This is a genomic window from Microcoleus sp. PH2017_09_SFU_O_A (assembly GCF_020738625.1).
Classification (GTDB): Bacteria; Cyanobacteriota; Cyanobacteriia; order Cyanobacteriales; family Microcoleaceae; genus Microcoleus.
This window is the reverse complement of the sequence record NZ_JAEQCF010000029.1, coordinates 1-45,622: the sequence shown is the minus strand read 5'-3', so window position 1 is coordinate 45,622 and position 45,622 is coordinate 1. Positions and strand designations below refer to the sequence as shown.

At 43.8% G+C, this 45,622-nt stretch carries 55 protein-coding genes; 27 read left to right on the top strand and 28 right to left on the bottom strand.

The annotated features are described in order from the left end of the window. The 5 genes from JGK16_RS12975 to JGK16_RS12955 form a co-directional block, all read left to right on the top strand. Positions 1-2,176 (top strand): CHAT domain-containing protein (locus JGK16_RS12975; RefSeq protein WP_293203140.1); only part of this gene is annotated, 2,176 nt, incomplete at its 5' end. A gap of 195 nt (positions 2,177-2,371) precedes the next feature. After that, positions 2,372-2,689, top strand: coding sequence for a hypothetical protein (locus JGK16_RS12970; RefSeq protein ID WP_293184294.1), 318 nt, complete (start codon positions 2,372-2,374; stop codon positions 2,687-2,689). A 16-nt stretch (positions 2,690-2,705) separates the two neighbouring features. After that, entirely contained in the window at positions 2,706-4,109 is a 1,404-nt protein-coding gene (locus tag JGK16_RS12965; RefSeq protein WP_293190818.1) for a hypothetical protein, read from the top strand. 248 nt (positions 4,110-4,357) lie between these two features. Next, positions 4,358-5,368, top strand: coding sequence for a tryptophan--tRNA ligase (gene trpS, locus JGK16_RS12960; protein WP_293190816.1), 1,011 nt, complete (start codon positions 4,358-4,360; stop codon positions 5,366-5,368). A 186-nt stretch (positions 5,369-5,554) separates the two neighbouring features. After that, on the top strand, positions 5,555-6,445 hold the full coding sequence (locus tag JGK16_RS12955) for a methylenetetrahydrofolate reductase (RefSeq protein WP_293184303.1): 891 nt from the start codon (positions 5,555-5,557) through the stop codon (positions 6,443-6,445). 203 nt (positions 6,446-6,648) lie between these two features. On the opposite strand, the gene JGK16_RS12950 is transcribed toward JGK16_RS12955, so the two are convergent. Further along, positions 6,649-6,831, bottom strand: coding sequence for a hypothetical protein (locus JGK16_RS12950; RefSeq protein WP_293196139.1), 183 nt, complete (start codon positions 6,829-6,831; stop codon positions 6,649-6,651). Positions 6,832-7,125: 294 nt separating this feature from the next. Here JGK16_RS12950 and JGK16_RS12945 point away from each other — a divergent pair, with 294 nt between their 5' ends. Next, on the top strand, positions 7,126-8,562 hold the full coding sequence (locus tag JGK16_RS12945) for an alpha/beta hydrolase (protein ID WP_293184306.1): 1,437 nt from the start codon (positions 7,126-7,128) through the stop codon (positions 8,560-8,562). Between the two features lie 425 nt (positions 8,563-8,987). Then, complete coding sequence (locus JGK16_RS12940) at positions 8,988-10,655, top strand: mucoidy inhibitor MuiA family protein (RefSeq protein ID WP_293190814.1); 1,668 nt, start codon at positions 8,988-8,990, stop codon at positions 10,653-10,655. A 252-nt stretch (positions 10,656-10,907) separates the two neighbouring features. On the opposite strand, the gene JGK16_RS12935 is transcribed toward JGK16_RS12940, so the two are convergent. The 7 genes from JGK16_RS12935 to JGK16_RS12905 all read right to left on the bottom strand — a co-directional run bounded on the left by JGK16_RS12935 (position 10,908) and on the right by JGK16_RS12905 (position 16,843). Then, positions 10,908-11,888 (bottom strand): SGNH/GDSL hydrolase family protein, encoded by a 981-nt coding sequence (locus tag JGK16_RS12935; RefSeq protein ID WP_293190812.1) that lies wholly within the window; start codon positions 11,886-11,888, stop codon positions 10,908-10,910. Positions 11,889-11,892: 4 nt separating this feature from the next. Then, on the bottom strand, positions 11,893-12,384 hold the full coding sequence (locus tag JGK16_RS12930) for a YajQ family cyclic di-GMP-binding protein (RefSeq protein ID WP_293184314.1): 492 nt from the start codon (positions 12,382-12,384) through the stop codon (positions 11,893-11,895). A 215-nt stretch (positions 12,385-12,599) separates the two neighbouring features. After that, positions 12,600-13,016: an MAPEG family protein gene (locus JGK16_RS12925; protein WP_293184317.1), complete on the bottom strand. Its 417-nt coding sequence runs from the start codon at positions 13,014-13,016 to the stop codon at positions 12,600-12,602. Positions 13,017-13,031: 15 nt separating this feature from the next. Next, positions 13,032-13,535, bottom strand: a complete 504-nt coding sequence (locus tag JGK16_RS12920) for a DNA recombination-mediator protein A (RefSeq protein ID WP_293131869.1) — start codon at positions 13,533-13,535, stop codon at positions 13,032-13,034. 314 nt (positions 13,536-13,849) lie between these two features. Then, a complete protein-coding gene (locus tag JGK16_RS12915; protein ID WP_293184320.1) occupies positions 13,850-14,947 on the bottom strand; it encodes a phosphotransacetylase family protein in 1,098 nt (365 codons plus the stop codon). 1,217 nt (positions 14,948-16,164) lie between these two features. Further along, the gene (gene ebsA, locus JGK16_RS12910; protein WP_293184323.1) at positions 16,165-16,539 is read right to left on the bottom strand and encodes a type IV pilus biogenesis protein EbsA; all 375 of its coding nucleotides are present in this window, start codon (positions 16,537-16,539) and stop codon (positions 16,165-16,167) included. A gap of 100 nt (positions 16,540-16,639) precedes the next feature. Next, positions 16,640-16,843 carry a hypothetical protein gene (locus JGK16_RS12905; RefSeq protein ID WP_293184326.1) on the bottom strand — a complete coding sequence of 68 codons (204 nt, stop codon included), beginning with the start codon at positions 16,841-16,843 and terminating at the stop codon, positions 16,640-16,642. Between the two features lie 223 nt (positions 16,844-17,066). Here JGK16_RS12905 and JGK16_RS12900 point away from each other — a divergent pair, with 223 nt between their 5' ends. After that, positions 17,067-18,590: a glycosyltransferase family 2 protein gene (locus JGK16_RS12900; RefSeq protein WP_293190810.1), complete on the top strand. Its 1,524-nt coding sequence runs from the start codon at positions 17,067-17,069 to the stop codon at positions 18,588-18,590. Positions 18,591-18,901: 311 nt separating this feature from the next. On the opposite strand, the gene JGK16_RS12895 is transcribed toward JGK16_RS12900, so the two are convergent. After that, the gene (locus JGK16_RS12895; protein ID WP_293203137.1) at positions 18,902-19,156 is read right to left on the bottom strand and encodes a hypothetical protein; all 255 of its coding nucleotides are present in this window, start codon (positions 19,154-19,156) and stop codon (positions 18,902-18,904) included. A 107-nt stretch (positions 19,157-19,263) separates the two neighbouring features. On the opposite strand from JGK16_RS12895, the gene JGK16_RS12890 reads away from it, so the two are divergent. Both JGK16_RS12890 and JGK16_RS12885 read left to right on the top strand, forming a co-directional pair. Beyond that, on the top strand, positions 19,264-20,493 hold the full coding sequence (locus tag JGK16_RS12890) for a succinate--CoA ligase subunit beta (protein WP_293190808.1): 1,230 nt from the start codon (positions 19,264-19,266) through the stop codon (positions 20,491-20,493). 84 nt (positions 20,494-20,577) lie between these two features. Further along, positions 20,578-21,474, top strand: a complete 897-nt coding sequence (locus tag JGK16_RS12885) for a CoA-binding protein (protein WP_293184334.1) — start codon at positions 20,578-20,580, stop codon at positions 21,472-21,474. Between the two features lie 587 nt (positions 21,475-22,061). Here JGK16_RS12885 and JGK16_RS12880 read toward each other — a convergent pair. Further along, entirely contained in the window at positions 22,062-22,637 is a 576-nt protein-coding gene (locus JGK16_RS12880; RefSeq protein ID WP_293184337.1) for an alpha/beta hydrolase, read from the bottom strand. A 261-nt stretch (positions 22,638-22,898) separates the two neighbouring features. Here JGK16_RS12880 and hpsL point away from each other — a divergent pair, with 261 nt between their 5' ends. Further along, a complete protein-coding gene (gene hpsL / locus JGK16_RS12875) occupies positions 22,899-24,563 on the top strand; it encodes a hormogonium polysaccharide biosynthesis protein HpsL (RefSeq protein WP_293184340.1) in 1,665 nt (554 codons plus the stop codon). Between the two features lie 352 nt (positions 24,564-24,915). On the opposite strand, the gene JGK16_RS12870 is transcribed toward hpsL, so the two are convergent. The 5 genes from JGK16_RS12870 to JGK16_RS12850 all read right to left on the bottom strand — a co-directional run bounded on the left by JGK16_RS12870 (position 24,916) and on the right by JGK16_RS12850 (position 28,542). After that, the gene (locus JGK16_RS12870; protein WP_293184342.1) at positions 24,916-26,187 is read right to left on the bottom strand and encodes a DPP IV N-terminal domain-containing protein; all 1,272 of its coding nucleotides are present in this window, start codon (positions 26,185-26,187) and stop codon (positions 24,916-24,918) included. Positions 26,188-26,288: 101 nt separating this feature from the next. Then, on the bottom strand, positions 26,289-26,735 hold the full coding sequence (locus JGK16_RS12865; RefSeq protein ID WP_293190806.1) for a hypothetical protein: 447 nt from the start codon (positions 26,733-26,735) through the stop codon (positions 26,289-26,291). Then, complete coding sequence (locus tag JGK16_RS12860; protein ID WP_293184347.1) at positions 26,732-27,604, bottom strand: ParA family protein; 873 nt, start codon at positions 27,602-27,604, stop codon at positions 26,732-26,734. Before JGK16_RS12860 ends, JGK16_RS12865 begins: the two co-directional genes overlap by 4 nt. A 520-nt stretch (positions 27,605-28,124) precedes the next feature. Continuing rightward, positions 28,125-28,304 (bottom strand): hypothetical protein, encoded by a 180-nt coding sequence (locus JGK16_RS12855; protein WP_293190804.1) that lies wholly within the window; start codon positions 28,302-28,304, stop codon positions 28,125-28,127. A gap of 34 nt (positions 28,305-28,338) precedes the next feature. Next, positions 28,339-28,542 carry a hypothetical protein gene (locus tag JGK16_RS12850; protein WP_293190802.1) on the bottom strand — a complete coding sequence of 68 codons (204 nt, stop codon included), beginning with the start codon at positions 28,540-28,542 and terminating at the stop codon, positions 28,339-28,341. A 188-nt stretch (positions 28,543-28,730) separates the two neighbouring features. On the opposite strand from JGK16_RS12850, the gene JGK16_RS12845 reads away from it, so the two are divergent. From JGK16_RS12845 to JGK16_RS12835, 3 genes are all read left to right on the top strand, one after another. Further along, positions 28,731-28,964 (top strand): hypothetical protein, encoded by a 234-nt coding sequence (locus tag JGK16_RS12845; RefSeq protein WP_293184352.1) that lies wholly within the window; start codon positions 28,731-28,733, stop codon positions 28,962-28,964. A gap of 137 nt (positions 28,965-29,101) precedes the next feature. Next, positions 29,102-29,452 carry a hypothetical protein gene (locus JGK16_RS12840; RefSeq protein WP_293190800.1) on the top strand — a complete coding sequence of 117 codons (351 nt, stop codon included), beginning with the start codon at positions 29,102-29,104 and terminating at the stop codon, positions 29,450-29,452. Then, the gene (locus JGK16_RS12835) at positions 29,449-29,619 is read left to right on the top strand and encodes a hypothetical protein (protein WP_293190798.1); all 171 of its coding nucleotides are present in this window, start codon (positions 29,449-29,451) and stop codon (positions 29,617-29,619) included. Before JGK16_RS12840 ends, JGK16_RS12835 begins: the two co-directional genes overlap by 4 nt. Before the next feature lie 85 nt (positions 29,620-29,704). Here the strand turns inward: JGK16_RS12835 and JGK16_RS12830 are convergent, their stop codons facing one another. The 7 genes from JGK16_RS12830 to JGK16_RS12800 all read right to left on the bottom strand — a co-directional run bounded on the left by JGK16_RS12830 (position 29,705) and on the right by JGK16_RS12800 (position 33,041). Next, positions 29,705-30,232, bottom strand: coding sequence for a hypothetical protein (locus tag JGK16_RS12830; RefSeq protein WP_293190795.1), 528 nt, complete (start codon positions 30,230-30,232; stop codon positions 29,705-29,707). Between the two features lie 27 nt (positions 30,233-30,259). Beyond that, entirely contained in the window at positions 30,260-30,706 is a 447-nt protein-coding gene (locus JGK16_RS12825) for a hypothetical protein (protein ID WP_293190792.1), read from the bottom strand. A gap of 12 nt (positions 30,707-30,718) precedes the next feature. Further along, positions 30,719-31,405, bottom strand: coding sequence for a hypothetical protein (locus JGK16_RS12820; protein WP_293190789.1), 687 nt, complete (start codon positions 31,403-31,405; stop codon positions 30,719-30,721). 68 nt (positions 31,406-31,473) lie between these two features. Further along, positions 31,474-31,890: a hypothetical protein gene (locus tag JGK16_RS12815; protein WP_293190786.1), complete on the bottom strand. Its 417-nt coding sequence runs from the start codon at positions 31,888-31,890 to the stop codon at positions 31,474-31,476. Positions 31,891-31,894: 4 nt separating this feature from the next. Continuing rightward, positions 31,895-32,227 (bottom strand): hypothetical protein, encoded by a 333-nt coding sequence (locus JGK16_RS12810; protein ID WP_293190783.1) that lies wholly within the window; start codon positions 32,225-32,227, stop codon positions 31,895-31,897. 71 nt (positions 32,228-32,298) lie between these two features. Further along, the gene (locus tag JGK16_RS12805) at positions 32,299-32,658 is read right to left on the bottom strand and encodes a hypothetical protein (protein WP_293190781.1); all 360 of its coding nucleotides are present in this window, start codon (positions 32,656-32,658) and stop codon (positions 32,299-32,301) included. A gap of 131 nt (positions 32,659-32,789) precedes the next feature. Next, on the bottom strand, positions 32,790-33,041 hold the full coding sequence (locus JGK16_RS12800; RefSeq protein ID WP_293190779.1) for a hypothetical protein: 252 nt from the start codon (positions 33,039-33,041) through the stop codon (positions 32,790-32,792). Positions 33,042-33,218: 177 nt separating this feature from the next. Between JGK16_RS12800 and JGK16_RS12795 the strand changes: the two genes are divergently transcribed. From JGK16_RS12795 to JGK16_RS12780, 4 genes are all read left to right on the top strand, one after another. After that, a complete protein-coding gene (locus JGK16_RS12795; RefSeq protein ID WP_293190777.1) occupies positions 33,219-33,455 on the top strand; it encodes a hypothetical protein in 237 nt (78 codons plus the stop codon). Further along, complete coding sequence (locus JGK16_RS12790) at positions 33,433-33,858, top strand: putative toxin-antitoxin system toxin component, PIN family (RefSeq protein WP_293190775.1); 426 nt, start codon at positions 33,433-33,435, stop codon at positions 33,856-33,858. The genes JGK16_RS12795 and JGK16_RS12790 overlap by 23 nt, the downstream gene beginning before the upstream one ends. Positions 33,859-34,040: 182 nt before the next feature. Then, positions 34,041-34,250 carry a hypothetical protein gene (locus JGK16_RS12785; RefSeq protein WP_194069246.1) on the top strand — a complete coding sequence of 70 codons (210 nt, stop codon included), beginning with the start codon at positions 34,041-34,043 and terminating at the stop codon, positions 34,248-34,250. Then, positions 34,247-34,513, top strand: a complete 267-nt coding sequence (locus JGK16_RS12780; protein WP_293190771.1) for a type II toxin-antitoxin system RelE/ParE family toxin — start codon at positions 34,247-34,249, stop codon at positions 34,511-34,513. Before JGK16_RS12785 ends, JGK16_RS12780 begins: the two co-directional genes overlap by 4 nt. A gap of 4 nt (positions 34,514-34,517) precedes the next feature. Here the strand turns inward: JGK16_RS12780 and JGK16_RS12775 are convergent, their stop codons facing one another. The 4 genes from JGK16_RS12775 to typA form a co-directional block, all read right to left on the bottom strand. Continuing rightward, positions 34,518-35,051 (bottom strand): hypothetical protein, encoded by a 534-nt coding sequence (locus JGK16_RS12775; protein ID WP_293190769.1) that lies wholly within the window; start codon positions 35,049-35,051, stop codon positions 34,518-34,520. A 45-nt stretch (positions 35,052-35,096) separates the two neighbouring features. Beyond that, a complete protein-coding gene (locus JGK16_RS12770) occupies positions 35,097-35,249 on the bottom strand; it encodes a hypothetical protein (protein WP_293190767.1) in 153 nt (50 codons plus the stop codon). Next, positions 35,242-35,553 (bottom strand): hypothetical protein, encoded by a 312-nt coding sequence (locus JGK16_RS12765; protein WP_293190765.1) that lies wholly within the window; start codon positions 35,551-35,553, stop codon positions 35,242-35,244. The genes JGK16_RS12770 and JGK16_RS12765 overlap by 8 nt, the downstream gene beginning before the upstream one ends. A gap of 105 nt (positions 35,554-35,658) precedes the next feature. Beyond that, entirely contained in the window at positions 35,659-37,449 is a 1,791-nt protein-coding gene (gene typA / locus JGK16_RS12760; protein WP_293190763.1) for a translational GTPase TypA, read from the bottom strand. Between the two features lie 217 nt (positions 37,450-37,666). Here typA and JGK16_RS12755 point away from each other — a divergent pair, with 217 nt between their 5' ends. Both JGK16_RS12755 and JGK16_RS12750 read left to right on the top strand, forming a co-directional pair. Further along, positions 37,667-38,005: a type II toxin-antitoxin system RelE/ParE family toxin gene (locus JGK16_RS12755; RefSeq protein ID WP_293190761.1), complete on the top strand. Its 339-nt coding sequence runs from the start codon at positions 37,667-37,669 to the stop codon at positions 38,003-38,005. Continuing rightward, entirely contained in the window at positions 37,998-38,366 is a 369-nt protein-coding gene (locus JGK16_RS12750; RefSeq protein WP_293190759.1) for a transcriptional regulator, read from the top strand. Before JGK16_RS12755 ends, JGK16_RS12750 begins: the two co-directional genes overlap by 8 nt. Here JGK16_RS12750 and JGK16_RS12745 read toward each other — a convergent pair. After that, positions 38,356-38,496 carry a hypothetical protein gene (locus JGK16_RS12745; protein WP_293190757.1) on the bottom strand — a complete coding sequence of 47 codons (141 nt, stop codon included), beginning with the start codon at positions 38,494-38,496 and terminating at the stop codon, positions 38,356-38,358. The genes JGK16_RS12750 and JGK16_RS12745 overlap by 11 nt on opposite strands. A 300-nt stretch (positions 38,497-38,796) precedes the next feature. On the opposite strand from JGK16_RS12745, the gene JGK16_RS12740 reads away from it, so the two are divergent. The 4 genes from JGK16_RS12740 to JGK16_RS12725 all read left to right on the top strand — a co-directional run bounded on the left by JGK16_RS12740 (position 38,797) and on the right by JGK16_RS12725 (position 42,393). After that, positions 38,797-39,621 (top strand): M15 family metallopeptidase, encoded by an 825-nt coding sequence (locus JGK16_RS12740; protein WP_293190755.1) that lies wholly within the window; start codon positions 38,797-38,799, stop codon positions 39,619-39,621. A gap of 228 nt (positions 39,622-39,849) precedes the next feature. Continuing rightward, on the top strand, positions 39,850-40,428 hold the full coding sequence (gene coaD, locus JGK16_RS12735) for a pantetheine-phosphate adenylyltransferase (protein WP_293184379.1): 579 nt from the start codon (positions 39,850-39,852) through the stop codon (positions 40,426-40,428). Then, positions 40,311-40,997: a DivIVA domain-containing protein gene (locus JGK16_RS12730; RefSeq protein ID WP_293184382.1), complete on the top strand. Its 687-nt coding sequence runs from the start codon at positions 40,311-40,313 to the stop codon at positions 40,995-40,997. The genes coaD and JGK16_RS12730 overlap by 118 nt, the downstream gene beginning before the upstream one ends. 343 nt (positions 40,998-41,340) lie before the next feature. Beyond that, positions 41,341-42,393 carry an acyltransferase gene (locus tag JGK16_RS12725; RefSeq protein WP_293184384.1) on the top strand — a complete coding sequence of 351 codons (1,053 nt, stop codon included), beginning with the start codon at positions 41,341-41,343 and terminating at the stop codon, positions 42,391-42,393. Between the two features lie 14 nt (positions 42,394-42,407). Here the strand turns inward: JGK16_RS12725 and JGK16_RS12720 are convergent, their stop codons facing one another. After that, positions 42,408-43,139 carry a TIGR04283 family arsenosugar biosynthesis glycosyltransferase gene (locus JGK16_RS12720; protein WP_293190753.1) on the bottom strand — a complete coding sequence of 244 codons (732 nt, stop codon included), beginning with the start codon at positions 43,137-43,139 and terminating at the stop codon, positions 42,408-42,410. A gap of 93 nt (positions 43,140-43,232) precedes the next feature. Here JGK16_RS12720 and ubiG point away from each other — a divergent pair, with 93 nt between their 5' ends. The 3 genes from ubiG to fldA all read left to right on the top strand — a co-directional run bounded on the left by ubiG (position 43,233) and on the right by fldA (position 45,429). Next, positions 43,233-44,078: a bifunctional 2-polyprenyl-6-hydroxyphenol methylase/3-demethylubiquinol 3-O-methyltransferase UbiG gene (gene ubiG / locus JGK16_RS12715; protein ID WP_293184388.1), complete on the top strand. Its 846-nt coding sequence runs from the start codon at positions 43,233-43,235 to the stop codon at positions 44,076-44,078. A 349-nt stretch (positions 44,079-44,427) separates the two neighbouring features. Further along, on the top strand, positions 44,428-44,754 hold the full coding sequence (locus JGK16_RS12710) for a cupin domain-containing protein (RefSeq protein ID WP_293184390.1): 327 nt from the start codon (positions 44,428-44,430) through the stop codon (positions 44,752-44,754). A gap of 162 nt (positions 44,755-44,916) precedes the next feature. Next, positions 44,917-45,429: a flavodoxin FldA gene (gene fldA / locus JGK16_RS12705; RefSeq protein WP_293190750.1), complete on the top strand. Its 513-nt coding sequence runs from the start codon at positions 44,917-44,919 to the stop codon at positions 45,427-45,429. Positions 45,430-45,622 lie beyond the last annotated feature (193 nt).

Genomic DNA, 45,622 nt, shown 5'->3' with positions numbered 1-45,622 from the left:
AGCTTATCTGGCATCCTTGGAGATTTACACCCGCGACGCATTTCCCGAAGACTGGGCAAGGAGTCAAAATAATTTGGCGAATGCCTACCTCTACAGAATTAGAGGGGAAAAAGCAGAGAATCTCGAAGCCGCGATCGCAGCTTTTGAGGCATCCTTGGAAATTTGGACCCGCGACGCATTTCCCGAAGACTGGGCAAGGAGTCAAAATAATTTGGCGACTGCCTACCTCTATAGAATCAGAGGGGAGAAAGCCGAGAATTTGGAACTGGCGATCGCAGCTTTTGAGGCAGCCTTAGAGATTTACACCCGCGACGCATTTCCCTTTGAATGGGCAAGGAGTCAAAATAATTTGGGGATGGCCTACCAAAACAGAATCAGAGGGAAAAAAGCCGAGAATTTGGAACTGGCGATCGCAGCTTTTGAGGCAGCCTTAGAGATTTACACCCGCGACGCATTTCCCTTTGAATGGGCAACGTGTCAAAATAATTTGGGGATGGCCTACCAAAACAGAATCAGAGGGGAAAAAGCCGAGAATTTGGAACTGGCGATCGAGGCTTATCTGGCAGCTTTAGAAGTTCACACTCGCAAGGATTTTCCGATCGAGCATGCTACAACTTTATATAATCTCGGAGTTGCCTACTGGGATAATTCCCAACTCCCAGAAGCTTACAATACCCTTAACTCTGCCATCGAGACAGTCGAATTAATGCGGAGTGAAATCATTATCGGCGGCGAAGCAGACAGGCAGAAATTAGCCGAAGAATGGAATGACCTTTATCAGGTAATGGTAGAAGTTTGCCTAGCAATGGAAAACTCCACCGCCGCCCTAGAATATGTCGAACGCAGCAAAACCCGAAACCTCGTAGAACTGTTTCACAAAGCCCGCAGCCTCCCCGATCGAGTACAGCGGATTAGTTTTGCAGAAATTCGCAGCCTGCTAGCTGAAAATGAGGCAATTTTGGAATGGTACATTACCCGATACAACTTTAAAGTTTTCATTATTACCCGCGACTCCACCAAACCCGATGTCTGGGAATCTTCCGATGCAGGCTTGCAAGCATTAGAAGAGTTTCAGCAGGAATATATCGATGACTACACCGACGAGGAAACCGACAACTGGGGAAATCAACTAGAAGCCCGCCTGGAAAAATTAGCCGAGATTCTCCACATCAATGAAATAATCGCCCGCTATATTCCCGAAAACTGCCAAAAATTAATCTTAGTTCCCTTCCGATACTTGCACCTATTCCCCCTACACGCCCTCACCAGCAGCCGACAAAAAGCCGACAAAACCGTAGAAACTGGATGTCTTCTCGAACTTTTCCCAGGCGGCGTGAGATACACACCCAGTTGCCAACTTTTGCAATTATCTCAGCGGGTAAATCTGACAGCCGAAGACACATCACCCAGCAAATTTTTTGCCATCCAAAACCCCACAGAAGATTTAGACTTCACCGACATCGAAGTCGAAGCCATTGCCAAATCTTTCAATCCCGCCGAAATATTGAGTCGGGAAAAGGCAAGTAAAGCAGGATTGCAACAACAAATTGCCAGCTTGCAAAATGCCGACATCGCCCACTTTTCCTGTCACGGCTTCTTCGACTTTGATAATCCCGAAAAATCCGCATTAATCCTAGCCGGCGCAAAAATTGCCAGCGATGGCGTTCCCTCCGAAGAAAAGCGTTACATTCGTTCCCGCCGAGGCGAAACCTACGACATCACAGAATGCCTGACTCTGACAGAAATCTTTGATTTGCAGTTAAGTAAGTGTCGTTTAGTAGCCCTTTCTGCCTGCGAAACTGGGTTAACCGATGCCAGGAATAGCACAGATGAGTATATCGGATTGACTAGCGGTTTTTTGTACGCCGGAACCACGAATGTGATTAGCACATTATGGGCTGTCAATGATGTATCTACGGCGATTTTAATGATAAGATTTTATGAGTTATTTCGTTCAGAAAGTCGGCCCGCTGTGTCGATTGCTTTGCGGGAGTCTCAGTTGTGGCTGCGGAGTTTGACTGTTAAAAGTTTGCTAGAATGGGTGGAAGTGTCGCAGTTGCTGAGTCACGAACATAAACAGACAATTCAAAACAGATACAATCGCGGTTACAAACAAGATTATCAACCTTATGAGTCTCCCGTATACTGGGCCGCTTTCTGTGCAGTTGGACAATAAGGGTGGGTATCAGAAACCGGGTTTCTGCGGAGATTTTTTGTTCCCGTTGAGATTTATCATAGAAACCCGGTTTCTTTTCGGCAATAAGTGTGGGTATCAGAAACCGGGTTTCTTCCGAGATTTTTTGTTCCCGTTGAGATTTATCATAGAAACCCGGTTTCTTTGACCTTAGTATAATGAAAGGAGAAATTAGCAATGACAGATGAACAATTTATTGCAGGCTTCCTAAAAGTCTTTGAAACCAAACCCGAAATATTTGAACAAGGCGGGGCGGTTGACGCTTTAGCAAATCTCAGCAACACGATATCCCAGATGGCGGATTCATCCAACAAGGAAGTAGCCGATGCCATTGGTAATTGGTGTGCAGACTATCCTAAAATAACAGATGAAATCAATTTAACGGCTAGAAAACTAAAACCAGAAGCCACCAAGACAGAAGGAGTAAACGAAAGACTATCAAACCGCTACCCAGAATTACCGGAAAATCTCAAAAAACGCCTTCCCAAATCCTAGCCACCGCGCCAATAACATGAGTGATATAATTTCTGCCCCCAATGTTTATTTATACGCTTTCCAACTGCAAAGAAACAGTAAGGGCAGCAATAATCCTCTCTGGAAACACTGCGACAATATCCTCGCCAACTTCACCGATGAAAGGGTAACACCCAATCTAGTTTTTCCCCAAAATTCCCACAGCAACCGCAACGATTTACTTCCCAATGTCTCCCTAGGATTCAACAGCTATCCACCCATAGAAGGTTTTGTACAACCGCTACAAATTCAAAAAGATAGCTATGCTTTCTGCTTAAACATCGGTTGCCCGGAAGATGGCACGGCTGATAATGTAGATGTCGATTTAATCCAGAAATTTAACCCAAATCAAGCCTTACTTATCGATGGCGATGACAACTTTTTAGGTCAAACTCTCCTGATTACCGCATGGCTTCCCGAAAACTCATCAGATAATTTAGATGCCCTCAAACCTCTTGCTGATAATTGCCGCAATGCTTTATTCCAAGGCGATTCACTACCTCCATTCTACTGTTCCGGGAAATTATTCGGCAGTCCAATTTTTGAATACGGTTCAATTATCGATATTGCGAATTACCGCCATTTGCTTGTCTGGCTGCTTGTTGACAAACAAACCGACGAAAATTTTAACACTTGCCAGGAAGAAATATTTGACCTACTATTTTACCGCAACAAAATCATCAAAGTTTTTCAAGACAGCCGCCTGATTTACGACGAACTCGATCGCGAATACGGCATTATTGAGAAAAATGTGGAGATATTGCAGGCTCAATTTTCCAGAGGAACCCTCTTAACTGCCGCCCAATTGCAAGAATTTCAGGAACAGCTAAAGCAACTCTTCAGCAAAGCTGTAACTTATACTCGCCTGCTGCGGAAACTCGAAGATTATGACAATACAATTGCCCTAAATCTTAACAATTACACTGACATTTTGCAGAAAATATGTGATATACTAGGAACCGATAAGGAAGAACTATCAATATTAAATAACTTCAGTAGAAAAACGGCTCCTTATATGCGATCGCAAATAGCCGGCGACTTAGGATATTTCCGCCACGGAACAAACTTAATCGACCAGGCGATCGCCTCAATTCGCGGCATAGTAGAAATAGAACAAGCCAGGAGCGATCGCACCAACCAACTCGCACTCCGCAAGAGCGAGCTCGGAGAGAAAAATCGGGACGATCGCCTACAAAGCACAGTACAGGCGATCGGCGTCGGTTTAGCAGCCGGAGGTATCGCAGCATCAAGTGGCACTGATCAAGTATTCCAGACAGTTCAAAACCATCAAATCCCAGTGTTAATGCAGTGGCATCCCTTTGTATTTTCCTTTGCCTTGAGTTTTGCGATCGCCCTTTTCGCAGCCGGCATCACTTGGTGGCGCACTAAACCGAAAAAATAGTTGATCGTTGATAGTTGACAGTTGACAGCGAACTCTTTAAGACTGGAATTTAAACCTATTTCTAAAAACAATCCACCTTAAATACCCCGTTAATTCTTCAGTCCGCGAAGGCGGACTTCGTTTGTGTAGACGCGGTTTCAACCGCCGAGTCATCTTCCCCAAATTTTTTATAAATTTCAACAAAAAGTATCTTAGATCGAAATAACGTGTCAATATAGAGAATGTGACTTCAATTCCCTTCTTTCCCCATGAGCAAACAGCGCGTACTTTCAGGAGTTCAGCCAACAGGCAATCTTCACCTCGGTAACTATCTCGGTGCCATTCGCAACTGGGTAGAAGGTCAAAGCCAGTACGAAAATTACTTGTGCGTAGTCGATTTGCACGCAATTACGGCACCGCACAATCCAGCAACCCTAGCCTCCGACAGTTACACACTCGCCGCTCTCTATTTAGCTTGCGGCATCGATTTAGAATATTGTACTATTTTCATCCAATCCCACGTCTCGGCTCACGCAGAACTAGCATGGCTGCTCAACTGCATTACGCCGATTAACTGGCTCGAAGATATGATTCAGTTTAAAGAAAAAGCAGTTAAACAAGGAGAAAATGTTAACGCCGGCTTGTTGAATTATCCCGTATTGATGGCAGCAGATATCTTGCTTTACGATGCCGACAAAGTGCCTGTGGGAGAAGACCAAAAACAGCATTTGGAACTCACCCGCGATATTGTCATCAGATTAAACCACCAATTCGGTACACCAGAAAAACCCATTTTGAAACTGCCCGAACCGTTAATTCGGACTGAGGGCGCGAGGGTAATGAGTTTGACAGATGGTACGCGTAAAATGTCAAAATCTGACCCTTCAGAACAAAGTAGAATTAATTTGTTGGATTCGCCAGATACAATTAGCAAAAAAATCAAGCGCTGCAAAACCGATGCCGTGCGGGGCTTAACTTTCGACGATCCCGATCGCCCGGAAGCGAGAAATTTGCTAACACTTTATCTCCTGCTTTCCGGCAAATCGAAGGAAGAAGTAGCAGCGGAATGTGAAAATATGGGTTGGGGAGATTTCAAACCATTGTTGACAGAGACGACAATTAATGCCCTCAAACCTATTCAGGATAAATACAAAGAAATAATGGACGAACCGGGATATTTAGAATCTGTACTCCGTCAAGGAAGAGAACAAGCAGAAACTATTGCCAACCAAACTTTGAATAAGGTTAAAACTGCTTTTGGTTATTCTCTACCTAATTAGTCAGTAGTTATTAGTTATTGGTTATTGGTTATTGGTTATTAGTTATTGGTTACTGGTTATTGGTTATTGCAAAACTTCAAAAACAACAAATAACAAATAACAAATAACAAATAACAACTAACAAATAACAACTAACAACTGTCAACTGCCAACTGTCAACTGTCAACTGTCAACTGTCAACTAACTATGAACCGTTTTCGCACAGCCTGTACAACTCCCGGAGAATTCATAATTACCGCCGAAGTTGCCCCGCCCAAAGGTGGCGATATGGCGCACACCTTGGCAATGGCTGAACTTCTGAAAAACAGAGTGCACGCCATTAACATCACAGACGGAAGCCGCGCAGTTCTGCGAATGTGTCCCCTAGCCGTTTCCGCAATTCTATTGCAGCGGGGAATTGAGCCGATTTGTCAAGTTGCTTGTCGCGATCGCAATCAAATAGGCCTGCAAGCCGATCTCATGGGAGCGCACGCCTTAGGCATCCATAATATCTTGGCACTCACCGGCGATCCAGTCAAAGCAGGCGACCATCCAAAGGCCAAAAGTGTATTCGATTTAGAATCAGTGCGGCTGCTACAAGTCATTCAAAAAATGAACGGCGGCCTTGACTGGAATGACAAAGCTTTAACAGACGGAGTTACCGATTTATTTGTCGGTGCCGCTGTCGATCCGCAATGCCCCAGTTGGTCGGGTTTACAAAGCCGATTTGAGAAAAAAGTCGAAGCTGGAGCCCAGTTTTTTCAGAGCCAATTAATTACAGATTTTGACGTTTTAGATAAGTTTATGCAGCAAATTGCTGCTGGCTGCAACAAACCAATTTTAGCAGGAATCTTTTTGTTTAAATCAGCTAAAAATGCTGAATTTATAAAAAAATACGTACCGGGAGTTCACATACCGCAAGAGACGATCGACCGTTTGGCAAACTCCCCACAACCCTTGCAGGAAGGCATAAGAATTGCAGCCGAACAAGTCAAACTAGCGCGGCAATTGTGTCAAGGAGTGCACATGATGGCCGTCAAGCGAGAAGATTTGATTCCGCAAATATTGGATTTGGCTGGTATCGAGCCGCTGAGCTAAAATTGAGTTACTGCTAGCATTTTAAAATCCACAGGACAGTCATGGTTCGGGAGCATCTCAGTTTTGCATTTACAGCGCTGTCCCCGCGTGCTTCTACACGCGAGCGGGGACAGCACGGAAGATAAAAATGCTTCTTGCAAAACAGAGATGCTCCCCGCACGACCTCCGTCAATATGAGATTATAACTAATAACTTATATCCGGTCACGGTTCGCCCTCTTTAAAAACCAGATGCAGCCCTCCGCCAGAAGTCGCACCACAATAATAAACCCGTAGTACCAGCCATTTACTTGCAACAAAGCCGATCGCATTTCTCACTCTCAACTCACAGAATCCCGTTTGCAGCACTGAAATTCTAGGAGTGCCACTCAAATGAGTGTCACTCAAATGAGTGTCACTCGAAAATGCGACTGGGCGATCGCTCGGTGCGATCGCTACAACAGTTGTAGATGCTTGGAAACAAAGGGATTGAGATATTCAGGCTTTGTTTATTTGGTACATCAATCAAAAAAAAAGCTTCTTTATGGAAAAAATCACAAATTGATTTAGGAAATCTCTGAATAGTAACTTGTAAAAAAGTACAAAAGACAATGAATGATTAAACAATTAACCCAAAAGGCTTAGTTGCTCACCTACTAATATATAATCGTCGAAACTACGTTCAAATTAAGGACTTAAGTTATGCCGCGCCCCATAGTTCTCATACACGGTTACTCAGCTAATTCAACGGCTTTTAGTGAGTGGGAAAAAATTCTTGAAACTCACTACAAAAACAGAGAGATTATAGTCCTCCATACAGCTAGCTATAAATCTCTTACTAATGAGATAACCATCAAAGATATTGCTGAAGCATTTGACCGAGTGCTTCGCTCCTATATTGAAGATGATGAATTTGATGCCATTGTTCATTCAACTGGAATGCTAGTTATTCGCGCTTGGTTAACTACTTACGCCTATGCTGCTAATGTCAATCGTCGGAGTCGCCTCAAACACTTGATTGGATTAGCACCAGCAACTTTTGGCTCTCCTTTAGCCCATAAAGGAAGAAGTTGGTTGGGTTCGGTTATAACCGGACATAAAATACTTGGGCCTGATTTTCTCGAAGCTGGAAATCTGATTTTGGATAATCTTGAATTAGGTAGTCGTTTCACTTGGGATCTTGCTCATCTTGACTTAATTGGCTCTGCCCAAAATAAACCCAAAAATGAGCCCTACTATGGCGAAGATAACAAGACGCCTTATGTGTTTATTTTCTGTGGCAATCAGGGATATGACGGATTGAGGGGATTAGCTAATACTGCTGGATCTGATGGTACTGTGAGATGGGCAGGTTGCGCTCTTAACAGCCGCAAATTAATTCTTGATTTGACGCAAGATCCATCTCAAAATAAAGACAAGCCTGTAGAAGAACGAGGCAAACCAGACGAACATCCAGAACACCAGATTGATATTCCACTGGTGCTAATTGATGGTCACAATCACAATACAATTGTGCATAATCCTAGAAAAAATCCAGACTTTATTGAGTTGGTTCTACAAGCTTTAGATGTTTCTGATAAAGACAGTTTTGGTAGCTGGACAGCTAAGGCTCAAGCTCATATGGAGAGCATGAAAAATACAAAAGGAGAGCAATGGGAAGAATGGCAACAGTTTATTATTCGTGTTGTAGATGAGCGTCTCGATCCAGTTACAGATTGGAATGTTCAGTTTTTGATGAAGGATAAAGAGGGCAAAGAATTTTGGTTAGATGACAAGTCATATTTAGATGTTCATACCTACACTAAGGACAAAAGTTTGCGATGTTTTCATGTCAATTTAAGTAAACTGAAGCCGGAAAGCCTTTCTGAATTATGTATGAAGTTGATTGTTTCATCTGGAACTAGCCTTGTGGCGTATTACGGTTGTGGAAGTGGAAAAATTACTCTAGAGGGCGAGCCACAACAGTCAGATGGAAGATGGGATGCAGAATTGAACTTAGATCATCTTCTAAATGCAAAAGTTAAATTTTTCTGTCCTTTTACAACTACTCTTATTGAGATTCGTCTGAATCGCGAACCAATGCCAATAAACAGAGCGAAAGAAAATTCTATTTTAACTTTTGTAGAGAAGCCAAAGTAAGGTTTGTAGAGCAAGAAAGCGATGCTCTCACTTTAATCTGGTTCTTACCAAAAATATAGCGGGACTGCTATTGGTATATAGCGATTCTCAAAAATATGAGGTACGTTGTTGGGAAGAGAGCCCTATACGTTTCAGTCGTTATATAACCTGTCAGTCATACCTCACCTTTTTGAGAAAGGCTATAGGTAAGTAGACAGGAAAATTTATCGTGGAAACAAGGCAGATGGCCGAAGGGAGAACGGAAAAGGGTTTTAGTTAAGTTTACTTTTCGTTACATATTTCTATTTATTGGGGCGTTTCTACTGATGAGGGAATTGCTAGCAGCGAATTGCTGCCTGAGTTAGACTTATCTTTATGGAAGCGCTACATTTTGTTGGCGCCGCCATTGGAACCATTAAAAGAGTTTCGTAAAGGCATTAGTAGCAATGACTGATTCAAATTTGCTCGATCGCGATAATATCAAAATAGTAGAATCGCAAATTTCAGAAGTTACTGTGTACACCGATCGCGCTTTGATAACCCGCCGTGGCACAGTAGCCCTGACGGGAAACGAGTGCGAATTAACTGTAGCCTCTCTCCCCACAACCCTCGAAACCGAGTCAGTCAGGGCTACCGGTGCAGGTACAGTCGCCGTGCGATTGCTGGGAGTGCACACCGAAACTCTGTTTCACAGCGAACCTACGGGCGATCGCATCGCCGAATTAACCGCACAAATCCAAGAGTTAGAAACCCAAAAACGCGCCATAAAAGACCAAATCGCCTCCCGAAAAATTCAACTCAACTTTGTTGAAAATTTGAGCGAAAAAAGCGTCAGTTCCTTTGCTAGCAGCATTTCCAAGCAGCAGATCGGTTTGAACGAAGCCGGCGAATTGCTCAATTTTTTAGGCAGTAATTATAAAAAGTACATAAGTGCGATCGCCCAACACGAAAGACAGCAGCGAGACTTAGACAAGCAAATAGAAGCATTGCGCCAGCAGTTGCGCCAAGTACAAACTCCCTATTCCCAGCAAAGTTTTAACATCATTGTGGCGATCGAACCCAGCGGCAGCGGCAATTTTGAACTAGAAGTTTCCTATGTAGTAACGCGAGCCCGTTGGACTCCCCTGTACGACTTGCGAGTCAATACCACCAACAACCAAATCAATCTCAATTACCTAGCCGAAGTCAACCAAAACACAGGCGAAGATTGGACGGGAGTAGCGCTGACTTTATCCACAGCCAAACCCGGAATGGGAACTTTGCCACCAAAACTCCAACCCTGGTTTATCGATATTGTTCGCCCAAAACCTGCTCCAACCCCAGAATTTATGAAAGCACGACGCGTACAGACTGAGGATGCAGAAATAGGAACAGATTATTGTATAGAATTAGAGATGGAAAACGAGCCACAATTTGCAATGATGGCTATGCGAAGTGCTGCTCCCGCACCAGAACCTATAGCAGCTCAAACGGCGACAGCAAGAGTATCTAAAGAAGGCAGCACCGTTTCATTTCAAGTCGGAGGAAATACCAATATTCCCAGCGACGGCACACCGCACAAAGTCACTATTTTCAGCGATAATTATCCCTCTAAACCTGAATACATCGCCATTCCTCATTTAGTCAGTTTCGCTTATTTGCAAGCAATTGTCACCAATCCGACGACAGGTGCAACTCTGCTGCCCGGTAAAGCCAATATCTTTCGCGACAATACTTTTGTCGGTAATGTGCAGTTAGAAAATGTTTCCCCTGGCGAAGAATTTAAGCTTAATTTAGGAATAGATGAAGGCTTAAAAATAGAGCGAGAATTAGTGGAAAGACAAGTCGATAAAAAACTGATCGGCAATCAGCGGCGCACGACTTACGCCTATCGGTTAATTTTGACCAACTTGCACCAAGTGCCTGCTAAGTTGACACTAAAAGAGCAACTTCCAGTCACTCGAAAGGAGCAAATAAAAGTGCGGTTGACTCAGACTAATCCGAAGATAGTAGCAGGTGAAATGGGACTCTTGGAATGGATAATCTCTATGCCACCGCAAGCCAAGCAAGAGTTATATTACCAGTTTGTGGTCGAACATCCTCCCGAGTTAACAGTCATCGGTTTAGATATTTAATTAGGATTTACACTCTCAAGCTGTAGCGCCAGCTACAGCTTATATCAATTATGCAAAATATTGCTAAATATCAGTTAAAAGCGAGCATTTGTACGGAAACGGCTGAGATTAATACTAATTTAAAAAAATGATGCAACACTCTTCCATAGTCTTGTAAGGGCAATCCCACGCCCGATCGCCCGATAGATATGGGGTAGGCTTTCTTGGCACTACCCCTACAAATTTTGTGAATCATTTAGGATTGCTGTAGCACTATTTTTCAGAATTGGTATTGGTTAATGAGCAAGCAGCTAATTTTTTCTCAGTACACAACTGCTGAAACAATAAATCTGCGATTGATTCATAAGCTGGGGCTGTGGGGTGTACGCCATCCCGAAAATAACTTTCTACCGTGGTTTTCGGCAATTTTGACCAGGCTGCGTGAGTGTCTATGAGTGGAATTTTCAAAGCTTTTAGCCGATCGACAAACTGGGATTTAAACCTCGGCTGATTCGGTACCGGCAGTAAATCGGAGCGATCGCAAGTATACAACACAAACAACGGAATATTCGACTCTCGCACCAAAGCCACTATTTGCTCAAATCGCTGCATATTTTCCCTAAACCGTTGCGTTTCCGGCACCGGCACACCCCCCACAGGGGAATTCGGCACAAAAACACTGGAAAATCGGGGCATAACGTATCTGTCAAACACTTCTTGAATTGCCAATAACGGTTGGCGATTCGGCATCAGGGGGTTATTTTTGAGTCCCGCGCTGGTACTTGAAGGTTGTAGCAAATCGTGAGTACCAATTTGCAAAATCACAGCATCGCTTTCAAAAGTGCCAAACTTCCGAATATATCCCAATTGATTGCCAATTCCCCAAGATCCCGCAGAAGCATTTAGCACCTGAACCTGCTTTTTGATGCCCAACAAACGCGCTGCCAACAATTCTGTAATAGTTTCTGCCTGATCCGTGCTATTATTGCCATTGAGAACCGAGTCTCCTGTCATCAAAATTCTGATAGTACCTTCAGGCTTGGCTGAATCGATTTGTTCAGACCGTTGAGAAAATTGATTGTACTGAAGTCTATTGCCAAAACGATATACAAGTTGATTTGGTGCAAATATATACCCAGCCTCAGCATCAGCTTGCAGCAAAGCAGGATTTCCGAATCCCAGCAAGCGCAACGTAAGTTCGATCGCGCTCAAAGATGCGATCGCACAACCGGGCATCCAATACCTAGCTTTCACAAACCTACCTGTAATTGGTAAACTGCAAAGCCATCGGATAATCTTCTTGCTTCAAGCGTTGAATTACCAACTGCAAATCATCCTTATCCTTGGCAGAAACGCGGACTGCATCACCTTGAATCGAGCCTTGAATTTTTTTAAATTCATCTCGAATTAATTTAGTGATTTTTTTGGCAATTTCCTGATCAATCCCTTTTTTGAGTTTGATTTCTTGGCGTACTCTAGTACCACTAGCAGCTTCAATTTTGCCGTAATCAAAAATTTTCAGAGATAAATTCCGCTTAGCGGCTTTTGTTTGCAAAACAGTGTGAATGGCATCGAGAGTAAATTCGCTGTCCGTATTGACAGTAATCGATTCTGCGCCCAATTCCACGGTGGTTTTGGTATCTTTCAAGTCGTAGCGGCTTTGAATTTCCCGCACTGTTTGGTCAACGGCGTTAACTAATTCTTGCCTGTCGAACTCGCTGACAATATCAAATGAATAATTAGCAGCCATAAATTAGTAATTGGTAAATTGGTAATTGGCCCGCGCAGGTCATTGGCCCGCGCAGGGCATTGGGGAATGGGGAATGGGGAATGGGGAATGGGGAATGGGTGGTTGGTAGTTAGTAGTTCGTAGTTGGTAATTAGTCATTAATTAAGCGTCTCTCAACTAATGACAACTAACAACTAACAACTAACAACTAACAACTGACAACTGACAACTGACAATTACCCATTAACAGCCATCAAACTGAAATAGAATAAAGAGAAAGTGCAAGTAGAACTAATCGCAAACATGAGCGATCGCCCCAGAGGCACATTCAGAATATAGAAAACCGAAAACAACAATCGGGCTACAGGAAAAGCGATTCCAGCCCAGCCCGCCGCCTCCGAATCTATTCCTGTCACAAAAGCCATCAAAGCCGCCGCTGAAAACAGCATAAACGTCTCAAACGAATTTTGGTGAGCCCAAGTTGCCCGCTGAGCGTAACCGGGCAACCTATCAAACATAGCGCGAGGTGCTGCTTGGTCATAGCCTAGCTGCAACCGAGCAAGGGCAACCACCAAAAACGGTGCGTAAACCAGCGCAGCAGCAGCAGCAACAGAATCAAGCAGAATAACCGACACAGGCAATCCCAACAGCATTATCCACCTCGCATTTCAATCAAAATAGAACAGAGTAACAACTTTGCGCTGTTCCTCCGCATCCTGGCAAGTTTTCAGCAAAGTGTGGCTTTCGTGAAAAGCAAAACAGATCAGTTGCTGACAGCGAGAAATAATCTCCTGATTGCACATGGCGCTGGCTTCCGGGAGAGACAAGCTGTCATTTTTGGGATTTTCTACCAAATGTATGACTTGTTCGAGCTGCTCGCGGGACTCCCGAGGCTGGCGGCTCATGCTTTGTGGCAAAATCACCGTCAGCAGATTAGGATCTGCTCGCATTGCTCCCCGAATTGCGGCTGAATTGGTGCCTGTAGCCCCGGATGTGATGAGCTGGTTGCCTCCCAGAACTAAGGCGTAGCTCAGCATCTCAATTAGCTGCTGGTGGGTAATAGGAACGTGGCGAGAACCCAAAAGAGCAACCCGCTTGGAGCTTGTTTGCTGGATCGCCGCAAGTTCTTGTAAAAAATCATCAACTCTGGGTAGCTCAATTGATTGACTCAAAGAATTTATTAAATTAAATAAAACTACGTTGTGGATTCTAGCAGACTAACTAGCAATTGCCACCAAAAAGAAGTTAAGAATTGCTGATTAACGGTATCTGACTAGAGGAGCGGGAGATTTGAGGAACCCAGAAGGCAGAATGTCTAAAAGCATTCGGCAGCCAGAGCAGAAGGTACGATTCAATAAAAATTGAGGATTTAAGAATTTTGAGTTTTTATTTTTTAAACCAAAAATCCTCTCTGCCTTCTTGCCTCTGCCGAATATGTTGTTCGCCCAGTTCCCGCTGCCGAATACCTTCAGATCCGGTGGCCTTGTTAATGAACTCGATCGCCCAAACCCAATGATGCCATCATGGCCTTAAGGTCAAAGTGTTCTGCCATTAGCTGAGTAACGCATTCCACCTTGATGCGTTCGTGCAGGCGCACGCTGCCAAAGGTGCTGTCGATAATTTCCACCGTGGTTAAGGTATCCAAATCAACAGATAAAACTGGAATTTCCATTTCTTCTGCTCTGCCGATTACCAAGGGAGAAGGAGGCAAGTGGCCTGTGAGAATTAAGCACTGAGTCGAGCTTTCCAGAGCCGCGAGCTGAATGTCCGTGCGATCGCCCCCGGTGACTACCGCCATATTTCTGGCTTTGCGGAAATACTTCATAGCTGAGCTAACATTCATCGCACCAATTGTCAAGGTTTCCACCATCAAATCCAAGCGGTCTCGACGGCAGAGAACATCAGCTTTCAATTGGTGGACTAATTCTTTGACGCTGACACTCCGCAGCAAAGCGCTTCTCGGCAGCATTCCCAAAACTGGAATACCGCTAGCTTCCAGAAAAGGGCGCACAGTCGCAGTTACGGATTCAAGTTTGTCGGAGGGAACATCGTTGAGCACGACGCCTATCAAGCGCGAGCCCAAGCGCCGCTTCGCTGACAGCAAATCGTCTATATAAAGATCGATCGGGCGCACTACCAGCAGCACAGAGGCATCAATGGCATCAGCGATTTGAGACAAAGACAAGTCAAACAGACTGCCTTCCTCCAAATTAGCAGGGCCTTCTAACAGCACCAAGTCTCCGCTGGGATTTTGCAAATATTGCGCCAGAGACTGGCGGTAATCTGTCTTGTCTTCTTGGCGCAAACGCTTGTGAACCGTCTCTTCGTCCAAATACAGCAGTGTTGACGGCATCTGACTTTCTGAGAGTTTAAGCGTCTCTACCGCGAACCGCACATCTTCCTCCGCCACTCCAGCTCCCTCCGAGCTGAAACAGGTTCCCAGCGGTTTGCCGTAGGCGATTGCCATTCCTTGTTCCCGGAGTGCCAGCGCCATCCCCAGGGCGATCGCGGACTTGCCGCTGTAAGCTTTTGTCGAACCGATCAGCAAATATTTAGTCAATTTGGGTACGCCTTCTCTCCTCAATTTGCACCTGTCTATTTAAATAAATTTAGTTTATTCAACAGTATTTTCGCACTGCGAGTCAATTTCGCAATATGATTATACTCGATTTTGTCACTTTTGTGCAGAGCGTTTTTTTGAGGGGAACTTTTATTCATTTGTTCGCCACCCTTTTGTTAGCTTTTTTTACATCTTTATTTTCATGTTTTTTCGATTTTCGGTTGTTAAGAACTATTTGTCAACAGCATTTAAAAATAATAATTTTATAATAAATATTTGAGTGATAAATAAACCTATCGATCAAGGCAGATGCAACGTATATAATAGACGCAGAGGCCTTTCAATATAGGAAAGCAATTTTTGCACTCTTGTCTAATGATGCAATAACTCAGTTATAGCGATTCTCAATTTCCGTAAGGTACACGGGATCCTTAATTACATGGCTTACAAACAAACCTCAAGAAACTGGGTTTTTCACAAAATGTGAGTTTTTTGGGCTAGTATTTTCGTAAAAAAGCCCGGTTTCTGCCAACACCTACGTCCAGGACTAAGGAGCGCAAATTAAATAATTTACACATATTTGTGGAATGGGCGTCCCGCCCGTTCAGAAAGGACGGGCGGGACGCCCATTCCACAAGAATAATAAAAATTGTAAGTTATTTAATTCTCATTCCTAAGTTACCAATTACGAAAAATTCAAGCGTCGATCGCTGTTGTTGAGCAAGGCTATAGTACAATACGGTTCACTTAACACTTTTTATGCCCCGGATATCCCCCTAAATCCCCCTTAAGAAGGGGGACTTTAAGAGCTTTCTTGTCCCACCCCCTACTCCCCTTGGGAAGGGGGGTTAGGGGGGATCTGTCTTAAGTGAACAGTATTGGGCTATAGTATTGCGCCTTCTGAAATACAAGGCTTGCGCATGGGAGGCGAGAAACTCGGTTTATTCGTAGATTTCTCGTTACTAAGGAATGAAAATTAAATAACTTCCACTCTTGAAAGTGGGATGGGCGGGACGCCCATCCCACCATAACAATTAAAATTGTAAGTTATTTAATTCGCGATCCTAAACACAAAATCTCGTAGAAACCGAGTTTCACTCTTGTCGCAAGCGCGTAACTCCTCAAAATAGAAATAGCGCACCAATAATATAATCTCGCCGTCCCGATGGCATTACATTATTAGCGCGCATTTTAGGGCCGCAATCAATTACAAACTTTTGGGAGCGCGGGTGCGGTGAAAATTAGTCATCCATACGCATCAGCTTGCGGTAAAACGTTTTAGAAAAATCGACGGTACGAGTCCGCTGAAAAGTTAGGAGTACCTCAATTAAACAACTGACAAACTCAGAACTTTGCATAGTCACTTCGTAGCTGAGTTCAGCATTACCGTCAAACAACACCCGACAGCGGGTCAAATCCATCGGCAGCGACGAGATATTCCAACTAGCGACAAAGGGTATATCTTCGCCGCCGTCAATTTTTCTTGCCCCCTCCAAGCTTTTGAGCTTGTAGAGGCCAATAGCGTGGGGCAAGAACTTGCGCCTGGGCTCTTGATAGAAAGGCGCGTAGACTTTCACTTCTTTGTCGTCGGCTGGTTTCAGTTGAGGAAGAGACATATTTCCGCATCCTGACAGTGGGTTGAGATCATCTGCAAAAACTAGCAGATATTCCTGGTCGATCGCAAGCAAAACTCAGTCTATTTTGGATTTGGGGATTTTAGATTTTAGATTTTAGATTTACAAGAACAGATGAATCTGCTGAAGTGGCGAGTTTGAACAGGAGTCTAAAATTTGGCGTGGCGAATGACTTAAGTCGCTGGCTGGTATCCGTTTTTGGATGAATCATCCCCAATACTCTATGCAATTCCAGTTTAGCAGTGCCGTACTCTTGGGCGATCGCGCACAAACGAGCTCCGGTCAATCGATTTTAGATTTTAGATTTTAGATTTTAGAGGCCACCCCACGGATAAATTCGGGGGAAAAGAGGATTTTCGATTTTCGATTTGGGATTGATTCCACGGATAAATCACGTGGCGGGTACCATCAATCAATTCTTGGTCAGCTTTCGACAAAAGCCCAGAAACTGGTACAGTGGATACTTATCTCTAAAATCAAAAACTATTGGTGGTTGAATCAAGTAACTTATGCAGGAGAGTTCTTGGCCGGAAAACGACACTCGCAGCGAGCTTAAGTTGGACATCCCCGATCTAGCTCAAGAAGAGCTCAAGAGTTTGACCTCGAACTCCAAGCTCGGCAAAATATTTGGCATCCCAGACATTGGCGACAGGGTGTTTGACGCGGAAACTTCATCAGAGCTCCCGGTGGCGGTGTCTGTGCCGGGATCTCCCTCTTTTCCTCAAAATCTGTACCGGGGACGGCGGGGAAAAGCCGCCGCGTTGCTGACTGCGATTTGGGGTGGCACGATCGCCCTACACTTGATTTCTTGGGGTGCGTGGGTAGTGTGGGGTTTGACGGGACTGCTGTGGATGCAAGCATTTCGAGTGTTGTTTGCCCATCCCAAGCCCGCACTGCCGCCTCTGGCCGATGAAAATCGAGAGGATTGGCCCTACGTGTCGCTGCTGGTGGCAGCGAAAAATGAGGAAGCGGTGATTGCCCGATTCGTGCAATCAATCTGCAATGTAGATTACCCGATCGACCGTTACGAAGTTTGGGCGATCGACGATCGCAGCAGCGACGGCACGGCGCTAGTATTGGAACAGCTAACCAAACAGTACCCGCAGCTCAAAGTATTTAGCAGAGGAGCAAATGCCAGCGGTGGCAAGTCGGGAGCCCTGAATGAAGTTTTGCCGCTGACTCGCGGGGAATTTGTGGGAATATTTGACGCCGACGCGACGGTAACGCCGGATTTGCTGCGCCGGGTGCTGCCGGTGTTCGAGAGACAAAAGGTAGGGGCGGTGCAAGTCAGAAAGGCGATCGCCAATGCAGCAGTAAATGTGTGGACTCGCGGCCAAGAAGCAGAAATGGCTCTCGACAGTTTTTTCCAGCAGCAACGGATTGCGATCGGCGGCATTGGAGAATTGCGCGGTAACGGCCAATTCATGCGCCGCACTGCCTTAGAAAGCTGTGGCGGCTGGAACGAGGAAACCATTACCGACGACCTGGATTTGACCGTGAGGCTCCACCTAGACCAGTGGGACATTGAATTTCTGGCTTTCCCAGCCGTGTCAGAAGAAGGAGTTACCAACGCTCGCGCCCTGTGGCACCAGCGCAATCGGTGGGCAGAAGGTGGCTATCAGCGTTATCTTGACTACTGGCAGCTAATTTTGCGGAACCGGATGGGAACTGGGAAAACTTGGGATTTATTTGGATTTTGGGTATCTCAATATTTCTTGCCGACAGTAGCGCTGCCTGACTTTTTGATGTCAATTGCGCTGCGCCGGATGCCGATCGCCAGTCCCATAACTGTAATGACTCTTACCTTGTCAGTGGTGGGAATGTTTGTCGGTTTGCGCCGCACTCGCAAAGAGACTAAATTTGACATTAAAAGAGTTTTTGTCACCTTGCTGCAAACGCTGCGGGGTACTGTGTATATGTTGCACTGGCTGCTGGTAGGGATTGTGACGGCTCGGATTTCGGTGCGTCCCAAGCGGCTGAAATGGGTTAAAACTGTTCATCAAGGCACTGCTAAGTTGACAGTTGACAGTTGACAGTTGGCAGTTGAAAGTTGACAGTTGGCAGTTGAAAGTTGAAAGTTGAAAGTTGACAGTTGACAGTTGACAGTTGACAGAAGGAAGAAGTCATTAGTCATTATTTATTGGGAAGGAGTCATTAGTTATTGGGAAGGAGTTATTAGTTATTGAGGAAAAGGGATAAAATACACATGACAAGCTTAAAAGCAAGTCGTATTTGATGCTTGATTAGATTAATTTACTTGTAATCAATTGATAATTAGCTCCCAGAAATATCTGGAAACAGTATTGCCAAAACTCCGAAGAAAAAACAACTACTAACCATCTCCCTACTCTGTCCCGCCCAAGCTAGTCAAATCTTGCAATTGTCGATCGCAAAACAAAAAGTACAAAATAGCGTAATAAGTGATATAGCCTTTCTCAAAAAGATGAGGTATAATTGACAGCTTATAAACCACCCAGACGTATAGGGCCTTCTTCCCAACAACGTCCGCGAATCTTTCTGGTAACAAGTGATATGCCAGGAATACTACATAAGTAATCGGCAATATACAAAGTTGAGAATCAAAAGAGATAAAAACCATAACTTTTAATTTTTAACTTGACATAAAGCCAATTATTATCTATTAATAATGAATTGCCAAAAACGACGAATTGCTTGTTGCCAAATACCCGTCACCCGTTATTAAAAATGGATTTGTTAGAGTACCAAGCCAAATCTTTATTTCGTCAGATGGCAATTCCGATTTTGCCGTCGCAGCGGATTGACAAACCCGCCGATCTCAAAGGGCTGAAAATTCCTTACCCAGTTGTCCTGAAGTCGCAAGTGCGGGCTGGGGGACGAGGCCGGGCGGGTGGCATTAAATTTGTGGAAAATACGATCGACGCAGTTGCTGCGGCTCAAACAATTTTTAATTTGCCGATCGAGGATGAATATCCGCAAGTCCTGTTAGCAGAAGCAAAGTACAACGCTGACCAAGAATTGTACTTAGCCGTACTCCTAGACCCGATCGCCCGCCGCCCGGTACTTCTGGGCTCCAGACAAGGAGGTATGGATGTCGAAGGGTCGATCGACCAAATGCAGCAAGTTGCCGTAGATCAGGAATTTTCGCCTTTCTACGCGAGGCGTCTGATGCTGAAAATGGGATTGCAAGGAGATTTGATTCAATCGGTGAGTACAATTGTCGAGAAAATGTATCGGCTGTTTGTCCAAAAGGATTTAGATTTAGTAGAAATCAATCCTCTCGGCATCAGTCCAACAGGAGAGTTAATGGCTTTAGACGGTAAAGTCAGCGCCAACGACGATGCCTTGGGGCGGCATCCAGACTTGGTAATACTCTCGGGTAAAAAGCTCTTCAGCGGGTTGGGAGGGGACAGCAGAAATGCCTATGGGGGCGATCGCCGGAATTCCAACTCAAAGTCGCAGCAGTCGCCGGATCAGTTTGACTCCAAACCTCAATCCCCAATCTCGAATTCCGCATCTCTGGAATTAGTGGAACTAGACGGGAATGTCGGGATTTTGTGCAACGGAGTGGGCCTGACAATGGCAACTCTGGATGCTGTAGCTCACCAACGAGGAAAACCGGCTAATTTTGTCAACCTGGGTTCTTTAGATCGTTACGATGCAGTAAATGCCCTGCGCGATCGCACCGAGTTGGGTCTGGAGTTGGTCGCTCAGGATAAAAGCGTTAAGGTGATACTTGTAAATATTTTGGACAGTGCTTCCAAGAGTGAGGAAATCATCACCGCCATAGCGGGCTATTTGGAACGAAAAGCTCGCGCCAACCGGCACATTCAAGTTGTGCTGCGCCTGGTAGAGCTCGATGCTGATGCTGTTAAAAAGCGTTTCGGACAGTTGCCCGTGCAGCTAGCTAGCACTTTAGATGAAGCTGCGGCTCAAGCTGTATCATCTGCCAAGTAGCGACAGTCGATCGGCAAAACGAGAACTCTGGACAACATATGAAAGCCTTCTGCTTTTGAAAGATCGAGTTTTAACTAGGAAAAAATGAATTTAACTCCTGAAAGCAAAGTCCTAGTACAGGGCATTACAGAATCTCCCGCCTCAACGCGCGCCGCCCTGATGATGAAGGCATACGGCACTAATGTAGTCGCCGGTGTCAGTCCCGGTAGGGGAGGGCAGGAGTTGGAGGGAATTCCTATTTTTGATTTGGTAGAAGAAGCTGTGGCGGCAGTGGGTCATGTTGACACTACGGTAATTTTGGTAGAGGCTTACTGGGTGCTGGATGCGGCTCTAGAAGCGATCGCCGCCGGAATTAGGCAAATCGCGATCGTCACTGAGGGAGTGCCTCCTCTGGATATGGTGCGCTTAGTCAGAAAGGCAGAGGCCACAGAAACTTTAGTGATCGGGCCCAACAGTCCGGGGATTATTGTCCCTGACAAACTGCTGCTGGGAACTCACCCCAAGGAATTCTACACTCCGGGTTCGATCGGGGTAATCAGCCGCAGCAGCACTTTGACTTACGAAGTTGCTCTCGAACTGACTGAGGCAGGTTTGGGACAGTCGATGGCGGTTTGTATTGGCTGCGACGCGATTGTGGGTTCTTCTTTTATGCAGTGGCTGCAACTTTTGGACGAAGATGACAGTACGGAGGCGATGGTTTTAATTGGGGAAGTTGGCGGTTGGAGCGAACAAGCTGCTGCTTCTTACATCGCTTCGGCGATCGACAAACCTGTGGTTGCTTATTTGGCAGGCCGCTACGTTCCCAAGGGCCCGTCCTTGGGCCATGCCGGCATCCTGATCAGTTCTCGGGCTGCTGCCCAGAAAGCCTTTGGTGTTACGGTAGAGAACAAAATGGCTGCCTTTGAAGAGGCGGAAATACCCGTAGCTGCTCGGCCTTCGGAGGTTCCCAAGTTGCTCAAGAAGTTGCTCAAGAAAAATTAATTGCTTCTTGGTTTGTAGTAAGGACTTTAGTCCGCGTTTTTTGGTTTGTAGTAAGGACTTTAGTCCGCGCTTCTTAGTTTGATCGTTCGGAGTTTAGTCCGCGCTTCTTAGGAACGAAAATTTAATAACTTACACAAATTTGTGGGATGGGCGTCCCGCCCGTCTTTTCGGGACGGGCGGGACGCCCATCCCACAAGAACAATAAAAACTGTAAGTTATTTAATTTTCATTCCTTAGTTTGATCGTTCGGAGTTTAGTCCGCGCTTCTTAGGAACGAAAATTTAATAACTTACACAAGTTTGTGGGATGGGCGTCCCGCCCGTCTTTTCGGGACGGGCGGGACGCCCATCCCACAAGAACAATAAAAACTGTAAGTTATACCAATTTAAAAAAAGAATGCAACAGTATTCTTGTCCCCCCCGCAAAGCAGCGGGGGGGCTAGGGGGGGTCGAAGAGTGTTGCACAATTTTAGATAAATGGTATTATTTAATTTTCATTCCTTAGTTTGATCGTTCGGACTTTAGTCCGCCAAAAAAGTCTGAGGACTTTAGTCCTCACTACAAACCTGTGCGATCGAACTTTCAGTGCTATTTTGTCTGAGTTGTGCCCTTTGTCTCGCCCTTGGAATCTTGCAGTAGGGTGCCCATATTTCCAGCCAAACCCTGAATTTTCCCAACAGTCGCAGCAATGCTGGCAACATCTACGTAAACCTCCGGGAGAGGATACTTTTTCAAGATTTCCAACAGCGACACCTTACCATCGTCGCCGGCTGCCAGAATCAGCGCAGCCCGCATGGCTTTGCCACCTTCTGTGCGGCGCTGAGTCCGAATTGCTTGACCAATTTCATCAGTAATTTTTTCGCCTGGAGTGCTGTAAACTATCCGGGCGAGATTAGCTGGCTTTAAACCGATTTGTAAACCGATCAACCCCTGCAATGTTTTTGGATCCATTTTGGAGAACCCGATAATTTGTTTGAGGGTTGGCGTCGTCGTGCCATCTTTAGCAAAGTCTTCTAAGTCGCTGATATTGACGGCTTGGCGGATCGGGCCAAATGTCAGGACAACTTTTTCGGCCCCGAATGCTCTACTGCTGCTAGATAATATGCTCGCGCTTGCTCCTACAACTAGGGCAATGCCGATCGATACCAATTTGTTTAACTTCATATCCAGTTTCTGCGATCGATTTGAGCGATCGATTAAAATTATGCTTTCGAGATTTGTATATTATAGATGCAGCAGTTATATTCTACAAGGTCGCGAGTGTAAGTTTTGCCCGCCTCGCACCCAGCATCTTGACCCCAATTTTTCCGCATTTAGGACGTTAAGAATAAGTAACCACATCTACCGCAATATTTTTTCTGATATACATTTTGCCTTCTACCTGTGAGTGCCTTCTGCCTTCTACATAAGTGCCTTTTATCAGTTATGTTTAAAACCAAGCGCAAATCTAAGAAGTCCAAACAAAAGCCCAGCGAAAAAACAACAACGTCCAGCAAAAAAGAAATAGCGGCACAAAAACGCAAAACTTCACAAAAGCGCAATGAATTAGCGCAGGCGATCGTCATAAGCTGCTTAATCAGTGTTGCTGTCAGCATCATCCTGTTGTTCGTGGTTCGCGCTAAGATTGCTATTGCCGGAGGCGCCGCCATAGCCATTTTGCTACTTTCCTACAAATACCCCCGTCCAGCTTTCTGGGCTTTTTTTATTTACCTGCCTTTAAGCGGTACAGTTACCTACGCAATTGGTGGCGGGAATGCTGCATTTCAAGTAGCCAAAGACGCCTTCTACATACCAGCCCTCATCGCCCTCATTCAAAGCTGCAAAAAGAAACAGTTGCCTCTGTTCATTCCCAAACAAATGCTTTCTACCTTCAGCATCCTGTTGATGATGGCAATGCTGACTTTAATTTTTGTCAACGGGGAGATGCAGCTCAACCCGATGAAGGGTGACAAACCAATTCTACAAGGAATTCTCGGCTTAAAAGTATTGATAGGTTACATACCGCTGATTGCTTGTACCTATTATCTGCTCCGCACTAAGAAGGATTTGGTGTTTTTTGGTAGAATGCACGTAGTTTTGGCGATCGTTTGCTGCATTCTCGGTTTGATTCAGTACCTCTTGCTGCAAAGCGGAAAATGTGCGGGTACCCGAGGCATGATTGGAGAAGAATTATATAAAGCAACTCTGCAAGCTAGATGTTTTGTCGGCGGTTCTTTGGTATTCAGTCCAGAAGTCAAGTTTATCCGCTTGCCGGGAACATTTGTCGCACCTTGGCAGTGGGCGTGGTTTCTAATTTCTAATGCTTTTTTAACCTTTGCCTCTGCCTTTTGCGATCCTTCATTCTGGTGGAGAGTTATCAGTTTATTTGGCATGGCCTTAGTATTTGCAAATGCAGTTATTTCGGGTCAAAGAGCTGCGTTAGTTATGGTTCCAGTTGCCACAGCCATCCTGCTAATTCTTACAGGTCAATTAGTTAACTTAAAACGATTTATTCCCATCGGTGCAGGACTGGCAATTCTGCTCTTTGTCGGTGCAGCAATTAACCCAGGAATAATCGAACAGCGGTGGGATAGTTTTGTTAACCGCTGGAACGCTGCACCGCCCCAACAGTTTATTTTTAATCAGTTCGAGCAGAGCAACAATTTTATCATTGACAGACCTCTTGGTAGAGGTGTGGGACGAGCGACTAATTCAACGCGGATCTTTGGTGCTACACAGCTAATTGAAACTTTCCAACCTAAGTTGATGTACGAACTCGGTTATCCGGGAATGATTGCTGTTCAAATCATGCTTTTACACTTGGCTTTTCTAACTTTTAGAGCTTACCGTTCTGTCAAGGACAAAAGTTTGCGGAGTTACGGAGCTAGTTTTTGGGTGTTTGTGGGATTTATTAGCATCTATCCTCAATACTATCCGCTGGATGTAGATCCAGTGTGTGTGTATTACTGGGTTTTGGCTGGGGCGATTTTAAAGTTGCCCAAAATTGACAAACAGGTGCAGGATGAGAAACACCAGGAACTTGAGGGACATGAATTGGAAGTTCACCAGCAATTTAAGGAGAAAAAGATTATTGCATCGGCTCCAATTTGACAAAAAAGGTACGTTGTTGCGCTTTAGCGCTCTTTTCGAGAATTAACAAGAGCGCTGAAGCGCAACTACATACCTAAGAATTAACCCCAATGTTATGCAAAGGTACGTTGTTGCGCTTGGGCGCTCTTTTCGAGAATTAACAAGAGCGCTGAAGCGCAACTACATACCTAAGAATTAACCCTAATCTTATGCAAAGGTACGTTGTTGCGCTTCAGCGCTATTTTCGAGAATTAACAAGAGCGCTGAAGCGCAACTACATACCTAAGAATTAACCCCAATGTTATGCGACTTGTGTAAGTCCAGAAAAATTTGTAGTGTTGTAGTTTCAACGGACATGATATAAATTGTAATTTTACTGTGGTTTCCAAACAGGACTCCCAGCATTTAAATCCTTGTCGCTGGTCAATTTATTTAATCCCGAACCGTCGCGATTAATTACATACAAATTACTTTTGTTACCTGTATTCTCATTCAAAGTAAAAGCAATTTGCTGACTGTCATAAGACCAAGCTAATTCAGAAATTCCAGACATTCCTAGGCGGGGAGCTAGTTGATTTAGCTGGGAAGTTTCCGCATTTATTGTGTATAATTTTTGCTGGTTGAAGTCTCCGCCAGTGAAGGCGATAAGTTTGCCATCGGGCGACCAGGAAAGTGCATCGTAGTTTTGGGGTTTTTGGGTGAGATTTTTGGCGGTTCCGCTGTTAATGTCGATCGCCCAAATATCCTGCTTTTCCCCGCTCAAATCGCCCGCTTTCCCGTGATAGTAAGCAATCCGGCTGCTGTCGGGCGACCAAAATAGCTTGACGTTGTAGACTTGATGTTGCGGGTTGTTGGTCAAATTTTTGAGGTTTGTGCCGTCGGCATTAATCGTGTAAACTTGCTGTTGGGGATAGGTACCGGAGAAAAAAGCGATTTTTGTGCGATCGGGCGACCAGACAAGTTCGCTACCGCCGGATATATACTCGCCGGGACTTTTGGTTAATTTAGTCATGCCCGAACCGTCGGCATTCATTTTATAAATATTTTTATCCTTAACAAAGGCTACCTGTTCACCATCAGGAGAAAGATAGAATTCTGATGAAATTTCTGTTTTAGCCGGTTGTCCTCCTACTTCCCAATTGCGAACTAATTTAGTTCCTTTAATACCCGAAGTATCGCTAGTATAAAGTGATTGACTGCCGGGAGAATCCGAGGTAAAACCATCGCAGGAACGGGCAAAAACAAGTTTTTGGCTGTTGGAAAACCAAGCTATTGCAAAATTAGCTGCTTTGCAAGACTCCCCAGCAAACTGTTTCGTTAACCCGGAACCGTCAGCGTTGACTGTATAAATGTCCGTGTCTGTGCCAACGAAAGCCAGTCGATCGCCCTTGGGCGACCAAACTACGGTATAGCTAACATCTATATTGGGTGCAAGTTCGCGGCGGGCTAAACTGGTAGCGTTGACGGTAAATAAACTGTTTCTCACCTCGCTCTCGCGCTGTTGGAGAGCTGTAAACGCCAGTATGCTTGGGGATTTTTGGGCTGCGGTTGTCGGAGGGCTTTGCAGGCTCGAAAACAGGGCGAGAGCGAGTGTTAGGGCGATAAGGGCGATCGACCAAAACCTCCATAATTTATGCAAACGCATTTTGTTAGTTGATCCTCTTGACAATGGAAAGTGGAAAGCAAAAAAGACAGCTCGAATTTTCGCTATCACAGGTCAACTGTCAACTGTCAACTGTCAACTGTTTAAAGTGTTTGGCGATCGATATGTCGCGACAGCATCAAACTCTGCTTAATTCTACCAATAATTAGCTCGAACATTTTTTTGCGGGACGGATTCTTGCTTGTGGGCGGCATCCCTAACTCGCAACACATCAAATTCAAATCAGTTGCACTCATAGCCGACAATTTTTGCCTCACCTCTAATTCATGACCCTTCTTAGCTTGCAAGCGCAGTTCTTCATAAACTTCGAGAACATTTTCAGTAGATAAATTAGCAGGTTTCTCAACATCAGCAACAGCAGGCAATTCAGAAGTTTTAGAACCAGCAGAAAGCCCTCCCCGCTTGACTTGAGCCTCAATCCTGGTTAATTTTTTAGAAACCTCGCGCAATATCTCCTTAAGTTCGCCAATTTCATCAACCAACCCTCCGCTTTTTTGCTCGCCAGCAGGCAACATATCTTTTTTAATCATTTCAGATACTCCTCACACTCGCGCCAAAGTTGCTCAAACTCTCTAACTAATTCTCGCGGCAATTCTCCCTCATTAATAGCCCGCTTTAGCCCAACACTTTCCCGAATTGTCGATTCTAAAAATCTCACTTCTATGTTATTGTCTTTTGAGATTTCAGCGCAAAGCCTTTTGACTTCTCTCATGTAAAACTGAACTTCATTTGTCAGCAATCCTCCATAGATTTTAGCTTTATTCATAAACACTGCAATCTTGGGAAACGGGTAAGGCTCAATCCGTTTTTGGAGCGAGTTTAAAACTAAACTCAATCCCCGAGAACCAAAATAATCTGGGTTGACAGGAATCAGTATTAAGTCGCAGCAAGAAAGTACGCTATAGGTGAGGAGACTGAAGGAAGGCGAACAGTCAAACAGCATCAAATCGTATTTGGGGAGATTGGGAGAGTTAGCGATTTTGCCACTGAACTGGCGGATGAAGTCTTTAACACTTTTTCCCTCAAATCCATCGAGGTCTAACCAATACAATTCTTCAACTGAAGGGATAAAATGCAACTGTTCGTCAATCTGATAAATGGTGTCGAAACCAACGGGAAATTTAAAGTTTTGTCCGGCTTTTTTAAAGACTTCGAGGGCGTCGTAAATTGTGAGTCTGTGTTTGAGAGATTTTTCGTACCACTTACCAAACTTATCATCTAAATGACCCGTATTTTCGTTAAGCCCGATCGCCTCTGTGAGCGACATTTGCGGGTCTAGGTCTAACATCAGGACTTCTAAGTCGGTTCCTTGGGATATAATATTTCCCAGACTCCAGGTGACGGTGGTCTTTCCGACACCGCCTTTGAAGTTGATTACTGCTATGGATTTGGGACTCATGGCTGGGTTTGCTTAGGTTTTGCTCAATTTTTTATTAAAACATATTGTGGAGGTTAGTTGAAAGGGCGATCGCATACCAGAGTCACGATGTGTCAACTGAGATAAGAAGGAAAGTGCGATCGAGAAAATTATCATAAAATAAACATCAAGTAATGTCAAATTAACCTTTGTTTTTACCGTTAAATGCCTTGAAATTAAATACAATTTGTCTAGACATTTAATCAATTCCAAGTCATTTTAAGCGGGTGCATCTGGTTTTGGAAGAGGGCGAAGAATGACCGCATATAAGTTATTAGTTATCATCTCATATTTTCTGCGGTCATCCTTCGCCCTACGGATATATTCGCTTGCATTGAGATGCACCCGTTTAATTGGGAGCATCTCATTTTTGCAAAAAGCATTTTTTTTGACAGTGTGAGCGTCCCCTTTTTTGAGAGTGCGAGCGTCCACGCTCGCGTCCTATACAAAGCACGCGAGCGGGGACGCTCGCACTACAAATAAAAAACTGAAATGCTCCCGTTTAATTGTCTTTGGCTTCATTAAATTTGCCTTCCTTCTGTGCTCTTTCGAGCCCTTCCTCCACCAAAAGTAATGCCATTTGGGAAATCGAACGACGCTCAAGACTAGCCAGTTTCTCTAACTTCTCCTTAACTTCAGGCGGGGGGTAAAAAGCAACTCTTGGAGATTTTGCAGGGCTCACATTGTTTGGGGGGTAGCGTGTTCACCATGTCATTTTACTCGTCGCTGTCGATTTTCTGTGGTGGCGATCGATCGTCGCTTGGAATTCTCCCTTCAGATTTAGCCTCATCTACTGCTTCCTGAATTAATGTCAACACCATATTCGAGACTGGTCGATAATGCGATTTAGCTAACCGCTCTAAGTCTGCTTTCAGTTCTTCTGGAAGATATACAACTATTCTGGGGAGTTTTGCTGGCAAGGCTGTTATTTGTGCTTTTACTGCTCTATTCTACCTTTTTTTGACCTCTACAATATCAATCTTACCCTTAAGAGTTGACTCGGAGTGCATACCGTGATACCTTAGAGTTGACCAAAAACAAAACCCCACCGCTCAGACTCGTAATCGTTCGGTGGGGGCTTGAACTCCCATATTCAGGAGGAAACCCTATGATATCACAGCCAAAGTCCGTTCCCGAACTGCTCCGGGAAGAAATTCCTGATGTACCCGCAGGTAAACAACCGATTCGTTTGCTGATTTGCGGTGTTCCGAAAGCGGTAGAAAGCATTGTTAATCTGCTGCACGTTTTAGGTTTTGCACAAGTTGGGGAATGGAGTCCGCCTCTACCTTCGCCTCTAGCAGGTGAGGTGATTCGGATTTTAACCCGTTACTGGAAAGAATAGTCTTTAAGGTCGATCGCGCTTTTTGATGTGAAGTGCGATCGGCCTTTGTGTCTCATTGAAGGGCGATCGTCATTTGTCAAGCTCAAATAGCTTCTTTTTTTTTGACAAAGACTATAATCAATAGTAAGTCGTATCATATGTCAACTCCATCAGAAATAACCGTTATAGTTGAGCGTATAAAGCAGGAGCTAACTCAAATTGAGCAGGAAGCAGGTGAGGGACTAAATATTTGCAGAGCCATCCTAGAGAGCTTTCCAAACAATTTTACCGTGATTCAGCTTTCTGGATTTTTAAACACCTGTATATTTTTTGCAAACACATCAAAAACACAAATTCAGGAACGCATAGAATATCTCTCAGCAGTTGAAGTCCTGACAAATGATAGAATAGAAGAGGTGGGGGAAGACTTGGCAATGGAGCTAGGCCGAGTGCTGGAAACTAAAATAAGAGTTAGTAGTGTTAAAGCCCGTTTGGAGAATTTACAATGACACAAAAAGAACTAGATGAGAAGGAATTGCTAGAAATTTTGGAATTAACAAGAGACACCGAACAGAAAGCTAGAGAAATGTGTCAAATGATCTCGGCTAATACGGCTAAATACCAAAAATGGTCGGAAGCTAAAGCTAAACAAGCCGAAAAACAGAAGCAACTCTAATGAGTAAGTTGTGAAAAAGGCGAAGTCAATCAACGAACTCGATCGCCTTTTTACTTACCTAAACTCCCTCCTCCTCAAACTATATTCAACTCACAACCAGAAGCTCATTCAACTTATTTTTTAACTCTGGGGATACCATTAATGGATTATAGATTTCCCCCTCGTATGGTTGCCATATATAACTAGGACTAAATGGTCGGAAAACTGGTAATATTTCTAGCCCATGAGTAAGTTCCTTTGCTAAAACCAATCCAGGAATAGATAAATTAGATAAATCCTCCATAAGTTCACTATAGGTTCTGAATTCATCAACTTCAACCCCAACCAAAGCATAGCGAAACCAAGGAGCAAACCGTAGAGTTAGATAAAATAAAATACCTAACTCTGTCATCACATAAGCACTTTCAGGGCTATCTATTCCCACTTCACTAATATTATTGGGATAAACCCGACACCACCAATTTTGCTCCATATCTTGAAAAGTATCTGTTCGACATAGACATTGGCGATTATTTGACAGCATCCATTCTATGCCCTCAAAGTGTTGAGCAAATTTATTAACATTGGCTTCATCAGAGCCACACTCTGCCGATAAACTGAATATCCACGCCATTGTTATAGACTCCTATGATATATAAAGTTAATCAACTCTTTCCCAATCATTTTGGGTGTTTGCCAATGCTGCCTCGTACCTTTCCAGAGACATTGTAACTCTTGGCAAAATGCTAACGTGGGTCGGACTATCTTGGACAGCCTGTAAATCTCCCATAATGTTTCTGTCATCAATTTGCCATAAAGGGTCTTTTCCAGTTCCACCAAATTTTGAAGGTCTGCGAAAAGCTGGTAAACTTTCAATTGAAAGGGAAACAGACATTCCTTTTGTATTCTTGACGGCAACAGCAACAAGCTCTCCTCGAAACTCACGTTCTGAATCTGTTAACAAATAGCCTTGCTCATTCAGATAACCTGTCGGCATTTGCTCAATATCTATGTCAATACCAGGTCTAATACCTAATAATCTAGCACTGCGACCTATTTTGGGCTTACCATTTTGCTCCGCCATGCCACGATAGTAAAGTTTTGCCATCAGTTAATGTTTTCAACTTGTAAGCTCATCCTTCATCTTCTGAAGATTCTCAAGGTCAGACCGATGAAGTTGTGTTTGATTTTCTGTAAGCCACTGATAAAATTGTTGAACTATGACAAAGTATTCATTTGATAAAGAAATTAGACACAAGCTATCTCCTAAATTTTCTAAATAAGACATTGAGATTTTATCCCATCCATCACACTGCTTCAGAATCTCAACATCAACACGCACAGTCATTTCTACATCTTCTGCAAATTCTATTTGCAACGCTAGTATGGGCAAGGTGTAATGCTGCGTATAATTTCGCAACTTATGCACAAACTTTTGGATAGGATTGTTTGCAATATCTCGATTGAGTTTTTCTTGGTATTTTTTTATAAATTCTTGATTAGAGTACAACCTATTAACAATTACTCTTGTATGATCAACTAATGATTTTGCAGAGGCAAGAAAGTTATGAAATAGTCTTGAAGTTTCATTAATTAAAAGGTCAAGATTTTCTCTTTCTTCAGAACTGTACATGAACAAAGATTCTTTCGGATCGTTGAGATGCTCTAGATAGCGTCTAAGTTCATCGTAATTTCCCTTGAAGACCCCATAGCTTGCACTTAAAGCTTGCAAGTTTCGATAAATTTCCATTTCTGGTGAGGCTTGTAACTTATCGAAACTAATACCAAATTCAGTCTTGTATTCCATACATTTTTTAAAAGAGTGCTACAAATTGAGTAAATTTATAACAGAGGCAACTTTACCATCAATCAGACTCAAGAAGCTTCAAATACTAGCATTTTTTTGATAAAGTATTTTTCAATTTCCGTACAATCTTTTGCTAGATCGAAACAGTCATCTTCTTTTTGTATATCTCGAAACTGCTTAACAATTTCTTTTCGCAAAACTGACCAAATTTTTTCAGTGACAAAGTAATAGCTTGATTTTGGATGTAATATAATTCCTGAACCAGTAGTCAAGAATTCTTCTATCTCAGGAATGTTAGCACTTAATGTCAAATACTGAGTTTCTATAACTTCAATAAACTTTTTGTCTAGCGTTTGATCAATCTTTTCTTCTTCTTCTTTTTTCAAAATGTTTTTTAATTCTTGCAATATCTCATCATAATGATGACCTTTCGTGAATTCTTCAGAAAAATACTTAAGTCTAGCAAAATGAATAGATTTAGACATACTTTTAGTTCCTAGCTTGTTTAATGTATTCCACTAACTCAGGTAAGCTATTGACTTTTTCCAAAGCCCTAACAAGGCGATCAACTGAATCACAATCATAATATTGTATGTCTACATTAGGAAATTCTTCCTTAAGGTTTCCTAAAATATTTTTATTGTTATCATCTAGACGATTAACAGGAAAAATATAACGAAACCCGGTTGGCTGCTTCCTTTTTAATAACTTTTTCACGTCACTTATCCAGTTTTTAAGACTTCCTTGATTGACAGGCCCATCTGCTCGTTCAGGGGAAGATTTACACTCGTAAATAAAATTTCCCTCTACAAAATATGTCATAAGCTTGATTTAAGAAACTATTGAACTTTACTAAGTGTTTATGAGATAAGTTTCGGAAATAGAGAAAATTTCTAGGCTGACTTTCTCAGATCGCGAAAATGAGCGTCAACAGTAAATTCCTTTCCTAGTTTACTGACTTTACTATGTCCCGAAATAGCCACAACCTTACCAGTTAATAATCCTTGAATTAAATTATCTGCATTTTTTGATAATGCGACAAAATCAGTGATCGGTTCATTATCTTTTAAATTATCTACATAATCAACACCTGGCTTCATGTTGAACTGTTTCATCAAATCTTCCAAAAGTGCTTTGAAAGATTTATCAATTACTTTTCCTTTGTCAAGCGGGTTTAATTTTTTCCAGTCTGGTAGATATTCCAATGCTTGACTTAAAGCATTTTTAATAGAACCAAGTCCAAAGTTTGACATTGAAACCTCTACTACAATTGAGTGTGATTACGGATCTAGTAGGTTAGGTTAAAGGAACAAAACCTAACACTAAAAAAATATTTCAAATATCCTAGCATAACGACAGCTCAACTGTCAACATTTACCTGCAACTAATCAAAAAAACACCACCGCCCCAACGCCCCAACGGCGAACCCGAAACCCTCCCCCAACTCAAATCCTACTGGAATCAACTCCGCCGCCACAGCGACAAACACCCCATCCTCATCTTCTACCAAGACCCCACATCCCCCGCCGCTCAAGGTTTGAGCCCTACTTTCCTGGATGCCCTTACCCGCTTCGACGGTACAATCTGTCTCATCACCGACACGCCTCACCCACCCCTGCAAACCTTCTCGCCCCATGACCCCGATTTACTTCAATCTGTCGTAAATTGGCTCAAAAGAGTTCATTTTGAGTCTTAAAGAAACCGGGTTTTTCGCAGTTTTTACGAGGCGCAGCGAATAATTCTCGAAAAAACCCGGTTTCTGGCCACCCGCGATTTGAGATAAAATATAGACAAGCCCTCAACATAACGAACAATGACTCTAGCTAACTATCAACTTTCCCTAAATTTTGAGCAAATTTTAGCCCTAGTCAAACAACTGCCCTATCCAGAAAAATTGCAGTTAAGTCAAGAGCTAGAAAAAGAAGTATTAAATAGTAAATTAACAGTTCTTTTGGAGTCATTTAGAACCGATGAACTTTCTTTAGAAACTATCGCCCAAGAAGTAGAAGCAGTTAGAAGCGAAATTCATGCCAGAAAAACCAACAATTAAAGTAATTATAGATACTAATCTTTGGATTAGCTTCTTGATTGGCAAAGAATTAGCTAATCTCAAACAGTTAATAGTCGATCGAGCTATCCAAGTTGTCTTGTGCGAACAAATTATCGAGGAAATCAATCTGGTAACTCAAAGACCAAAACTCCAAAAATATTTTCCGGCCACGAAAGTTCAAGAGTTGCTTGAATTGTTGAGAATTATTGGCTTATGGATAGAAGTAACTTCGGAAGTCTCTATTTGTAGAGGCGCTAAGGATAATTATTTGTTGGCTTTAGCAAAAGATAGTCAAGCTAATTTTTTGCTTACAGGAGATGGAGATTTATTGACTTTGGTCAATTTTGAGGGGACGGAAATTTTAACTTACAAAGATTTTTTAGGCAAAATTAATTTCATTTAGAGTCCTGAGTGATTCTGATTACTCGTAAATCCAAGAAACCGGGTTTTTCGGAGTTTTTGCGAGGTGTAGCGAATAATTCTCGAAAAAACCCGGTTTCTGGCCACCCGTAAACTGAAGTTGGCTAAATTTCCCCCATTTTGTGATATAATTAAGACCTTAAAAAAATAGCACAGAAAAAAGCTATGTCTGAAATTACTCTAGACGAAACCAAACTTAAAGAATTGCTCAAAGCAGCTATTTTTGAGTTACTAAAAGAACAAAAAGAAGTATTTTCGGAAATTTTAACAGAAGCCCTAGAAGATATAGGGATGGAAAATGCTATCAAAGAAGGTGAAAATACTGAAACAGTCAGTCGCGACCAAATCTTCAAAATTTTGAAGGGACAACCATGAATGTTGAGTTTAAAAAAAGCTTTGAAAAGGATTTGCTGAAGATTCTTGATGCCGAGTTATTTCAAAGAATTCAGGAATCGATCGAACAAGTTGAGAATGCTGAAAAATTAAATGAAGTTAGCAATCTTAAAAAACTAAAGGGCGATGCAGATTACTATCGCATTAGGCTGGGAGATTACCGCATCGGTATTAAAGTTAATGATGGCATAGTCTGTTTCGTCAGGATACTCCACCGGAAAGAGATTTATAGATACTTTCCTTAATCATTTAACGTTCGTGAATTGATTTACATTCCCAAAAAAATCCAGGCCCAACCGTCAAAACTTGTTCTGTTGGCATGAACAATTCCCAATAAGGAAGTTCAGAATCATCTTGGAAATCTGGCTGTAAAATTAGTTGATAATCTCCCTCAAAAACTAGAGTGAGGCTAATATTATCAGCATCGATCGCAAAATCAATCAATTCTTTAGTTTCCAATTGCTGCAAAACTTTTTTGACAGCATCTATTTCTACCTCATCTATTTCTGTATCTATATCTACTGGCAAGGAAGAAGTTAAAATGCGATCGCCTTGCTTGAAAACCCAAGGTGTTGCCCTTGTGCCCAATTGCCAACTACCTTTGCATAGATGTGCTAATTTTGGGTGAGTATAGGCAGACATCTCACCGAAATCTAGCCGTAATTCATCCCCATAACTAAATATAACCTGATGACAAATTTCTCCGATAATTGGTTTAGTAATGACTGAAATAATTTGCTCGATATTTGGCTTTCGATCGGCAATAGATGTTTGAATAGCCATTTAAATATCCTCTAAAAATTCTTTTGCTTTCTGGCGGAGCTCGACCTAAGTAAAATCGCCTCTACGGTTTAAAGTTCCACCATAACCATTTTTCTTTTCTTCCTCAATCAATAAACCAAAAGCAATCCTTAATTCACCTCCCATCTTAAACTCCCTAGCGATCGCATCAACCTGTTTAATATCGCGTTTTCTACCCATCAATATTATCTGCTAAAATATCTTGTAAAATTTCTGGTGTTAAGCCTCGCTGCTGGGCCCGATCGGAAATTTCTGCCATAACTTGCATTAAAGTTTTATCGACTTCAACTAAATTTTGCCTGTCTTTAAGATTTTCAATAGCTTTCAACAGTTTGTTTTTATTAACTTCCGATTTCAAAAGATATTCGGTTTCATCGCATTCTGAGACAATTATTTCAATCTCTTTATTTCCAAAAGTCGCTTTAATTTGTTCTAAAAAATTAAAATCGAGTTCGCTGGCTTTTAAACGATAAACTGTTGACATCGTTTTTACCTATTTTTGATTGCGTTAAAAATTAATACTGCCTTTAAATACATTAGTTTGAAGTTGATACTAAGAGCGGGCAATTTTGCCCGCCCTTAATTTGTTTTAGCGTTTGACTAACTTCTTAGACACCTTCCGCAAGCGAATTGATTTCGGTGTTACTTCCACCAATTCATCCTGCCCGATGTACTCCAAAGCACGTTCCAAACTCATATCGACAGGCGCTTGCAATTGTGCCAATTCTTCACCGCCAGATGCGCGGTGGTTTGTCAACTGCTTTGACTTGCAAATATTGAGTTCCATGTCGTCATCTCGGTTGTTTTCTCCGATAATCATCCCTCTGTAAACCTTGGTTCCGGGGGTAATGAAAAATACGCCGCGGTCTTCAGCATTTTTCAGTGAATAAGTAGTTGCAGTTCCTTCTTCAAAGGAAATCAATACTCCGTTGCGACGGGCGACAATTTCTCCACCGAGGGGGCGATAGTCGAGGAAGCTGTGGTTCATAATTCCGGCGCCGCGAGTCAAGCGCATGAACTCGCCTCGGAATCCAATCAAACCACGGGCGGGGACTGAAAATTCGATTTGGGTGCGACCGGTGCTGCTGACGTGCATATCTTGCATTTCTGCTTTGCGCTGACCGAGGCGTTCGATGCAGCCACCGACGGCTTCTTCGGGTACGTCTAAGACTAAACATTCAAAGGGTTCGCAGGGACGACCGCCGACTTCGCGGAAGATTACTTGCGGTTGGGATACTTGGAATTCGTATCCTTCGCGACGCATATTTTCGATCAGGATTCCGAGGTGGAGTTCGCCACGACCGGATACGAGGAATTTGTCGGGAGATTCGGTTTCTTCGACGCGCAAGGCGACGTTGGTTTGGAGTTCTCGCATTAGCCGATCGCGAATTTGACGCGATGTTACCAAACTACCTTCTTGACCGCAGAACGGCGAATCGTTCACAGAGAAAGTCATCTGCAAAGTTGGTTCGTCTACCTTGATTAAAGGCAGCGCTTGCGGGTCGTTGGGACAGGTAATTGTCTCGCCAATATAGGCATCAGCAAAACCAGCAACGGCGACAAGATTACCAGCAGAAGATTCTGCGATATCAATCCGCTTCAGGCCTTCAAAGCCCATCAATTTGCTGATTTTTGATTTGACAAGCGCGCCGCTTTCGGTGATTAAGACTGCTTGTTGACCGATTCTAATCGTGCCGTTGTGGATGCGGCCGATGACGATGCGACCGACGTATTCGGAGTAATCTAAGGTGGTTACTTGCAGTTGCAGCGGCTTGTTGGGGTCGCCTACTGGGGGTGGTACGTGGTCGAGGATTTCTTCAAACAGGGGCTTCATATCTAGCCCTTCGTCTTCGAGGTGTTTTTTGGCGTAACCGCTTAAGCCGGAACCGAAGAGGTAGGGAAATTCGCACTGATCGTCGTCAGCGCCTAGTTCGAGGAACAGATCCAAAACTTTATCGACGGCTTTGTGGGGGTCGGCTCGATCGCGATCGATCTTGTTGACAAATACGATCGGGCGCAGTCCTTTTTCCAGGGCTTTTTTGAGCACGAACCGGGTTTGCGGCATCGGGCCTTCATTGGCGTCTACGATCAGCAAACAACCGTCTACCATGCCGAGAACTCGTTCGACTTCGCCACCGAAGTCGGCGTGTCCGGGGGTATCGACGATGTTGATCAGGGTTTCTTTGTATCGGACGGCGGTATTTTTGGAAAGGATGGTGATGCCACGCTCGCGCTCGATATCATTGGAGTCCATGACGCAATCTGGGATTTCTTCCCCTTCGCGGAAGACCCCGGACTGTCTGAGAAGAGCGTCCACAAGGGTGGTTTTGCCGTGATCGACGTGAGCAATGATGGCGACGTTGCGAATGGGAAGACTCATAATGCGTCTGGGACGTTAAACGGATTTAACTAAAGATTTCTTAATAATTGTAGCGCATGAAGTCAAGGGGCGATCGGGCGGCTGCAAGATTGGGGTGCGATCGTCGCTAGAATAAGGGTTAAGGTTCTGTTAGTGCTGTTGAGTTGGTGGAGGTTGCTAAGGTTTGATTGGGGGCGATCGCCCGTATGATCATAAACGAGTAGTTGCGATCGCACTTATGGAAGTACAACCCAGAGACATTCAGCGTTACGTCAAGTCAGACGGTCAGATTCCTTTCGATGAGTGGTTTTATGCTCTGCGGGATTCTCAAGCTAAACTCAAGATTAATGTGAGATTGAAGCGAGTCAGTACAGGTAATTTTGGAGACTACCGCCCAGTGGGAGAAGGAGTCTTGGAATTGAAAATTAATTTTGGTCCAGGCTACCGGGTCTATTTTGGACAAGTAGAAACAACTATAGTGCTTCTCCTGTGTGGAGGGGATAAAAGCACTCAGGACGAAGATATTCGTAAAGCAAAGAAATATTGGATTAAATACAGGAGTCAAGACAATGGTTAAAAGTGTACCTTACCATCCGTTTCTGATTGAACAGCTTAAAGATTCAGTATATGCAGCGGGCTACCTCACGCTGTTTTTGAATGAGCAAGAAGAGGGAGATTTGGATGTTGGGATTTTCCCATCAGCTTTGAAAGAGGTATTTGAAGCTCTTGGAGAACCAAATATGTCAGCAGATGACGCTAAATTGCACTTGGAAAAATTAGATGGTTTGCTGTCACAGAATGGAATGGCGACAATTTATGCTTTGGCTAATTGGCTGAATACTCTGGGATTGAAGTTATCTGTTGCGGTTGCCGAGGATGAACGGGAAGAGAAAGGTTCTGTTAGTGATGTTGTGTTGGTGGAGGTTGCTAAGGTTTGATTTTGGGCGATCGCCCGTAGGATAATTTACGAGCAAGTGCGATCGACTTTATGGAAGTACAAACCAGATAAAAATTCAGCGTTACGTCAGATCGATCTGGCAGATCGCCCAGCAGATCAATGGCTGACATCGGCGCTCTGCTAGAATTGGCGCGGATGTTTGATGTGTCGATCGCAGATAATATTGTGAGATTTTGTGAAACAGTAACAAATTACACTTAAAATAAACCAACACCACCAGCGTCAACAAGTGCGACATCGCACCCGCGATCGCAAGTAAAAGATTCGAGAGTTGGCGGATGGGACAGGGCGGAGTCAGGAAGAGATCGTATGTATGTATATTCTCAACGGCAACTGTAGCTGCTCGATCGCCCAGATAGATATACAATTTGTAACGTTGAGCCTTATTGAAGTGCAGGAGTGGAGCTGGCTTGGATAACGCTAGTCTGTCGAGAAAAACCCCGCAAGCCTCCGAGCTTGCCGCTGACGAAATTCCAGAAGCAGTACGAGACCACCCATATCTAGAAGCAGGAGGGAGTCAGTCCAAGAAAAAAGGACTGATTTGGAAACTGGTAGGATTGGCCGCAGTCGCCTTTGGCGTCAGCATCTGGCTGCACCTCAACTTTAACTTTTTCCCAGCCACCAGTCGGGCACAGCCAACTCAAAAAAACCCAGCAGCAGCGACTTTGGCCCCTGGAACTGCCCCGAGTCCAGCTACCAACTCAAAAGCCGCCACCCCAGACAACCTGCTGGGACACTTGCCTTACCCAGAAGCACCAGCCGCCGACTTGGTAAATGTCACCTCCGACGGTAGCATCAAACTCCGCACTTCAGCAGCAGCAAAATATCAGGAAATGGCCAACGCTGCCGCCGCATCAGGAATCTATTTTGCTCCCATATCAGGCTTTCGATCCGTAGACGACCAACAACACGTATTTTTTGATGTAAAAGCTGAACGCAGGCAAAATGCCAGCAAGCGAGCCGAAGTTAGCGCTCCTCCAGGTTATAGCGAACATCATACCGGTTATGCGATCGACCTTGGTGACGGTTCCTCCCCCGATACCAACCTCAGTCCCAGCTTTGAAAATACCCAAGCATTCAAATGGCTAGAAGCCAATGCCACCGCTTTCAGCTTTGAAATGTCCTTCCCCAAAAACAATCGCCAAGGCGTCAGTTACGAGCCTTGGCACTGGCGGTTTGTGGGCGACAGGCAAAGCCTCGAAACTTTCTACAAAGCTCATTCGCTAAAAAAGTAGAAGACAGTTGACAGTTGACAGTTGACAGTTGACAGTTGACAGTTGACAGTTGACAGTGGGCAGTGGACAGTTGACAGTTGACAGTGGGCAGTGGACAGTCAGAAGGAAAAAGGAAGGTTTTCCACATCTCCCCCTCTCCCCATCTCCCCCTCCCCCCCTCTCCCCCTCTCTCCCTCTCTCCCTCTCCCCCTCCCCCCTCTCCCCCTCTCCCCCTCTCCCGCCAAACAAGTGATTGCAATCTATCCAGGCAGCTTTGACCCCATTACCTTCGGTCACGCAGATATTATCGAGCGGGGATCTAAACTGTTCGATCGCATAATTGTTACCGTAGTCAAAAATCCCAGCAAAACCCCTCTGTTCACCGTAGAAGAACGGATTGAGCAGATCCTGCGCTCTACCAAACACCTGCCAAACGTAGAAGTAGACAGTTTTGAGGGTTTGACAGTAAACTATGCTAAGATTCGACAAGCCAAAGTGCTGCTGCGGGGACTCCGGGTATTAACGGATTTTGAAATGGAACTCCAGATGGCCCACACCAATAAAACCCTTCTGGGCGAAATTGAAACAGTTTTTTTGGCAACTTCTAACGAGTACAGCTTTTTAAGTAGTAGTGTAGTTAAAGAAATCGCCAAGTTTGGTGGCTCCGTAGATCATCTTGTTCCGAAACACGTCGCTCTAGATATTTACAAATGTTACGCCAACAGGAACCAAATCGCATCGAACCCGACACTACCGGACGCAGCACTGAGAACGAATCACCTCAGAACACCGCCGCCTTCGGAGACGAGACCAGAACCGCAGGAGTAGACATCCAGCGGGAATTGAACCGGCTTGAGGAAATTGTTCTCGACAGCCCGCGCATTCCCATGACCAGACGCACTCTGGTGGATGAAGAACAGTTGCTCGATCAGTTAGACTTGGTGAGGCTAAATTTGCCGATCGCCTTTGGGGAAGCCGAAACGGTCATCCGACACAAAGACGAACTGCTCCAAGAAGCCCAACTCTACGCTCAAGAAGTGATAGAAGCAGCAGAACAGCGAGCAGCAGAACTTTTAAACGATATGGGCCTGCTACAGCAGGCGAAGATAGAAGCAGATCAGTTGCGACAGCAAGTTTTGCTCGACTGCGAAGCAATTCAGCAGGCGACGCTGGCGGAAGTGGAACAAATTCGCTACCAGGCTCAAGAGGAACTGGAAGAAATGAGAACCAGGGCGATCGCTGAATGCGAGGAAATTCAAAATGGCGCCGACGATTATGCTGACCAAGTGCTCGATAATATTGAGCACAAGCTGAGCGATATGCTGCGCGTGATCCGCAATGGGCGAGATCAGTTGGATAGTGTTTCTGCGTCGCACATCCATCACAACAACGGTTAGTTAACTTGCTTTAATCAAAGTGTGACTTACCGATAATTTTGTGAATTTACGGGCGATCGCGCGATCGAGTGGCAGGGAAATGGCCCAGCATCCTTACTGGGCGGGGAGCAGATAAATAACCTCATGAATAGAGCCGATACCCGTTAAGCATAAATGCTTTGATTCCCGTACTGTGCAACTGTCAACTGTCAACTGTCCACTGTCCACTGCTATAGCAAGACTTGTTTGAATATTGATAATTTTTGTGAAGATAGGAGCAAATATACCATTTTTTGCTATGGTGAAAATCCATCAGGCAGAAAAATTCTGATTTGACCATAATTTTTGCAATCTACTTTTTATCATGCAAAAAGCTTCTAATCGGTTTGCGGAATTTGACTCGATCCGAGCTTTAGCCATAGTCAGTGTTGTGATTACTCATGCTGGGTTTGCGGCATTTCGCGATCGCCGAATTTTGTTTGTCTCCATCGATACATTTCAACTGTTCTGCGTACCAGCTTTTTTACTCCTCAGCGGTTTTTTCCTCACTAACAAACTCGACAATCAAAATAATCCCGGACAGGTAGTCAAAAAAAGACTGTCAAGAATTATACCACCCTACCTGTTTTGGTCAGTAACTTTGTACATCTTAAATAATTGGAACTCACTCCAAAAAATAGATTTACTGTCATTGCTCAGAAATATTCTGACAGGCTCCGTGATGCCTCCCTATTATTTCATCGTTGTAATTATTCAATGCTACGGTTGGTGGTGGCTGCTAGTGAAATCACGATTTTTAGAACCCATCAAAGTTTTGGGATTGGGTTTAACAATTCAAACAATTTTTACCATATTCTTTTACTTGAGCGCTCTCAAATACATATCAATACCTCTACCTTTGATGGAGCGCTGGATTTTTAGTTGGATTTTACCATTTTCAACAGGTCTATTTTTGGGCGCAGCCTATGACAAAATTCAACCAGTTCTCGAACGCAGAAAAATGCTAGTTTTAGGAGCAACAGTCCTCTTTTATCTAGCGAGTATTTGGGAATATTACCTGCTCAGCGGAGTTACGGCGGAGGGATGGTTTTTCCGCTCGTTTTTTAAACTATCTGCCCAAGGATACGCAATTTTGTTCGTCTTGTCGATCCTCGCATTTTCTAAAAATATCGCACTTCCCAGTAGAGTTTCGGGGTTAGTCAAACTCTTGGCTGCGTATTCATTCCCGATATATCTGCTGGATTCAACTGTCGTGCAATATGTATTGTTAGTGTTTTATAAATTTATCGATCCCGTACATCCGCTACTGAAGCTCAGCTTTTTAGTGACAGGGACTTTGTGCGGTTGTTTGGCGATTATTTACCTGTTGCAGAAAGTTTTGCCCAAAAAATACAGCCAGTACATTCTGGGAATTTAATCAGATTTTGTGTTTCAGCGAATGTCTTCATAAAACTGCTTGAGATACTTCGCTGAAACGCCAAACCCCCACAAAAAACCGATCGCAAGATAGATGGCAGTTGCTTTCAATTCGCCCCAATGCGCCACTCGGCGATCGCTACTTTGCACTATTCGATTAACCAACTTAATTTTACCACGTCGCACTAACTTTAAACACAAATCCGCCTCCTCCATAATTGGCAGCGTGGCATCGAAACCATCACATTCCCAAAAATCTGTACGCCGGCAAAAAATAACTTGATCCCCAAACAGCAGGCGCAATCCTTTAACAAACAAATGAGGTCGAAATAACAGCGGCGCGTAGTAAGTTTTAAGGTAATTGTGCAGCGAAACACCCCATCTTGTGTGCTGCGAACCAGCCATCAGGGAGATAAACCCGCCCCCGACAATTTCGGCATCGGATAATGTGTTTTGGATGACTGTTACGATGTCGTCGGGAACTAGAGTATCGGCGTGGAGGAAGCACAAAATTTCGCCTGTGGCGGTTTTGGCACCTAAATTCATTTGCACGGAACGGCCCGGCATACTGCTAAAAATAACACGGGTGGCAGCAGAAAGTGCGATCGCCACTGTTTCATCTTGACTGCCGCCGTCTACCACCAAAACCTCCCAAGCCGGAGGATTGAGAATGCTGAGTTGGCGGAGGGTACGTTCTAGACAAGTCGCTTCATTCAGGACGGGGATGATAATAGAAACGCGATCCATCAGATTGAATTTTATGCCAAAACTATTATAATAAAAAACTGTGGCGATTCGCAACTGCCGCTATATCTTCCACTAATCAGGACTAAAAAAATCGTGCAGAAAACAGAAGTAAAAAACGATTTAGAATTTTACGATGAAAATGCTGATAATTGGTGGGACGAAAATGCTAAAATCTATGCTCTCTACCATCTAAACAAACCCAGATTTGAGTTTTTCGACAGACACGCGACCAATTGGCGAGGGCTGAAAACCTTAGATGTTGGGTGCGGCGGCGGTTTTTCCTGCGAGTTTATGGCCGAGAGGGGCGCTGTGGTTTCGGGAATAGATCGATCGCACAAATGTATTGTAGCAGCCCAGAATCACGCAGTTACTAGCGGTTTCGAGATAGACTACAGACAAGGCTTTGCCGAAAATATGCCCTACACGGACAATACCTTCGATGTAGTAATCTGCGTGGATGTTTTAGAACACGTTGCCGATTACAAACAAGTTGTGTCAGAGGTTCACAGAATTCTTAAGCCCGGGGGAGTGTTCTTTTTCGATACAATCAACCGAACTTTTTCCTCGCAAATTGTGATGATTGGACTGATGGAAAATACCTTGCAGGAAATTAAACGAGGCGTTCACGATTGGGAAAAGTTTATTACCCCGGAGGAACTGTCTGCGGTAATGCGGGATACGGGTTTCGACAAGATTGAAATTAAAGGTTTTGATATGTTTGGAGAAATGGGGGCTGTTTTAGGCGAGATGCACGGTTTTTGGGAAAATCTTACAAGTGGAAAGCAACTATTTCCTTCTCCGGCAAGTTTCCAACAAGTTTCTCAAGTGCTAATCTCTAATATCGCTAACTATGTGGATTACAAAAAGTCTGGGTTGTTTAAAATCAAAATTAATGAGGATAGATCGATTATGTATGTTGGGGTAGGGGCGAAGAATTAGTCGGTTAATTGTTGATAGTTGACTGTTGTGATTAGGGGGCGGGTTGTAGAGAGATTTGTGCGATCGACCAAATCCCTCTACAACCCGCCCCATTTTTTTTAGGCACAATTGCATATTATTTGCAATTATTTTGTAATTTTACCGATCGCCCATTCCCGCTACATCGCCCAAAACCACCGCTCCGTCTAAATTTAAGGCTGTATTCTCTTCCACTATAGCCCATATAGCCAGCTTTCTGTTACAAATCTTAATATTAAATTATTGATATTTTACAGGAATTGCATGGTAGCTTATTGAATATAAATTGCAATAAGTACCGGAAGTTAACAGTACCTGGAGGTCAATCACCGTGACAGCAGCAATAGTTTCCGCGTCAGCCTCGCGAATCAGCGAGGGGCAACCTGCCGACAGCCAAAAACTGATGAGTTTGGGTCAAAATTCCGAAATACCCGACCTCGATCGCTCCAAAGATGTCACCATAGCCATCTTAGAAGGAGTAGGAACTCTCACGGTGTGCGATCGAACAGTCACTTTAACACCGGGAGTATTTGTGTTTGTACCCGCCGGCATCCCGCGCAGTCTAAAAGTAACAACGACACTGAATTTGTTACTAATTGACTGCGAACCAGACCCCGATATGAGTGATTCAGCTTGGTTGATGAATTTTCAACTTTAAGTAGATGAAAAAACAGTGTCCTTGCTGCCTTGACTCCCTAATTTCTCAGATTAACCACAATCGCGTTTACTGGTTTTGTCTGAATTGCAGGCAAGAAATGCCAAGTTCTGACTCAAAAATCAGAAATCTCAAGCACTATCAAATTTCACATTCGGAGTAAAAATGTCAAAAGCAATTGGTCTTTTCTACGGAACTACAACTGGCAAAACCGAGTCTGTAGCTGAAATTATTCGAGATGAATTTGGCGGCGATATCGTAACTTTGCATGACATCGGTCGCGCTGAAAATGATGATTTCGCCGAATACGAATGTCTGATTATCGCTTGTCCGACTTGGAATATCGGCGAACTACAAAGCGACTGGGAAGGTTTTTTACCTGAAATTGAAAATATTGATTTTAGCGGCAAAAAGGTAGCTTATTTGGGAACTGGCGATCAAGAAGGCTACCCGGATAATTTTATGGACGCAATGGGGATTTTGGCTGAGAAAATTTCGGCACAGGGCGGGGAAACTGTTGGTTATTGGCCGACAGATGGCTATGATTTTAATGAATCTAAGGCCGTGGTTGATGGCAAATTTTTGGGTCTTGCTATTGATGAAGACAACCAATCTGAAATGACGGAAGCGCGCGTCAAAGCTTGGGTATCTCAACTCAAAAAAGAATTTGGGATATAGGATTAACGGTAGGGTAGTTTGGTAAACTGCAAAACACCTGTATTTTGGGGGCGGATACTCTGAACCCGCCCCACAACCAGCTAACCTATGAACATCTGCTACACAAAACTTAGCTAAACTTTCTCAAGTCTCACTATTCAATCAAGATTGCTCTTGAAGGGTCTGCTTCCTGCTTCACCCAAGGGAGTCGGCT

What these genes read in the sequence shown, in the direction of transcription:
- JGK16_RS12865 (WP_293190806.1), bottom strand. Translation starts at nt 26,735, where the DNA reads ATGATTAAAAAAGATATGTTGCCTGCTGGCGAGCAAAAAAGCGGAGGG.
- JGK16_RS12825 (WP_293190792.1), bottom strand. Translation starts at nt 30,706, where the DNA reads ATGGCAAAACTTTACTATCGTGGCATGGCGGAGCAAAATGGTAAGCCC.
- JGK16_RS12885 (WP_293184334.1), top strand. Translation starts at nt 20,578, where the DNA reads ATGAATTTAACTCCTGAAAGCAAAGTCCTAGTACAGGGCATTACAGAA.
- JGK16_RS12880 (WP_293184337.1), bottom strand. Translation starts at nt 22,637, where the DNA reads ATGAAGTTAAACAAATTGGTATCGATCGGCATTGCCCTAGTTGTAGGA.
- JGK16_RS12895 (WP_293203137.1), bottom strand. Translation starts at nt 19,156, where the DNA reads ATGGTTTTTATCTCTTTTGATTCTCAACTTTGTATATTGCCGATTACT.
- JGK16_RS12870 (WP_293184342.1), bottom strand. Translation starts at nt 26,187, where the DNA reads ATGCGTTTGCATAAATTATGGAGGTTTTGGTCGATCGCCCTTATCGCC.
- JGK16_RS12800 (WP_293190779.1), bottom strand. Translation starts at nt 33,041, where the DNA reads ATGGGGCGAGAAGGTTTGCAGGGGTGGGTGAGGCGTGTCGGTGATGAG.
- fldA (WP_293190750.1), top strand. Translation starts at nt 44,917, where the DNA reads ATGTCAAAAGCAATTGGTCTTTTCTACGGAACTACAACTGGCAAAACC.
- JGK16_RS12810 (WP_293190783.1), bottom strand. Translation starts at nt 32,227, where the DNA reads ATGACATATTTTGTAGAGGGAAATTTTATTTACGAGTGTAAATCTTCC.
- JGK16_RS12745 (WP_293190757.1), bottom strand. Translation starts at nt 38,496, where the DNA reads ATGTCAGCCATTGATCTGCTGGGCGATCTGCCAGATCGATCTGACGTA.
- JGK16_RS12925 (WP_293184317.1), bottom strand. Translation starts at nt 13,016, where the DNA reads ATGCTGTTGGGATTGCCTGTGTCGGTTATTCTGCTTGATTCTGTTGCT.
- JGK16_RS12785 (WP_194069246.1), top strand. Translation starts at nt 34,041, where the DNA reads ATGTCTGAAATTACTCTAGACGAAACCAAACTTAAAGAATTGCTCAAA.
- JGK16_RS12795 (WP_293190777.1), top strand. Translation starts at nt 33,219, where the DNA reads ATGACTCTAGCTAACTATCAACTTTCCCTAAATTTTGAGCAAATTTTA.
- JGK16_RS12940 (WP_293190814.1), top strand. Translation starts at nt 8,988, where the DNA reads ATGACTGATTCAAATTTGCTCGATCGCGATAATATCAAAATAGTAGAA.
- JGK16_RS12840 (WP_293190800.1), top strand. Translation starts at nt 29,102, where the DNA reads ATGTCAACTCCATCAGAAATAACCGTTATAGTTGAGCGTATAAAGCAG.
- JGK16_RS12730 (WP_293184382.1), top strand. Translation starts at nt 40,311, where the DNA reads ATGTTACGCCAACAGGAACCAAATCGCATCGAACCCGACACTACCGGA.
- ebsA (WP_293184323.1), bottom strand. Translation starts at nt 16,539, where the DNA reads ATGTCTCTTCCTCAACTGAAACCAGCCGACGACAAAGAAGTGAAAGTC.
- JGK16_RS12955 (WP_293184303.1), top strand. Translation starts at nt 5,555, where the DNA reads ATGAACCGTTTTCGCACAGCCTGTACAACTCCCGGAGAATTCATAATT.
- JGK16_RS12755 (WP_293190761.1), top strand. Translation starts at nt 37,667, where the DNA reads ATGGAAGTACAACCCAGAGACATTCAGCGTTACGTCAAGTCAGACGGT.
- JGK16_RS12900 (WP_293190810.1), top strand. Translation starts at nt 17,067, where the DNA reads ATGCAGGAGAGTTCTTGGCCGGAAAACGACACTCGCAGCGAGCTTAAG.
- JGK16_RS12930 (WP_293184314.1), bottom strand. Translation starts at nt 12,384, where the DNA reads ATGGCTGCTAATTATTCATTTGATATTGTCAGCGAGTTCGACAGGCAA.
- JGK16_RS12965 (WP_293190818.1), top strand. Translation starts at nt 2,706, where the DNA reads ATGAGTGATATAATTTCTGCCCCCAATGTTTATTTATACGCTTTCCAA.
- JGK16_RS12750 (WP_293190759.1), top strand. Translation starts at nt 37,998, where the DNA reads ATGGTTAAAAGTGTACCTTACCATCCGTTTCTGATTGAACAGCTTAAA.
- JGK16_RS12890 (WP_293190808.1), top strand. Translation starts at nt 19,264, where the DNA reads ATGGATTTGTTAGAGTACCAAGCCAAATCTTTATTTCGTCAGATGGCA.
- JGK16_RS12775 (WP_293190769.1), bottom strand. Translation starts at nt 35,051, where the DNA reads ATGGCTATTCAAACATCTATTGCCGATCGAAAGCCAAATATCGAGCAA.
- JGK16_RS12970 (WP_293184294.1), top strand. Translation starts at nt 2,372, where the DNA reads ATGACAGATGAACAATTTATTGCAGGCTTCCTAAAAGTCTTTGAAACC.
- JGK16_RS12820 (WP_293190789.1), bottom strand. Translation starts at nt 31,405, where the DNA reads ATGGAATACAAGACTGAATTTGGTATTAGTTTCGATAAGTTACAAGCC.
- typA (WP_293190763.1), bottom strand. Translation starts at nt 37,449, where the DNA reads ATGAGTCTTCCCATTCGCAACGTCGCCATCATTGCTCACGTCGATCAC.
- JGK16_RS12860 (WP_293184347.1), bottom strand. Translation starts at nt 27,604, where the DNA reads ATGAGTCCCAAATCCATAGCAGTAATCAACTTCAAAGGCGGTGTCGGA.
- JGK16_RS12830 (WP_293190795.1), bottom strand. Translation starts at nt 30,232, where the DNA reads ATGGCGTGGATATTCAGTTTATCGGCAGAGTGTGGCTCTGATGAAGCC.
- JGK16_RS12765 (WP_293190765.1), bottom strand. Translation starts at nt 35,553, where the DNA reads ATGTCAACAGTTTATCGTTTAAAAGCCAGCGAACTCGATTTTAATTTT.
- JGK16_RS12845 (WP_293184352.1), top strand. Translation starts at nt 28,731, where the DNA reads ATGATATCACAGCCAAAGTCCGTTCCCGAACTGCTCCGGGAAGAAATT.
- JGK16_RS12780 (WP_293190771.1), top strand. Translation starts at nt 34,247, where the DNA reads ATGAATGTTGAGTTTAAAAAAAGCTTTGAAAAGGATTTGCTGAAGATT.
- JGK16_RS12815 (WP_293190786.1), bottom strand. Translation starts at nt 31,890, where the DNA reads ATGTCTAAATCTATTCATTTTGCTAGACTTAAGTATTTTTCTGAAGAA.
- JGK16_RS12945 (WP_293184306.1), top strand. Translation starts at nt 7,126, where the DNA reads ATGCCGCGCCCCATAGTTCTCATACACGGTTACTCAGCTAATTCAACG.
- JGK16_RS12770 (WP_293190767.1), bottom strand. Translation starts at nt 35,249, where the DNA reads ATGGGTAGAAAACGCGATATTAAACAGGTTGATGCGATCGCTAGGGAG.
- JGK16_RS12725 (WP_293184384.1), top strand. Translation starts at nt 41,341, where the DNA reads ATGCAAAAAGCTTCTAATCGGTTTGCGGAATTTGACTCGATCCGAGCT.
- trpS (WP_293190816.1), top strand. Translation starts at nt 4,358, where the DNA reads ATGAGCAAACAGCGCGTACTTTCAGGAGTTCAGCCAACAGGCAATCTT.
- hpsL (WP_293184340.1), top strand. Translation starts at nt 22,899, where the DNA reads ATGTTTAAAACCAAGCGCAAATCTAAGAAGTCCAAACAAAAGCCCAGC.
- JGK16_RS12790 (WP_293190775.1), top strand. Translation starts at nt 33,433, where the DNA reads ATGCCAGAAAAACCAACAATTAAAGTAATTATAGATACTAATCTTTGG.
- JGK16_RS12720 (WP_293190753.1), bottom strand. Translation starts at nt 43,139, where the DNA reads ATGGATCGCGTTTCTATTATCATCCCCGTCCTGAATGAAGCGACTTGT.
- JGK16_RS12835 (WP_293190798.1), top strand. Translation starts at nt 29,449, where the DNA reads ATGACACAAAAAGAACTAGATGAGAAGGAATTGCTAGAAATTTTGGAA.
- JGK16_RS12805 (WP_293190781.1), bottom strand. Translation starts at nt 32,658, where the DNA reads ATGTCAAACTTTGGACTTGGTTCTATTAAAAATGCTTTAAGTCAAGCA.